Below are 57,671 nucleotides of genomic sequence, written 5' to 3' on the forward strand. Positions count from 1 at the left end.
AGAAGGTTTCAATTAATTTGTCCATGCTCTTTCCTTGGAGGTATCTGTTCCTTTTGGTCGAATGATCAGATCGGGGAACGAGCAATTAGTTCCTCTGCCAGCTCAGTTTCTTATCCAGAGTTCAGGTAATACTTAGAAATACAGTCGGTCCAAACGGTATTGAGCGCCGGAGAAAAAGTGGAAAACTATCCAATCACCGATACTTATCCATTGGTTTATTTCAATCTACCCGATCAGAGCTTTGAAACCATTGGTACGATTTATGTTGAGTCTAATGCAGAAGAAATTTATACCGCCCTCTTTCAACAATTTTTAACGACTTTAGCGATTAACGCATTTAAAACTCTTTTTGTGTGTGGGATATTATTAATAGTTTTCCATTCAAGCATTAACCAGAGAATATTTCAAATCGTTGAGTATTTACGCCGCTACAATCCAAGGCACCCCGATTTACCTTTACAGTTAAATAATCATAAATGGGTGATGGAAAAAAATGATGAACTTGATCTTCTTGGTTACGAAGCGAATCGTATTACGGCTAATATCACTAAGCTCTATCAAAATATCCAACAAGAAAAAGAACGACTGGCTGATTTCACACAAGTCTCATCAGATTGGCTATGGGAGACTAATCAACAAGGAGAATTAATTTATTGCTCAGAAAGCATGATAAATACCTTAAGAATCGATCTCGAACAAAAACCTACTTTTAATGACATTGACTGTTTTTCTAAAACTAATGACTTATTGATTGCTCTCGAACAACAACGAAATTTTAATCACTGTGAAGTCACTATAGAACAAGCTTCTGGAAAGCAATATCTGATGTTACAAGCCATCGCACGTTATAAAGATGAGATTTTTATTGGTTTTCGTGGTACTGCATTAAATATTTCCTCACTCAAAAACACTCAACTTCAATTGCATGAGTTAAATGAAAGTCTTGAACAACAAGTCGCCATTAGAACTCACGATCTCGAACTGAGTATGGCGCAATTGAAAGCTACACAAAAACAACTGATTGAAGCTGAAAAATTATCAGCATTAGGAGGCTTGGTTGCCGGTGTTGCCCATGAAGTGAATACCCCTCTTGGTATCTCTGTGACTGCCGCATCCATCATCAACGAAACCGCAATAGCACTCAATCAAGCGTTTTCTAATCAAACGTTGACCAGCACTGAATTTTCAGAATTAATGCAAAGAATGACCTCAAGCGGTAAAATGCTCGAAAACAATTTAAATCGAGCGGCAAAATTGATCCGAGATTTCAAACAAACTGCGGTAGATCAAGTATCTGAAAGTCGCTGTGAGTTTGAACTTGTGCAAACCTTAGATGCTTTAATGGCCAGTTTGCATTCCGAGACTAAGAAAATCCCAGTTGAACCGGAAATTATCAGCCCTAGCGGTCCAATAAAAATGAACAGTTTACCGGGTGTGATTACGCAAATTGTCACTAATTTAGTACTCAATAGTGTCAATCATGCTTTCGAGCAGCAACCTAATGCAAAAATCTCGATTCAGTTATCAGAAATCGAGGATAGTGTATTAATTGAATATCAAGATAATGGTTGTGGCGTAGCTCCCCATTTACATCACAAGATATTTGAACCTTTCTATACCAGTAAAAGAGGTTATGGTGGTTCAGGCCTAGGGTTAAATTTAGTCTTCAACTTGGTCAAGCAAAAGTTAAACGGTGATCTTAAATTTGAATCTGAGATTAATCATGGTGTTAAATTTATTATTCGCATACCTAAAAATCTACCATTAATTATTGATAATGGTAAAAATTAATAGTTTAAAAAAATAACATATGGAAGCAAATAAATATTATTGTGAAAAATAAAATCTGGTTAAATCATCAGGCCAATTTTAACCAGATTAATTCACCATTATTCAATATATTTCCCTATTATTCTATCAAGCTCACCAGATACTCGTAATTGTTTAATATGTTGATCAAATATAGATTTAAGCTCTAGACCATCAGGTATCGAGCGTGAAATAAGCATGTGGAATTTATCACCGCTAATTCCCGGAATGCTCACGGATTTTAGTCCATTGGCGAGATGATCAATACCTTCTGAAGCTTTAAAGCCAGCCAATATTTCATGACGAGCAAGAAAAACGTCACATCGATTCGCTTCTAACATTTTCACGACCTGATCAAAGGTTCTACCATTTTTACGAACCTTACTATCGTCAACACCGAAGCCGGTATAGTTATACCCCTGTAGCCCGCAGGTTCTTAAGTAATCGAGATCTTGCGCAGTTCGGATAGGCAAGCCTTCAGGATAACTGATTGATGAATATACATAACTAGGTTGAAGAGTATAATAATAATCGGTTAAAATATAATCTTTATCCCGCTCTTCACTATAAGCAGCACTTAAAGCAATATCATATCGACCTAATTTTGTTTCACGTAAACAACGTTGCCATGGTGGTAGATCTACCGTTATCGTTAGGCCTAGTGGCGAGAAAATCGCCTCTAACACATCGATATCATAACCAATTACTTTTCTCTCTTTTTCAAAATGATAAGGTGGCCAACTTCCACCATCACCACAGACTGAAAGTGACGTTCTTACTTGCGCCATTGTGGATATGGATAAAGTTATACCAGAAAATAATATTAATACTTTTATTATTTCTCTCTTCATATCCTATATTCTCTCTAATCGTATATTTTAAGACATTTAAGTATTAAAACTGCCAATCATCATAAGGTAGATGGATCTTTTTATAAATAGCCTCTAACTCACCACTTTCTTTAAGTTTATCAATCATTCTTGTTAAATAATCATCAATCCAATCACCTTTATTACCTTTAGGAATAATAAAAACATCTTCAAAGTCATAGAAAAATTGCCTATGGATATTTTCCAAATCTAATTGCCTTAAAGCAATATCAGCTTCTTCTTGCGCCCATACAAAACCATCAATGCGTCCCATTGATAGTTTCAATAAAGAACTATTAATACTACTTGAGCGAGATACATTAAAAGGCATATATTCAGGAACAGCTTCAATAGTATAATTATTTGGTTGACTCCACAATTGTTCTGAGGTGAATGGTTTATTCTTATTAGTGTAGAGGACATGAGTGACAAGTCCAAATGTTTTACTACTAAAGCGGAACGGTAATTTTTTTTCTGGATCATCTGTTCTAATTGCTGGTAATGCAAAGTTTGCACTACCATTAATGATCCCATATAATGCTCTATGTATAGGATAAACATAAATATTAATCTTAATATCAGGATCTAATTCATCTATTCTTCGAACAAAGTCAACAAAAGGCCCACTACCATCAGCATTAATTAATCCCGGAAGCTCACCCAAATGAGCAATAATTTCACTCCTAGAGTGTTCTTTCTCTTCTGCATGAATAGAAAATAAAAGAGGAAAGAAAATAAATGATGAACATATAAAAAATCGATTGAAATCCATTAAAACACTCATAACAACACCTACGCTTAATAAGTAAAGAAACTTAATCTGGGTGCTGTTCACGAATAGCGATAAAATATCCCCAATTTTCAATTAATAAATTAACTAAAGTCGGGTCGAAATGTTTACCATTTTGGCTGATTAATTCATTTTTTATATCATCTTCTGACCAAGGCTCTTTATAACTACGTTTAGATCCTAAAGCATCAAACACATCCGCTAACGCGGTGATACGGCCACTGACGGGTATCTGCTCTCCAGCCAATCCATTTGGATAACCGCTGCCATCCCATTTTTCATGATGACTACCTGCAATTTCTTTTGCCTTCACAATCAGTGGACGATTGGATTTACTCAGTATTTCAACACCATAGTCAACGTGCTTTTTCATGATTTCCCATTCATCAGCCGTTAATTTACCTGGTTTATGCAAAATACTATCCGGTATTGCGACTTTGCCTACATCATGCAGTGGTGAACCATTTTTTATCATGTACACCTCCTGCTCGGGCAAGCCACACAGATCGGCCAATTTTTCAGCAATCAGTGAAACACGCTGTACGTGTGCGCCCGTTTCTTTACTTCTTGCTTCTACCGCATTAGCTAGGTTGTAAACCAACTCTTTGGACGTTTCTCGTAAATCAAGCTGTAAATTCAGGTTATTAAAAGTCAGCGCAATATTTTGCATATAGATTTCGAGCAACTGAGCATCCGCTTCTCTCAACTCTTCTAATAAGTTGATATATAATAAGTTTTCAGCCCCTCGACTATCGAGCATATAAAGAATAGCCGCGTCATGAAAATTTTCAGAACGTTGGTTATTTAATACTTGCTGACATCGCCGTGCGACTTCATCGGGTAAATGTGAAAAATCACATTCACTAGAGAGATCAACAAACCCACCTATCGCCGCTAGAGTTAACGCATAAGTTGCGGTACCGTCGGCTTTCGGACGCACCACGCAATAAAAACCAGAAGCAGGTAACTTTAATAGTGACGTAAGCTGATGAAGAACCGATTCGGCATACGCTTTTAATGTTGTGGTATTTTGTACTTGTGCCGATGCTTGAATCACTCGCTTTAATCCCTGTTTTTGTTCTTCGATTAAGCATAAATCGCGATAAGAACGCAGCATCGAATACATTAAAGTACGCAATTTTTGAGTCGTTAATTCGGTTTTTTCTTTATAGTCATCAATCTCATATTGCTGAATGACTTTATCTTCTGGCGCTTGTCCTGCTTGCCCAGTACGTAACACTAAGCGGATATTTTTATTACTGCATTCTCGGCGAATGTACTCCACCAAATCCAACCCCGCGTGCTCTGTCTCCATAACAACATCAATCAGCGCTAGAGCGATGTCTGGGTTATCTTGAAGAACCTGCTTCGCTTCTTTAGCCGATAATGCAGAAAGTAGCTCTAACTTTCTGCATTGAAACGTAAAACCGGACAAAGCGATTTGCGTGATCTGATGGATTTGCTCATCATCATCGACCAGCAATACTTGCCAAGGCTTTATGCTTGCCGTAATCGGGCTTTTTTTCTCGGCACCGGAATTGTCTTGGGAACGATAATCAGCAAATAGATCCATAATAACCATCTTATTGTTTAACGACCTACTTATAGGTTTAGCACATCAACGATGATTTTATATACTCAGAATCCTTCTTAGATAAAGAAGTCTCGATGAGAGCAAACTTTGCACTTAATTTTCTGTTTTAAGCAACTTTACTGGCTAAGATTAACGGTGTGAGAGTAACAGTAAGGAAAGCGATATGAAGAATTTTACGGAGAGAGCGGTACTGTGCCCACACTGTGGGCACACCATTCGCATCACTTTAGATTCCAGTAATGGCAGCCAAGATTTTTATGATGATTGTCCTGCGTGCTGCCATGCTATTCACCTTAATATGCAAGTTAACGAACAGCAAGATTGCATTGATCTTTATATTGATGCTGATGACGAGCAGATTTTTTAATCGAGTGGCTTTACCTTGCTTAAGGGCGTGACCTTCAACACGTCCTTAACATTAATGACTAAGATTTTGTAGCCAATACGCGCTCAACAGTATCCACAATCGCTTGCGTCTGTGGATCAATTTCAAGATTAATTTTATCGCCAACCTCACGGGTTCCGAACAGCGTTCGCTGTAACGTTTCAGGGATAAGATGGACATTGAAACGGTTAGCTTCCACTTGACCAATCGTTAATGAGCAACCATCAAGACCGATATATCCTTTAGGAAGTACATATTTCATTAGTGATTCCGGGACTTCAAACCACAATGTTTTGTTATGATCAGAGTCGATGATATCAATTAATGTTGCCATATGGATAATATGCCCCGACATTGAATGGCCACCAATTTCATCGCCAAATTTAGCGGCTCGTTCAATATTCACCCTATCGCCTAATTTCAGTTGCCCTAAATTAGTTAAGCGTAGAGTTTCTTGCATTAAATCAAAAGAGACTCGGTGACCATCAATATTCGTCACCGTCAAACAGCAACCATTATGTGCAACCGAAGCGCCTATGGTTAAGCCCGTAGACAGCGGCTCTGGAAGCTCAATAATATGAGTTTGAAATTGCGCTTTTTTATCCATAGCGACAAGTTTTGCTGTCCCTTGTACAATACCTGTAAACATAATGTGATTCCGGTAGATTTTCGTGGTGCTTAGTGTGACATTTCTTTATCATTCTCTCTAGACCCTACGTACTCGAAAGTACCCCCCTTTTTATTCTCTTGAGTCACTATTTGACCTAGATTTTCCTTTTTCTGGAGAAGTGTGTGCAACGTTATAAACAAGAAGCCTCAACGTTAGTTAAACTCGCCACCCCTGTACTCATTGCCTCGATTGCCCAAACAGGGATGGGATTTGTTGATACGGTGATGGCTGGTGGCGTGAGTGCGACAGATATGGCTGCGGTGTCCATTGCAGCGAGTATTTGGCTGCCTTCTATCTTATTTGGTATCGGCTTACTAATGGCATTAGTGCCGATTGTCGCTCAACTTAATGGTTCTGGGCGTAAAGAACAGATCGCTTTTGAAATTCAGCAAGGCGCGATATTAGCGTTATGGGTGTCGCTACCGATCATTTTGGTCTTATTTCAAACCAAAATCATTTTAGGTTTTATGGACGTTGAAGAGTTGATGGCACAAAAAACCATTGGTTATATGTTTGCCGTTATGTTTGCCGTTCCCGCCTTTTTGTTATTTCAAACCTTACGCAGTTTCACTGATGGAATGTCATTAACTAAACCTGCTATGGTCATCGGTTTCCTCGGGTTATTATTGAATATTCCACTAAACTGGATCTTTGTGTATGGAAAATTTGGTGCACCGGCTCTTGGCGGTGTGGGATGTGGTGTTGCGACCACCATCGTCTACTGGATTATGTTTTTGATGTTACTGGCTTATGTCGTCACATCGAACCGTTTAGCCCACATTAACTTATTTGCGCAATTTCATCCGCCGAAACTAAAAGCACAACTGCGCTTGTTTAAGTTAGGCTTTCCTGTTGCTGCGGCATTATTTTTTGAAGTAACGCTTTTTGCCGCGGTGGCTTTGTTAGTTGCCCCGCTTGGCTCTTTGGTGGTCGCAGCACATCAGGTCGCGTTAAGTTTTTCTTCATTGGTATTTGTGATCCCGATGAGTATTGGTGCTGCCGTATCGATCCGTGTCGGGCATACCATTGGTCAACATAACCTACCTGGTGCTGCCGTTGCCTCTAATGTAGGGCTAATGGTCGGTGTCGCCGCTTCTTTGTTGACAGCGACTTTTACCCTGATCTTTCGACAAGAGATTGCTTTGCTATACACCAACAATTCCGAAGTCATTACCCTTGCGATGCAGCTACTGATTCTGGCTGGTATTTATCAATGTGTCGATGCTATTCAGGTGGTTGCTGCAGGCGCTTTACGTGGTTACAAAGATATGGCGGCGATTTTTAATCGTACCTTCATTGCGTATTGGATTTTAGGCTTACCGACCGGCTATGTGTTAGCCATGACCGACTGGATTGTTGAGCCAATGGGCGCAAGTGGTTTCTGGATTGGCTTTATTGTTGGCTTAAGCTCTGCGGCTTTCATGCTTGGTTTACGTTTATATTGGATGCAAACCCAAGATGAAGAAGTACAAATGCAATTTGCTGCTAAGTAGCCAAAGACACGGTAGTTTAAAGTAGCAACAATCAAGGCCAAGTGATGACTCTGACTGAACTTGGCTTTTTTATTTTGCGTATATGGATAGAGATGGTTTCGGTAGGGGAAGTCCGTGGATCAGTACCATGTTTGGTCGATAAAAAGCAATAAAACATTCACACCGTTACTGTGTGTGATTACCTTAATGATCTTACTCACTGGTTGCGATACCTCTAATCAATCACTTGAGAGTGATTTCTCTACCTACTTAACACGAATTGCCAACGTTCAACAAGCCGAGCGGTTGGCAAATCCCAAAAGGTTATCGCAAACTTTACCGGACAAACGAAACATTGAGTTGACGATCACGCCACTGACTTTAGGCTTGCTTGATAGTTATGAACTAAGAAAATGTCAGCTTTTTCAACTCATTGCCCAAAGAAACTCCTCCCTTGGCCGAGTCCAAGATGAATTTCGTGGTTTTGACTACGAGATACAGTTATTAAACGGCATCGAACACTGTTTGCAAATAAACTCGCTTTCTGAAAGCGTCAGTACACAACTAAAAACGATGGCAGAACTTAAAGGGCAAGATCTTCATAAACATTGGTATAACTTACTCTATACCAGCGTGGCGATGCGCGCACAGCTCACCAGCCATTCGTGGTTAGCCGATAACATCGAACTCAGTGCACTCACTCAAGCGTTAAAAACCTTTACTACCGTTTATCAACGTCTAGTACTTGAGCAAAGCTTACCCGATACAACGATTACCCCTTATCAAGAGGTGCTTGAAAAACAGCGAATTTTAGGTTCACTCAAGTTTTCATTAGACAATGCAACGCGTTGGCTTAAGACGACGACTCGGCAATTACAAGATAACGATAGCGCGATCTTATGCGGTCCAAACCAAGATCGTACTCGTCTTCATTACTTACAAAATGTCTTCAACCGTTATTATATTCAACAAATTCAGCCAGCATTAACTCGGATTGATAGTGTCTATCTTCAATTAGAAGAGTTCTTAATCATTTTTGAATCCAACGATAATATGAAGAGCCACTTTACCGTGCAAGATAGCCACCAACAATTTCGTGATGCCCTTGCATTACACGTACACTATTGGCAGCAATTATTTCAACGCTGTTCAGTCAGCGTCGGCCGCTAACATATAACGTCTCGATTACGCATAAAACGAGCAAAACGAGGGATGCCTGAATCGGTATAACCATTATATTGATAAGTAATTAAACAGCCTATTTCAGGTGGAGTTTGGCGTAATCGATCCGTTAAACCACTGCCAATCGCAAATTCAATACCGTCATCCGTTCGCACAATCAGAGCACCGACCATATCGGTATATTTGCCTTTTCCTGGTCGATAACCAATCACTTGGGCTTCGGCATCTTGGTGTTTTTTTAACTTGAGGAGATCATCGCTGCGCCCAGCTTGATAATCGGCAGCAACTCTTCGTAGCATTAACCCTTCGCCCCCCAAAGTAAACAGAGTTTCAAGATCAACAAACAACGTCTGCTCGGATTCAATCGGCTGATGGACGATGTACTGAATGTGTTTCGCGCCGATATTCGTCGTTATCTCAATTAAATGTTGGTATCGTATCCGAAAATCACCTTCCATTTCGGGCACATCAAACAACATGAAATTGATTTTTTGCCAAGCAACATCCGAAGGCTGTCTATCCAATACGGTTTGCTGAACCAGGGAAAACTGCTCGCGTCCCGCCCACAATTCACCTTCTAACGGGTAGCTGGGCAGCGGTTCGGTAAACCATGAAGGCGCATGGATCGGGTAGCCATTACGAGTGGTGAGTTGTTGCCCATCCCAAATCGCACGAATACCATCCAATTTTTCACTTTGCCAATAATCACCTAACTCAATCCCTTGACGATATTCTTTTGCATAGACAATCGGTAACGGTTGATAATCGGCTGACCAAACTGGCGTTATAGTTGGCGCAATAAGTAGTAGCGAGGCGGTAATTAACGAGATTTTATATGACATCACTTATCCTCAAATGTTCACTCTAATGATGCACTAAGCATCTGATTTAAAGATGAGTAAGTATGCCGATATCAGCGTCTATTTGAGCAATAACAAAGGAGAACTAGCGAGGTATTTCACACTAATTGATACCCTACATACACAAGATTCACTCCCCATCTAACCTAAAGCTCATCATAAAATCCAATGACACTCACGGTAGAATAGATGGAGAGCAAAGTAGTGATAAGATCAGTAGAAGCTTAAGAGGCTTGGGGCCTTGAGTTAATTTCACGCAACTGGGTTAAATAGTTAATCCAGCCTTGAGCTTCATTATTGGAAGGTTGTAAATGTTGAGCTCTTTTGGCTTGAGCTAACGCATCATCGAGTCGATTTAACTTATACAGGGCACGGGCACGGGCTAAAGCGACCTCAGGTTGACGCGCTTTATCAGTGACTTTATCCAGTGCGCTTAAAGCTTGCCGATATTCGCCTTGCTGATTATAAAGTAATGAGACGTTCCAATAGTACTTAGCGTCAAATTGCGCGGCTAAAGACCAAGTTTCAATCGCCCTATCCCACTCTTTGGCTCGTTGCCAATAAGAAGCTCGCTCGGTGATCAAATCAAGATCACTGTCAGCATTCTCTATTGAACCAAGAATTTGAGCCGCTCGCTCAGGAATTCCGTTTTGGGCGTACAGTTGAGCAAGCAATCTTAACTCTTGCTGATTGAGCTCAATGCCGTGTAACTTGGCTAAGCCCAAGCTACTCAAGGCTTCTTTCGGTTGTCCGGTACGTAACTCCAAACTCACCAATTGTAGCCACCAACTGCTCTTGTCACTTTCTAAAGCAATCAAGCGCTTTAAGGTTAAAATCGCTGGCTGCCATCGTTCGAGCTGCAGTTGAGCACCAAGTTTCAGCGATAGTGGTGTCACCTCATCGATTGACGTTAGTTGCTCATAGCGATCAATCGACGATAATGTCTTGGCCCATTGCTGCAATTGATAATGAACTTGGCTAATCCTCAACCATAATTCGCTAGTGGTTTGCTTTTCATTACCGTCTTTGATCACTTCTTTTACGAGTTGATAGTAATGCGGTAAGGCGGATTGATATTGTTGATCCATAAGTAATAAATCAGCCAACATTCGACGAGTTGCCCAGCCTTGCTCATCAACCAACTCACCACTATTCACCGCCTCCGTCAACGAACGTATCGCCAAAGAAAGCTGCTCATTTTGCCAATAAAAAACCCCCAGCATACGGTCAAAATACGCTTTATCGTATCCTCGGCTTACTTTGGTTTCTCTTAATAGTTCGATCGCTTCGGCAAAACGCTCTTCTTGAGCGAGTTGATTCGCTTGCAGCGCTTTATTCGCCGCATAAGGGCTGAGTTCTACCGCAAAAGAAGAAGTAGAACCAATCAGCAATAAGTAAACTATCCATCGTCTGATCATTTGGTTAACTTAAACTCCAATTTAATCGTTTGACCGGGTTGAGAAACCGCATGCCCATCCAGCAATTTAGGCTGATATTTCCAACTCCGTAAGGCTTGTATCGCTTCACGCTCAAACATTCGCCGCGGATTGGCGTCCACCACCTCAATATCCGTTGGGCGGCCGGTTTCATCAATCGTAAAACGCAGTAGAACATAGCCTTCAACATTACGTTTTAAAGCACGTGCTGGATAATTGGGTTCAACACGATATAGTGGCAAAGCCTGCTGATTAGCCCCAAAATCACCAAGAGTAGGCACATTGATCGCAATGCCGTTAATCGCCGTATCAAGCCCAAGTGTGGGAACCGATGTTGAGGTTAACGTATTGGTCACTGAACTCTGTTGCTTAGACACTGGAGATTGTGGCGGAGGCTGTGGCGCTTTAGGCTGTTCAGGCACAGCGCGTTGTCGGCGCTGCACCTCTTGCTCTTGCTCAACCATTACCATGGTAAAGCTGAGAGCGTTATTTTGCGTCGGTGAGCGCAAGCCATCGTTATTGATCATCCAAGCCATGAATGAAAATAAGCTCACTGAAATCAAAGCCGCAAAAGGCGTAGCTAGCAATAAACGTAGCATCAGCGCTTCTCCGCCGCCAATGCAATGCTTTTTACACCCGCCCCTTTCGCCGCGTCCATCACTTTGACAACGGTTCCATTGTAAGCATGCTCATCAGCTTGAATAACCAAAGCCGCATCGGGCTGCTCTAATAACAGGTGCTCTAATGTCGCCTGTACTCTTTCAACATCAATTTGCCTTTTATCGATATAAATATCGTTTGCTGAGGTAATCGCAACAAAAATACCCGCATCTTTCTGTGCCGTTACATTCGAGGCGGATGGACGATTCACCTCAACACCAGATTCACGGACAAATGAGCTGGTTACGATAAAGAAAATCAACATAATAAACACAATATCCAACATCGAGGTTAAATCGATTTGTGCTTCATCTTGATTGGACGAACGTCGGCCCAGTCTCATCGCTGACTCCTTAAGGATTTTTCTAACTTCAATTCATATAAACGGCACGTTTTCGCCAACCGAGCATAAACAAACATCCCCGCTAAAGCAGCGACCATGCCTGCCATGGTCGGAATCGTCGCTAAAGAGATTCCCGACGCCATCAATTTGGGATTACTGCTGCCTTGAGTCGCCATCACATCAAACACCGAAATCATCCCCGTGACCGTACCGAGTAAACCTAACATCGGAAAAATGGCCACCAATACTTTAATTAAATTAAGGTATTGAGTAAGTTGAATGTGTGCTTGACCCAACCATCCTGAACGAATCGCTTGCGCATGCCATGAATGATGATCGTCACGCGCATGCCATTGTTCAATCCACTGCTTACGCTGCTTAGGAAAGGTAAATAATAAGTACATTATCCGTTCTATCACTAGCAACCAGCAGACCGCGACCACCGCGGCCAGCCACCAGAGTACTGTTCCACCCTGAGCCATAAACTCGGAAAGGGGCAGAAAGAGCTTTTGCAATGAAAATAACCCATCTGCTTGATTCATGTTCATCCCTTACGCCGCTGCGTGGTTGACGGCTTTTTTAGTATTCGCCGCTAGAGACTCACGTTCTGCTTGTTCAGCAACAAGCCCAATCCCTTGCTTCTCTAAGATGGTACGAATCGTTTCTGCTTGAGAGCTTAAGATATTATGAGCCAGCAATAGAGGCATTGCCGCGACTAGACCCAATACTGTCGTCACCAACGCCATCGAGATCCCTCCCGCCATGACTTTAGGATCGCCATTACCAAATTGCGTGATCACTTGGAAAGTCTCAATCATTCCGGTAACGGTACCAAGGAGTCCAAGCATCGGTGCTAAGGCCGCAAAAAGCTTCAGCATCGACAGTCCTTTTTCTAAACCAGCTTGTTCATCAACCACCGCTTCCAGCAAACGCAGTTCTAGCGCTTCAACACTGCGGTTTTGCTCTTTGTCATAAACTGATAATACTCGGCCCAACGGGTTATTACTGCTTGGCTCAGATTGCTTAAGTTGCTGTTGAATGCGTTGTCGAGCCATCGCTAAAACGATGCCTCGATAAACAGCGATCCCTAGGCCAATCGCTAGTAATACCAAGATGATATTGCCGATCACGCCACCGGCATCAAGGCGTTGCTTTAATGTTGGAGTTAACGCAAGCTGTTCAAATAGAAGACCTTGTGAAGGATCCAATACCAGCGATTGCATTTCTCCTTGTTTAAGATCGGTTAATGAAGAGAAACGCGCACCTTGAGCGGGCTGCTGTTGATAAGCGACCGCGTCTTGACGGCGATTATTCCAACTGACGTAACCTTGCTCAGTGACTAAAGCCATCGCACCAAGTCTAACCGCATCCACTTGTTGGGTTCTGCCTTCACCATCAATGAAAGCAATCGTATTCGTGCTGATTTCGCCACTGGCAATCACTTGCTCTTGCATTGCCTGCCATAAACCAATCAGTTGCTTCATCGAAGGTAAGGATTGTGCTGCGACAATCTGATCAACCACTGGAGCGTACTGCTGACGATCAACCCCCGTTACAGAATCACTTAGTGTCGCTTGTAACTCTTTTCCGTTTTGTCGAACGACACCAAAAATTTCACCTAAACTGCCGGTTTCCAAACGCAGCTTTTCTTCTAGACGAGCAAGACTATTTTCATTTTGGCTAAAACGGGTAGACAGCTTATCGGCTTCTGCTTGTAAGCGATCTCTTTGCGCCATCAGAGCCTTTTTTTCATCGCGTAATTGCTGTTCCGTTTTTTGAAATGTTGCTTCACGCTGAACATTATGATTGCGTTGTACTCGACTCTCATTGTGTGCTTGTTCGGTCAAACCACCACTTGCATAAGCTGGAGTGAGTAATAACAGACTTAAACTCCATGCGACAAAGCCATATTTAGTGATCATTATTTTGCCTCCGCTGGAGTAAGAGAAACCGGTAGATAAAGCAGTGTCGGGGCAATTTGTTGATAGGCAAGTTGATAAGCGGTGTCAATATCCCCTTTCGATTTCATCGATAATGCTTGCCACTGTCCTTGTTTTTGATCCCAAGACCAATAGCGCGATCCATTACGATTGCGTGCTAATAATGAAACTCGGCCGACATAAAGAATATCCGCTTCAATCGTTTCTTTATCAGCTAAGGTGATTCGATCTTGGTAAACCCCTAATTTCGTGCCGTAATCCATCTCGATTTGATACGCTTCAAGAATTCGGCGATATTTCTCAGCATCACTCACATCGGAGCGTGGCATTAACTCTTTGAGTCGCTCAAGGCGCTCTTGGCGAGCGGAAAGACGTAAGGGTTTATCTTCACTGATTAAAACATCTAAACCATCGATCATTTGATACATCAAAGGCACAATCCCCTGACGAGTCTGATGAACCTCAATGATCTGCTCATCTAAACTCGTCATTTCACTTTCCTGACTGGCTACTAGCGAGAGTAAATGATCACGATAAATGGTTAAATTTTTCACTTCTTCATTTAATCGCTCAATGTCCGCTTGAAGAGATAAGGTTGCTTCTGCACTTTTATCGACGTTCTGCTGACTCATCGCTGAAGCGCGATTGGTGGTTTTTTGGATTGTTTTTGCATCATCCAGCACACTGGCATGCGCCGCTAACACGCTTAGCGCTGAAAATAAGATTAGGCTAGGTTTGGTTAAATTCATCGTTGTCATCAATTACCACATGAGAATGCTGACATGTTATTGATAAAGGCTCTCATTATCAACTGTATTTTCAATGAAAATCTGCTCTGGCTGCGATTATAAGCGTAAACAATGTAAAGGTAGCCAACGCGGACAGAGATAATAAGCCTCAAAAGACTGACGTTATAAGTCGGCGGCGAGTCAATTATGCCTCATGAGGTTCGATAACGATGAGATTATGTCAACAGCCCCGAGGAAGCACGATCACTTGATGTGCTGAGTAAAACGCAGAATTTGTTTAGGAATGGCGGATAAAGGACAAATGGTCTGCACCGCACCAAGGGCAATCGCCTCTTTCGGCATACCAAAGACGACACAACTGGCTTCATCTTGCGCGACGGTTGACGCACCATGGTCAAACATCGCTTTTAACCCTCTGGCTCCATCATCGCCCATGCCAGTCATGATGATCCCGAGTACATTGCTTCCGGCCTGCTGAGCTGCGGAACGAAATAACACATCGACAGCCGGTTTATGTCGATTGACTAAAGGTCCATCAAACACCTCGACTTTGTATTGAGCACCACTGCGCAACAACTTAGTGTGTTTTCCTCCAGGAGCAATCAATGCGATACCAGGCAGCACTCGATCGCCACTTTTGGCTTCACTGACCGTCATCTGACTCAATGAATTGAGGCGCTCAGCAAACATTGCGGTAAACTTTTCAGGCATATGTTGGACAATCACAATCCCCGGCGCGTGTTTCGGTAAATGGGTTAAAACGTATTCCAAGGCTTGTGTTCCGCCTGTCGAAGTGCCGATGACGACGATTTTTTCACTGCTCAATAATGAATTGATCGGTAATGAAGCTGCTGGCTGAGTCTGAAATTTATGTTCCGTGGATAATGATTTTTCAGAGTGAGATGCTGAAGCATTGAACAAATTTTTAACTTTCGCCTTCGCGGCTCCCCTTACCGCTTGCAGCACTTGATTGGCGCTATCTTCTAAAAAATCTTTTAAGCCCATTTTGGGTTTAGTAATGATCGTAACGGCACCAGCTTGTAATGCCTCTAAGGTCACTTGAGCGCCTTTTTCGGTTAATGTTGAACAGATAATTACCGGTGTTGGTCGCTCAGCCATGATTTTTTTCAAGAAGGTAATGCCATCCATACGCGGCATTTCGACATCCAAAATAATCACATCTGGCCAGTTTTTTTCCATCCGTTTCATGGCAAATAGCGGGTCTGCCGCCGCAGGAAGCAAATCGATATCTGGTTGTTCAACTAATATTTGGCTAAGCACTTGCCTGACGACCGCTGAATCATCAACAATCAGGACTTGTATTTTCTTATTTGTCATTAACCTTCCCTATTGAGGCAAAGGAGGAGAGCAATCATCAACGTTAAAGTATAGTTAACCACTAGCATCTTGATTTCTTATAGTTTTTGATAAATCGACGGACTGATTAACTTTAATGGCGCTTTCATCGACTGCAACGTTTCTGCATGACCAATCAACAGGTAACCGCCTGGATTAAGCTGACGCTGAATATTATCAATCACTTTTTGTTTCGACGCTGCGTCAAAGTAGATCATCACGTTACGCAGAAAAATCAGATCAAAATGTCCAAATCGAGCCAAGCTCTCTTGCAAATTAGCCTGCTGAAAAGTGACCCGATCACGTAAAGAACGAATCACTTTGAATGTATTGGCTTTCGCTCCGACGCCTTTACGGCAATATTTTTGTAAATAGTGCAACGGAATATTACTACTGCGAGATAAGGGATAAATTCCGCTACTCGCTTGTGCGAGAACTCGGCTGTTGATGTCGGTCGCCACTATCTGCCAAGGTCGTGGATTGTTATCCATTAATAGCATCGCCAGAGAGTAAGCTTCTTCCCCTGATGAGCTTGCCGCACTCCAGCAACGCAGTGTTTGGGGATAATAGTTGGGGATCACCTCTTGTTGTACGAAAGTGAAATGTGCCTCTTCGCGAAAAAAGTACGTTTCATTGGTGGTGAGTAAATCAATCACCACCTGTTGCTCTGCTTTTTTATCAGCACTATCCGGTGCTAAAGCAAAAAAATCAAAATAAGCATCAAAGCTTTTTAAGCCAAGTTGATGTAAGCGAACATTAAGACGCCCAATGACCAAGGATTTTTTCGTTACGTTAAGGGAAATCCCCGCTTTTTCATATAACCAGCGTTGGTAACGAATGAATGTCTCGTCCGATAGCTGTGGCTGACATTCTGTATACACAGATTCAAGAAAAGACATCTTACACCTCTTAGCTCTTACCGAGTTCCTTGGCTACTTTATCAACCATAGCGAGCTCATCAACCGATAGCACTTTATCTTCCGCGAGAATGATGACAAAGTTATCCTGTAACTGAGCCATCGCGCGGATAAAATCTGTCCGTATCTGACAACTAAAAGCCGGCGCAGCACGAATATCGCTCATCGGAATATCAATCACCTCTGACACGCTATCCACCAGCACCCCTAAATCTTGGCGCTGATCATCGGTATCGACTTCAATAATCACAATACAGGTTCGTTTCGTGATCGCGCGAGCCTCAATTTGAAAGCGATGTGCCAAATTAATCACTGGAACCACTTCACCACGTAAGTTGATCACCCCTTGAATGAATTTAGGCATACGAGGGATCGGGGTTACTTTTCCGTATTCGAGGATCTCTTTGACATTAAGTATCGCAAACGCATACATCTCTCCGTTCAACAGAAAGGTTAAATATTGCTGATCGTTGATACTGGTTGCCAAGTTGGGTGTCGCTAACTGTCCCATCATACGATTCTCCTAAAAACGTACATAGTCCGAATCATCATCGTCTTGAGTGACTCTTGAGGCTTCAGGCGATGATTTGGCAGAGGGTTGCTGTTTTTTACTCGCCAATTTCACTTGTCGCTCATCGGTCTTAAAGAAGGTCATCAATTGTTGTAACTGCTGAGCTTGGCTACTCATTTCTTCGGACGTGGAGGCTAACTCTTCGGATGCTGATGCACTTTGTTGCGTGACACTATTGAGTTGTTCCATCGCTTGATTAATTTGTGATGCACCAGTGGCTTGCTCCATAGATGCCGCGTTGATTTCTTGTACCAGATCAGCGGTCTTTTGGATCGAAGGGACAATCTCTTCTAACAAACTTCCGGCTTGCTCTGCCAAGGCAACGCTATTTTTCGCCACTTCACCAATCTCTTGCGAAGCCACTTGGCTGCGCTCGGCAAGTTTTCTTACTTCTGCCGCCACAACAGCAAATCCTTTACCGTGGTCACCAGCCCGAGCCGCTTCAATCGCTGCATTCAAAGCCAGCAAGTTGGTTTGATAAGCGATGTCGTCGATAATGCTGATTTTTTCTGCTATTGACTTCATTGCGGCCACTGTTTTGCCCACCGCGTTGCCGCCTTCTTGGGCTTCTAAAGCCGCTTTACTGGCAATCCCGTTGGTTACTTTGGCATTTTCAGTATTTTGGGCAATAGAGGCTGACATTTCTTCAATTGAAGAGGTGGTTTCTTCAACACTCGCCGCTTGTTCACTCGCACCCTGACTTAAGTTTTGCGCCGTCGCTGAGACTTGCTCTGACGCAGAAGCCAATGCATTACTTGCCCCATTCACTTCACCGACAATACTAGATAGCTTACGAACCATTTGCTGCATGGAATCAAGCAAACGCCCCATTTCATCTTTACTGGTTGCTTCTAGCTTGGTGGTTAAGTTGCCCTTCGCCAACTCTTGAGATAGATGGACCGCTTTTTCTAATGGGCCACAAATTCCCCGAATTAAAGCAATTCCGAAACTGAAAGCCAAAATCAGTCCAACCGCTATCGAAGAGATGGAGACCAAACGTAGCGTTTCATACAATGTACTTTCTCTATTATATTCCGCTGCTGCTTCTTGAATTTGCAAATCAACCAATAGGTCCAAAGACTGAGCAACGGGGGGGTATAAAGGTCGAACCCTTTCCAATGCCAATGAGGTGGCAGTTGCAATATCCCCCATTCTTAATGCAATCAATGTCGGTTCAATGGCTTGCTCAATGAAGATTTTATTGTCGCGCTGAAACTGATTGACCAACCGAGCTTCTTCCTCGGTTAACGTCGTCGTGATGTATCGAGACCAGATTTGATCAATCACTTTTAAGTTATCTTCTACGTTCTTGACTTGAGCGTTGATATTCTCATCATCGGGATACAACTGAGCAAATGCCATCGCAATCCGATTTTGTAAGAAACGAACTTTAATATCGTTTAACTGACCAATCGGAATGGTTCGATCAAGATAAACACTTCTCAATCCATCAACCATTTTACTCATGCCATATAAGCCCGCCGAACCAACACCGATTAATAAAACACCTAACAAACCAATGAGTAGGCTGAGCTTAATTTTTACTGATAGATCCTTAAACATTGCCAGATTCCTTATAGCGGTGACGCGCGTTATGCGCTTAATCTGATACCTTGTGCGCTGTCGATATTAATGCAGCGCAAATTGTTGTGATTCTTGTTGAATCATTTGCTGCGTTAAACCAGGAATATCTAAAATCAAGGCAATATCCCCATTCCCTAAAATAGTAGAGCCACTGATCCCTTGGATATTCTCAAAAATAGGTCCGAGCGGTTTAATAACGGTTTGTAACTCGCCCAATAATCGGTCAACCACCAATCCAGCCGTTTGCCCACCGGTTTGTACAACAACCACATTTTGCCGACGAGGTGCTTGCTTACTTAAGTTGAACTGTTTGCGTAAATCAATCAGTGGTAAAACGCTGCCGCGCAAATTAAGGTGACTGCTGACCTTTACCCCTTGCTTGGTCACTGGATGATGCAGCTCAACGCACTCTTTAACTGCATCAAGAGGTACAACAAACTCTTCATCACCGACTTCAATTAAGAACCCATCGATGATCGCCAGAGTTAATGGCAAAATTAGACGGACTGTGGTGCCAATCGATAGCTCACTTTCTATCTCGACTCGACCACGTAATTCATTGATGTTTCGACGCACCACATCCATGCCAACCCCTCGTCCCGAGAGATTAGAAACCTCTTGCGCCATAGAAAAACCCGGTTCAAAAATCAATTGATACATTTCATCTCGGGTCAATACCGAGTGCTCATCAATCAACCCTTTTTCAATGGCTTTTAAACGCAGTTTTTCAGCATCAAGTCCTTTACCATCATCGATAATTTCCAATACGATGTTGCCTGAATCGTGGTAGGCATTTAAGGTGATTTGTCCTGAGTGATTTTTGCCTTGCTCTCGCCTTTTCTCAGGCATTTCAATGCCATGATCCATGGCATTACGAATCAGGTGCATCAGCGGGTCACCGATTTTCTCGACCACTGATTTATCAAGCTCAGTATCTCCGCCATGAATATCAAGTTGGATCTCTTTACCTAACTCTTTAGCAACATCGCGTACGACCCGTTGAAAACGGATAAACGTATTGCCAATCGGTACCATTCTTAACTTTAATGCCGCATCTCTGACTTCTTCTAATAGGCCATTGAGCCGAGAGACCGATTCTTGCATTGCGCTATCGGCATGACTGCTGGCTTGTAAAGCGCAGCCCGCTCCAGCGGTGACCAACTCTCCAATCAAGTTAATTAACGTGTCGAGCTTTTCTGCATCAACACGCAAGCTTTTTTGTTCGCGATTTACCGTTTCATTCGCCGCTGATTTTGCCACGGCAGCGTCCGATTTAACTGGCTTAGCTTGAGTGATGGATTGATCGGAGTCTTCTTGCACTTCAATCGGTGACTCAGCGTCAATCAACGGCTCAGACAAAAGATCCAGTTGTAAGCCACAGGCTTGAAAATGCTCAAGATTGTGCATACCTTTCTGTTGTAACTCATCAAGTAAGGCCGGAGTACACTGATTGGCGGAAAATAAATACACCTCGCCTTCGTCCCGAATAAATTCGAAAACCGCTAAAATTTCCTCATCTTGAGCATCACTATTGAGCGCTATTTGCCAACTCAAGTAACAATTTTCTGAGTCAAAGTCTGTCCACTCTTGGGGTAAGCTACTGTCATCGAAAATAATCTGTTCGATTTGGCCTAATTTGGCTAAATAAGCAAAAAAGGACAGCGGATCCATCCCATCCTGTAAAGCACTTTTCGGAAACTTTACCCATAGAAAACGCTGAGCCTCTACCATAGGTGGAGCGCTGTCTTTGATTGGTGCCTCACTGGTTTTCACGTCTGGTTGCTCACCAAGAAACGCGTTTAATTGTTCAATCAGTGTTTCACTGATTTGCTGGTTATCCGCGTGATGCTGCTGCTCAAATTGCGCTTCATCGAGCAGAGTTAGCATATGATCACGACAGCGAAACAACAGACTGATCACTTCACCAGTCAAGACCAATTGCTCTGAGCGTAACTGGTCAAGTAGGTTTTCTACTTTATGTGTAAAGTGGACAATCGCATCAAGATTAAAAATACCTGCCGAGCCTTTAACCGTATGCGCAGCACGGAAGATAGCATTGAGTCTTTCGTTTAAATCTTGATGATTACCCGCTTCAAGCTCGAGTAAATCCAGCTCCATACCTTCTAATAATTCACGGCTTTCGGTGTAATAGGTTTCAAGTGCAGCCAACAGCATCGGATCCATGTTTATACTCCTATTCGCGCATTACGTATTGGGCTGCAATGCCAAATTATGGTTAAGGGCATTAACGCCTAATTTAGCCATCACTTGGATAAACAAAGGATTCTCTACCAGTAACAAACATTGCTGCTGTTGCTCTCGTTTCGCTTTATTGACCATTACTAATAATTGAATCGCGCTGGTGTCAAGATCAGTAATGCGCGTAACATCAATCAATAAATCAATCGGCTTCATAACCCATGGCGTCAAAAACTCATACATTTCCTGCGCTTGATAAATCGTTAACTCGCCGGATAACTCAATGTTGACGTGTTGATCATTTTCTTCGAGGATCTGCATACCTTAACTCCTAAGCTGGCATCAGTTTATTCACCGCCGCCAACATTTGATCTGGCACAAACGGTTTCACTACCCAAGCCTTCGCACCCGCTAAACGGCCTTGATCTTTTTTCGAGGCTTCCGATTCCGTGGTCAACATGATCACGGGCGTGAATTTGGTCGCAGGTTGTTTTTTCAGTTCTTTTAGTAAGGTCAATCCATCCATATTGGGCATATTGACGTCACTGATCACCAAGTGGACTTTAACGCCTTGAATTTTTCTTAGCGCATCAGCACCATCAATGGCTTCAATCGTTTGGTAACCCGCGCCTTTCAGCGCAAGACTGACAACTTGGCGAATGGCTGCAGAATCATCGACAACCAAAATTGTTTTACTCATCCTCAAACCTCCCTGCTTATGGTTTGCTGTTCGTTAAAAAAAGGTAATGTCAGATTGCACTTCTGGTTTACTACTATGAGTAGATTTTTTACCCGTATGAACTTGATGCTGCTCAATCATGGTGTAACTACTCTTCATTTTATCGAGCCATTTTTGCGGCGATAATTGTCCGACAATCGGATGATTTCTATCTTGTTGAACTAACGTAATGGCATCCCCTAACTCGGTTAAATTACGGGTAATTTGCTCTAAAATTTGACTCACCCTATCTTGGAACTGAAGGCGAATGATCACGTGTGTCACCGTCTCTTTAACTTGTTGGGCATCTTCAGTCAGCCCTTGAGCTTGTTCATCTAACGTTTGTACTATGTGTTGAAAATGGTTGATAACTTCATCAATACATTGCTCGGTATTGTTCATTTGCTCGGTTTCATCTTTATTAACCTGTTCAACCATTTCGCAGGCTTTCTCGATGGCAGCATTAACGCTATTCACTTGCTCTGTCATCTTGCTGGCGGTTTCTCTTGATTGTTGAGATAAACCACGCACTTCATCGGCAACCACGGCAAAACCTCTTCCCGCTTCTCCAGCTCGCGCGGACTCAATCGCGGCATTGAGGGCTAATAAATTGGTTTTATCTGCGATACCAACCACTTCTCCAGCCATTTTTTTCAGTGATGTGGTGTATTTCATTAATTCACGCATCTCACTCAATACTTGCTGTCTTAGTGTTTGCCCAGCCCGTAACGCATCTACCGCATTGTTGAGCATGCTACGGCATTGATGAATTTCTTCGGTTACCGATTGCTCTTTACCGTGACTGTTCACTCCGGTGAGAGACAAGGTATGACTGAGTCGCTCGACCAGTTGAGAAAATTGCTGACTCAACTCTGAAAACAGAGTCTGTTAAATGTTGATTGGCAGAATCGATATGACGCGCCCAGACGGGCAATGATTCGATAAACAGGGGTTCTAAAGAGTGATAGGACTCTAATTGTGACTCCTGTAACGCGGAGAGGTGCTCAATTTGTTTTTTTTGCTGTTTGACGGTTTGAATGTACGATTCATAATTCCAAGCGACGTAGCTAAGGCTGGCAATGGAAGCCAATACCAGCAACGCACTGATGTATAAAGGTAAACTCGAATAGATCACAACCATGCCCGATAACACTAGGACAGGCATGAATAGAGGAACAAGCCTGAGCGCTAACATATGTGCAGTTATCCTATGCCGAACTAACGTAAAATTATGATTATTATTAGAGAGCTTATCTGTTACAACCAACCCATCAACACCAAAAAGCACTTAGGCGCATAACAAAATAAGGCTCAATTAAAAAGTAGCAGTCAGATATCAACTACGCAAATAATGGAATTGATTTAACATTACCAACTCGGATAAGTAGATAAAGTTATCTATTACCACTGAGAAAAGTGTGCCAGATGGATGAATTCAGGATTGTTGTCGATGGTGTGGGTGATATGAAGATCAAACTAAAGCTCAACCCACTATACCCAAACGGCTGAAAGTTGCAGGTAGGCGGCAAGTGAGTGAATCCCCATGAGCATAGGCAAACGACGTGATTGGGGTGAACGAAGGTAGCCAACACCGCTGCTTTAAGTTGGAAGGGGATATCAACGAGGAAACAAATGAGCTAACGGGGTAAACAGAAAACGCTTAAGTTTGATTTTTACTACTCGCCAGTGGGTGGCGGGCGTGATTGGTGTGGTATCCATCAAATGTTGATAGGCATGATCATCAAGGATCGCTTCGCCACCATGAGCCAGCAATAAACGCTGCGGATTGAGCTGATATACCCGCGCAACCGAACGACGATACTGTTTGGGAAAAAAAATAGGAAAAGGAGAGATCAGCTGTTTTTTTACTTCGACGATCAAATCGGCGACATACAAAATACTTTGCTGTGGATGAAAGAGAGAGATATCTCTATCGGTGTGTCCTGTCGTTTCTAAAACTTGCCACTCAGAAAACCCAGGAATCGCTTCACCGTCCATTAATTGATGATCCGCACGTAATTTACGAGGAAACCATAAACGACGCCTTGGTTTACCCAAGCGCTTTGCCATCCAATGCGCCAAAGCTAAATCAGCCCAAAACATCACAATCCCTAACCCACCTTGATACCAATGACCCACTTGCGCACCAGAGACTATCTTACAGCCGGTTTTAAGCCGCAATAAGTGCGCACCACCAGCATGATCAGGATGCATATGAGTGACCACCACCACCTTAAGTTCGCTCACTGAGCGACCTAATTGAGCAGTAATGTAATCCAGTATCAGAGACACATCAGCACGACATCCTCCATCCAATAGCATTAATCTATCTGGATATTCAACCAAATATAAATTTTGGATATGGCCGCGAAGGGTATGAATTTTCACAAATACTCTAACTGGTCGGTCCTGAAGGCAAGAAGACTAACCATACCACTCAAAGAAACAATAAATAAACAAAAAATCAACAAAAATGTTATCTGTGGCGCATTACAAAAAACAAACCAGAACAAAATCAAAGTGAAACAAACATTACATTAAATTGAAATATTTGACCGCCACCCTATTCAGCGAACCACTATGTTAACTCCAACTTTATATAATTAAGGGAAATATAATGCACAAGCTATGGCTAGCGGGTCTGATGGCAACCACTTTTTCTGGACATACTCTTGCTGCGACCGAAATCACTTGGTGGCACGCAATGGGAGGGCAACTGGGAGAATCAGTCAACCAACTTGCAGCAGATTTTAATGCCGCTCAGAAGGACTATACCATCACTCCTATCTACAAAGGAGACTATACCGAAACCTTAACCGCAGGCATTGCTGCATTTCGTGCGGGTCAATCACCGCATATTCTCCAAGTGTTTGATGCGGGAGCCGCAACGATTATGAATGTCCCTGGCGTTGCAAAACCAGTACAAGATATTCTGGTTAATGCCGGTTACTCATTTAATGCTCAAGATTATCTATCTGGTGTGCGTAATTTCTATGCGGACAATAAAGGCAAAATGGTTGGTATGCCCTTCAATAGTTCCACTCCCGTTCTGTATTACAACAAAGATATTTTAAATAAAGTTGGAGCTACGGCACCACAAACTTATGAACAACTTGAAGTCTTAGCCGAAAAACTAAAAGCAAAAGGTTACGTTACTTTTTCACAATCGCATACGCCATGGATTATGTTTGAAAACTTCAAATCTCGTCATAACTTGCCGCTCTCTGATCAGCATAATGGCTATGCCTCTCTTTCATCACAGCTGATGTTTAATTCACAAGATATGCTGATGCATTTTAATAAACTTAAAGAATGGTCAGATAAGGGCTACTTCAAATATTACGGAAGTAACTGGGATGCCAACCAAACGCCTTTTGAACGCCAAGAAGTGGCGATGTGGATGGGCTCATCAGGTTCCTTCGGTGGGCTGCGCGATAGAGTCCCGTTTGAGTTAGGTACTACCTACTTACCACATTGGGAAAAATTAAACGCTGAAGGCACTCATACCTTTATTGGCGGCGCCGCTCTGTTTGCTTTAAGTGGTCATACTAAAGAAGAAGAAAATGCCGTCGCGGCTTTTTTTACTTATCTTACTCAGCCTGAAGTACAGATGAATTGGCACACATCGACTGGTTATGTACCCGTCACCAATGCCGCTTATAGCCTAACCAAAGCCTCAGGCTATTATCAAACCTATCCCGATGCAGAAGTGGGCGTAAAACAGCTAAGCCTACCTTCCGGTGAATGGACACAAGGTTATCGCTTAGGTTTCTATCCGCAAATACGTGAAGTCATGCACCGTGAATTCGACAATATTTTTGCTGGACGCTCTTCGGTAGAAAATAGCCTTAAACGAGTCGAAGACGAAAGTAAAAATCTCCTGCAACGTTTTGCTCGCACTGTGCAATAACGCTCGTTGATTACAACAGACTTCAAACCGACGTTTCGTCGCTTGAGTCTCGCTTATTGAAGAGTACGGCGAAGATAGCCGTACTCTTCAGCACGATTTTTTATGACTGGAAATAACCGTGGAACGTCGACAACAATTTTCTCACACTCCTTTACCCTATTTGCTGTTAGCTCCGCAAATGGTGATTATCGCGATTTTCTTTCTCTATCCGGCCGCAAAAGCGATTTATCTTTCCTTTATGCTGGAAGACCCGTGGGGAATGTCCTCTACTTTTATTGGCTTTGAAAACTATCAGATGCTGTTTCAATCCCATGAATATTTGAAATCGCTGAGCTTCACTTTACTGTTTTCTATCGTGGTCTCCTTTTTATCACTCGCCATCGCTCTGCTACTGGCGGTCAAAGCAGATAACATCATTCATGGTCAAGGAGCGTACAAGGTTAGCTTAACTTGGGTTTATGCCGTCGCTCCTGCGATAGCCGGAATTATCGGTGGTTTTTTGTTTAACCCCCACATTGGCCTATTAACGGATCTTTTTGCGATGTTTGGATGGCAATTTAGCCTGCAAACCAATCCGTTTGATGCAACCTTCGCATTGATTTTGGTTTCCGTATGGAAACAGGTCTCCGTCAATTTCATCTACTTTCTCGCCGGATTACAGTCCATTTCTTATGCCGTTAAAGAAGCCTCGACGCTCGATTGCGTCAGTGATACCAAACGCTTTTGGACCATTACTTTTCCTTTGCTTGCCCCAACTGGATTTTTTCTCTTAGTGATTAACCTCACCTATGCCTTTTTCGATACGTTCGGCGTGATCGATACCATGACCAACGGCGGGCCAGGAGGTTCAACAACGTCTTTGGTTTATAAGGTATACCGTGATGGATTTGTTGGGGCGGATTTAGGCGGCAGTTCAGCACAATCTGTGATCTTATTACTGCTCGTTCTCGGGCTGACGTTTATCCAGTTCCGTGTGGTTGAAAAACGTGTTCATTATTAAGGTTTTATATCCAAGGAAGCAAAATGAAAAGTAATAACCTATTCGATCACTTAATTTTGATCACCGGAGCCTTATTTATGCTAGTGCCAATCTGGCTCATTTTTGCCAGCTCGACTCATCATCCCAACACCATCATCAGTGAAGGTTTGCAGTGGGGAATGGGCGATCAATTTTTGGCTATTTATAAAGAAGCATGGCACAAAAGCCACGGATTTTCGGGCAATATTACCGCGCAATCGATGATCACCAATTCGATGATCATGGGGCTGGGTTTTGCGATCGGGAAAATTTTGGTTTCGATGATCGCGGCTTACGCTTTGGTCTATTTCCGGCTGCCTTATGCCAGCTTCTGGTTTTGGCTTATTTTTGTCACGCTTTTATTGCCGTTAGAAGTGCGAATCATCCCCTCTTATGAAGTCGTTTCAAGCCTAGGAATGCTCAATAGTTATACAGGGCTTATCTTGCCTTTGATTGCCTCGGCTACTGCAACCTTTTTCTTTCGTCAGTTTTTTAAAACGATTCCAGATGAATTGATGGAAGCAGCACAGCTCGATAATGCTGGACCGATTCGTTTCTTCATCGACGTATTACTGCCGCTATCGAAAACCATGATCGCCGCCATTTTCATCATTATGTTCGTCGTAGGATGGAACCAGTATTTATGGCCCATCATGATGACCACCGATGAGCAATACAACACCATCGTGATGGGCATTAAACAAATTCTCAATAATATTAATGAAACTCGTTTACCACGTTATGACTACGCGTTCGCTATGGTGATTTTAGCCATGCTGCCGCCGGTATTCGTCGTGGTCATTTTCCAACGCTGGTTTGTTAAAGGATTAGTCGAAAGTGAAAAATAACTCTATGCATTTAGTCACCCCAACCTCACCACAAAAACTGGACAATGTTATGTTGGATATCAGACAGTTAGTCAAAACCTATGAAAATGGTCATCAAGCAGTTAAAGGCGTTGATTTGTCAATTAATGAGGGCGAATTCATCGTTTTAGTTGGACCATCAGGTTGTGGTAAATCGTCAATTCTACGTTCGATTGCAGGACTTGAGTCGATCAACGGGGGAGAAATCCATCTAGCCGGTCGCCGAGTGGATAACGAAAAACCTGCGCTACGTGATATTGCGATGGTATTTCAAAACTACGCTCTTTATCCTCATATGAGCGTTTACGATAACTTGGCGTATGGCTTAAAAAATCGTGGGGTGGATAAAAAATCCATCGCTGAAAAAATTAATCACGTCGCTAAAACCCTCAAAATTGAAGAGTATTTAGATCGCAAACCCGCCAAACTGTCTGGTGGTCAACGTCAACGTGTAGCAATGGGACGCGCGATTGTCCGCGATCCGCAGCTGTTTTTATTTGATGAGCCATTATCCAACCTCGATGCGGCGTTACGCGCGCATATGCGCTTAGAGATAAAAAAACTGCAACGCAAACTCGGCGTGACCAGTGTCTATGTCACCCACGATCAAGTAGAAGCGATGACATTAGCCGATCGCATTGTGGTCTTAAACCAAGGAAAAATTGAACAAGTCGGTCGCCCAAAAGAAGTTTACCACCAACCGGCGAGTACCTTTGTGGCGAGTTTTATTGGTAGCCCAGCGATGAACTTTATCCCCGCAACGCTCGATAACGGCTATTTACAGGTTGGTCATCAAAAAATTTATCTACCGCACTATCAACAACTCAGCGCTCCATCGCTAACCCTAGGTATTCGTCCTGAGCATGCTGGTCTTTCGAGCAGTGAAAACGCTCTGAACTTACGCTTACAAATCAGTGTCGTTGAACCACTTGGTCCCAATCAATTGGTGCATGGAAAAATCGCTGGGTTAACTCAACTCAGCGATTTTATTGCGGTAACACCTGAAATGAATGTAGATATTGATCAAACGCTTAACCTATCGATCAACGTAGATAACCTGCATCTGTTTGATGAACAAGGGCAACGCTTATGCCCTACCTCATTAGCCCAGCGAGCTATCGCTTAATCATCCTAAGTTAAACGCTTCACTCAGCGGCAGCTTTCCGGTGCGGCTGAGTGAAAATCAGCTCGCTCACGTAGCATCTGTGTAATACGCATCATATTCGGATAAGGGCTCATATCAACGGCAAAGCGCTCCGCGTTATACACTTGAGGTATTAGGCAGATATCCGCCAGAGAAAGTGCATCGCCGATACAATATTGCCCTGCACTTATAGTTAGCTTTTCTTCAATCGCGCGAAAACCTACCGCTATCCAATGTTGATACCACTGCGTTTTTTGGGGCTCATCCACAGCAAGGTTTTGTGATAAATATTGTAAAACCCTTAGGTTATTTAATGGATGAATATCCATTGCAATATCATGAGCTAGCGACAACACACGGTATTTTGCCTCACCGGAGACAGGAATAAGACGCGGCTGCGGGTAATGATCATCAAGATATTCAATAATCGCCAGCGATTGATTAAGAACGAAATCGCCATCAACTAACACTGGCACTAATTCACTCGCATTAAGCTGATGAAATACTTCGCTGTGTTGCTCACCACCTTGAGCGATGAGATCAACCGGAAACTGCTGATAACTCAGTTGCTTAATTTCTAAAGCCAGACGCACCCGATACGTTGCCGATGAGCGCCAGTAGCCGTATAATTTCAGCTCACTCATCATCTATCTCCCTGATTCAATCACCGTTTGTTCAATACGGCCAAATACGCTATTACCTTGATGATCGAGCATCTCAAGTTTAATCGTATCACCGACCTGCATAAAAGCAGTGCAGGGTTGCCCATCACGAATGGTTTCAATCATTCGTAGCTCGGCAAGACACGAATAACCGACACCCCCTTCACCGATTGAACTTCCGTACTCCGTACCTTGCTTATTTGAGACGGTACCAGAACCAATAATCGTGCCACTGCATAAAGGGCGAGATTTTGCTGCATGGGCAATCAACTGAGGAAAATCAAAGGTCATGTCCACCCCTGCATTCGGACAGCCAAACAACCGACCGTTATAGGTCGACAATAATGGTAAAGATAACTTAGCGCCGTCCCACGCATCGTTTAATTCATCAGGAGTCACTGCCACCGGAGAAAAAGCAGAGCTCGGTTTCGACTGGAAAAAGCCAAAACCTTTGGCTAATTCATTGGGAATTAACCCTCGTAGAGAGACATCATTCACCAGCATTACTAAGCGAATATGTTGCCCTGCCTGCTCCGCTGTGATCCCCATAGGGACATCATCAGTGACGACCGCCACCTCAGCTTCAAAATCTAATCCCCATTGGGGATCAACAAGCGGGATAGGTTCGTGTGGCCCCAGAAAACTGTCCGATCCCCCTTGATACATTAGCGGATCAGTCCAAAAACTCTCTGGTAATTCGGCTCCACGAGCACGTCGAACTAACTGAACATGGTTGACATAAGCTGAGCCATCTGCCCATTGAAATGCCCTTGGTAACGGCGAGGCACAGTTATCCTCAACAAACGGTAAAGTATGAGTAAGCTGGCCGGCATTTAAAGCTTGGGAGATCTCTTGTAACGGACCTTCCACTTTTTGCCAATCATCGAGTGCTCGTTGGAGTGTTGAAGCGAGGTGGTCAACAACCACACAGCGCTGTAAATCTCGACTGACAACCACTAATTGCCCATCTCGTGTGTCATTTTTTAACGTCGCTAACTTCATGGCGTATCCTTGTGCTCTTTCCAGCTATAAACGTACTGAGGATTTTCTACTTCTTTAACCGCCTCACTAAATTGCAGGGCGTGGCGGGTATCAATCATTACCGCCACTTCATCGGTAAACGTTTTGCTGTTTTTTAATCCGGCTTGGAACGCTTTCGGATGAGGGCCATGAGTAAAGCCCGCAGGGTGAAACGTCACCATCCCAGCTTCAATATTATCGCGACTGAAAAAGTCACCCGCGTGATAAAACAGCACTTCATCATAATCATCATTATTGTGATAAAACGGTACTTTTAATGCGCCAGGGTCACTTTCAATCGGTCTTGGCACAAACGTACAGACCACAAACCCTTGCCCAACAAAGGTGGTATGTGCAGACGGCGGTAGATGATAGCGATGGGACATTAGCGGTCGAATATCTCGCCAATTGAGCCTCAGCACCGCCAGATCGCCATGCCAGCCTACCGCATCTAGGGGATTAAAAGGATAGGTAATCACACTCACTTGATCGTGCCGTTTAACTTCAACGTGCGTGGTGCGTTCTGAGTACTGCGCCTGAAAACGTGTATTAATACTCGGCACTTCAAGCACCGCCGGATCAAACACAGCGTGCTGACCGACAATACCTTTTTCTGGTAAGGCATAAGCGGCATCCGTATTCTCGATCATCAACAAAAACAGCGGTTCATTAGGGTCTAAACGCCAAGTCGTTGAGCGCGGAATTAACACATAATCCCCTTCATGAATCGTCATATGGCCATAATCACAAAACAGCTCGGCACTGCCTTTATGAACAAATAATAATTCATCACCATCCGCATTACGCACCAATTGGGTCATTGGTTGGCTAAGCTGCCAGACCCGGATTTTCACCTCTTGGTTATGCAGCAAATGAGGGACAGACCAAGGGGATAATTGTTCAGAGTGGCTCAAGTGATTTAAGTTAAATGCTCTGGGCCGTAAATCGCCCTGCCATTCGGTCCATGCGGTGGGTGGATGCTGATGATGAAAGTGACTCGCAGCGCCAAAAAAGCCACTGCGCCCAGCTTCTCGCTCATAGATCGCTTGCTCAGGAAAATCCGCATGAGCCTGTTTCGAAAACACCCCTTCGCGATGAGGAAACGTAAACGGTTTATGCATCATCTAGCACTCCACGACGAATTTGATCTTCTTCTATCGATTCAAACAAGGCTTTGAAGTTACCTTCGCCAAAACCTTGATTGCCTTTGCGCTGAATAATTTCAAAAAAGACTGGACCAATAACGGTTTGGGTAAATATTTGCAGCAAAATACCATCTTTTAATGGTGCACCATCAATCAATACCCGCAATTCGCGTAACTCATCAACGGATTCATGATGACCGGGAACGCGCGAATTGATTTTCTCATAGTAGGTATCTGGGGTTGGCATAAACTCCATGCCTTGCGCTCGCAACGTACGCACAGTGTGATAAATATCGGTGGTACTCAAGGCAATATGCTGAATCCCTTCGCCATTGTATTCACGTAAAAATTCTTCAATTTGTGACTTATCATCACGCGATTCATTGATTGGAATACGAATTTTACCGCACGGCGATGTCATCGCACGGCTAACCAAGCCGGTCAATTTCCCTTCAATATCAAAATATCGAATCTCTTTAAAGTTGGCGAGCCGTTCATAAAATCCAGCCCATTTATTCATATTGCCTTGCATCACATTATGAGTGAGATGATCGATTTCACATAAACCGACCTGCTTTTGTTGCAAACGCTGCTCAGCATCAGCATAAAACAAAAAGTCAACATCATAGATACTTTTATCACCGTAGCGATCAACAAAATACAATAAGCTATCACCGATGCCATAAATAGCCGGAATGCTTAGCTCCATAGGTCCAACTTCACCTTGATAGGCAACCGCGTCACACTGTAAAGCATGCGTTAAAGCCTCAGCTGCATCTTTAACCCGAAATGCCATTCCACACACTGATGGACCATGAAGCTTAGCAAAATCAGCCGCTTGACTATGAGGTTGAGCATTGATGATGAAATTGATATCCCCTTGGCGATAAAGCCAAGCTTGTTTAGAGCGGTGTTTCGCGATTTCAGCAAAACCTAAAGAAGTGAACAGCTGTTTTAGTGCGTCAATCCCCTGCGCATCCGCTGCCGTATATTCAACAAACTCAAAACCATCGGTACCAAGGGGGTTGCTTATTGATGTCATGTCTAGGTTTCCTTTATAGGGTCGAAATCTTTATTAACCATGGCACGATTCAATAAAGTCGCAACGATCAGCAGATACCTATCGCCCACTCTAAAAAACACCAAAAATGTAACACTTTTATTACATTAAACAACCATAATCCGTTTACATCACCAGTATCTCATCAATGTAGTGGTCATTTTGCGGGTAAACATGCTTCGAAAGAACAGAGTTTAGTGAGTATAAATATTTATACAGGTGTAAAAAAATGAAGTATTTAATGGTCTATTAAACCTAATGAAGGGTTGTTTTTTTAATGTCGCCTTAATGCCGCCAACGAATAACCGATTGGCGAAATCAATGACTGAATACTATTTTTAATTAGTGAGGTTATATGTCCGCATAAAAAACGATATCTTCGATGAGTTATGCCTTGTACCTCAGCACGCTTGCTCTATAATGCGCAATCTATGCACAATCCGTTTCAAATTTAAGACGAAGTTAGAAATACAGGTAAAAAGCATTGCAAAATAAAAAAAGAGTCTTACTCAAAAAAATATTATCTGCTTGTCTTATCCCTATTCCGATCGTTTTTTTTTACGCTTACTATACCAGCGTCACGAGCATTAATAGCCAGTTGAACACCATTGCCGATTCGTACGCCAAACGTATCGATAGCCTGATTGCTGATCTCCATGATGAAAATGCCAAAGCGTTATACAGCAATAAAAGCTGCGCACAGATTCAAGAAGACCTGTTATTTGAAAGTTTACTGCGTGAAATGTTGATCGTAGAAAATCAACAAATTGTTTGTTCGTCCAAACGGGGAGAGATGCAGTCAGATATCAGCGACTATTATCCTGATGGCATTGTCACCAGTAAAGAACGCTTCTTTGACTTGCAAAACGATCCAGCCATGCGCACATTATTAGTGATTGATGCCGATAAAAACAATCCCTATCGCGGAGCCATTTCTGTTGTCGATCAAGGTTATATTCAAGCTCGTCTCGGTTATCACACCGACACTCGTATTGCCGAGTTAATCGTCAAAGTCGGTAATCAATACTACCCAGCTAATAGTAAATTCATCACTAAACAACATAACGTAAAGGTCACATCGGCCAACCAGCTTTTTACGTTACAAATTGTCGCTAGTGACTCTTTTGTTACTGAACAGATAACCTTTTATCTACTGAGTGCCCTTCCGGCCTCGATTGCACTTTCACTATTCATTTATGTGCTGTTTTTATTTTTCACCGGCCGGACGAGCTTATTAGATGATTTAAAGAAAGGATTAGAACGACACGAGCTGTTTTTAGTCTATCAACCTGTCATCGACAGCCAGAAACAAAATGTTGTCGGCTATGAAGCGTTACTGCGTTGGATTAACCCTAAATTAGGTTTTGTTAAACCCGATACGTTTATTCAAATTGCAGAAGAGTACGGCTTAATCAATAAAGTGACTGATTATGTGATTAATCAAGCTCAAAAAGATGCTCAGCATTTACCTAACCATCAGCAATTACACCTTGGTATCAACGTTCCACCTTGTTACCTTACGCATCAAAAACATATTCATCGTTTAATTCTTTGTGCCAGTCATCTTGCTACTCAAGGAATTCAATTGGTGGTTGAAATTACTGAACGCCAACTGCTGGATAAAAAAGGACAAACTATTTTACAAGAATTACGGCAAGCTGGCGTGATGATCTCTATTGATGATTTTGGCACAGGACAAACCTCGTTATCGGTACTACAACATATCGCTTTCGATTATTTAAAAATTGATAAATGTTTTATTGATTCAATTGGCGTGCAATCGGTTAGCGCGCCAATTTTAAACACCATTATTGAGCTGGCTCATCAGCTTAAGGTCAATATCGTCGCGGAAGGAGTGGAACATGCCGCTCAAGCCAAATACCTTGCCAACAAAGGGGTTCAATATCAACAAGGGTATTTCTACTCTAAACCTCTCGATCTTTCGGCAATAACAAAGAGGAAATCATCGACATCCTAATGAAGACCAGCCAGAACAACACCAAGGTTACACCTTCTGTTGTGATAGGGGTTTGCGCAACCAATGTATATGCGGAACAAATCCTCCTTGCTGATAAAAATGTTGCGCCGTTTGATTAAACTCCCACACCTCAACAAACATTTCTTTGACGCCATACTCAACGAATGTCTGCTCTAAATGAGCAAGAAGTGAGGCTGCGACTCTTTGTTGACGATAACAGGGAACAACATATAGCTCATCAATACTGCCCATCGGTATGGGCTGACTGACACTCGAAATTAACTCACAAAAATGCCCAGTAATAAAACCAACGATCTGAGAACCCTGTTTAGCAACGTAAACCAAACATTCCGGATCATCTAAATAACGGGCAATACTCTTCTCTTGCTCAATGTCATGAGCGGTTTTGAAATAAGCTGGACAAGCACGGTGATGCTCGTCATGTAACTCAAACATCAACTGATTGAGCACTTCTAAATCATCGACTTGAGCCGCTGATAGGATAATCGCTGACATAATGTTGCCATCACAGAAATAAAAACTCTCTGAATTCTATCCAATAAAGGTAAAAAAAAATACGCTCAACACCGATTAGTGTTAAGCGCATTAGTTAGCATCACAAAAGTGAATAGCCCTACTCTGTGGCTGGTGCCTTAACGGTTAATGCATCACGACGCAGCTTGAGAATGGTCAGCAACATGGCACAAAGCGCTAAAACACTCATCCCGATATAAACCAAGCTAAAGCCTTGAGCGAGTACATGAGTCGCGACTTGCGCTTGTTCAGCACCATGTTCACTGACTGTCACGTCTTGGGGAACTCGTAGATAGAATAACGCCGAGCAAAATGCAACCCCTAACGCTCCGCCTAACTCACGGCCAAAATTAAATAACGACATGCCAATCCCACGATCGCGAGCAGGCAAAACACTTTGCACGACAACACTGAGTGCAGGCAAAGTTAACCCAAGGCCAATTCCTGCAAAACCGAGCGCGAAATTAACCCAAATATCATAGTGAATTTGCCATAGCGCGATCATCGCCAAAGCAAAACCTAATGCCACTAACAATTTATAGCGAGCAAACTTAGCGACCAGCTTACCGCCGACATACGCGCCCGCCGTGATACAAAACATAAAAATTACCATCACGACGCCACTTTGTGATGGAGAAAGTCCTTTCTGCCATTGCAGTTGCAAAGGTAGATAAACTAACAGCGCAAACATCAACATTTGCGATCCCATCACTAACATAATGGCGGTTAAGTAGTTGGGCAAACGCGCTAAACGAGCGGGTAAAATAGGATCGCTAACGCGTTTTTCTACCAATACAAGCATGACAAGGCTAGCTAATAAAATAAACGCCCCCCAGCCATTAGGCATAAACGAGTGCGATGAAAGCAACATTAGCAACATGGTAGTGGCGATCATCAATAATCCAGCACCAAGCCAGTCAAAACGGCTATTACGACGTTTATTCAAGTGGCTGAGGTAACGATTGACCATCCACAGTGCCACCAAGCCAAGGGGCAAGTTGATTCCAAAGACCCAGCGCCACGTTAAATGATCGGCAAAATAACCGCCTAACAGTGGCCCCGCAATACTCGATACCGCATATACCGCGGAAATATAGCCTTGATATTTACCCACTTCACGCGCTGGAATCGAATCGGCAATCACGGTAAAGGCCAGCGCAATTAAGCCACCACCGCCAATGCCTTGAATCACGCGCGCACCAATTAAACTCGGCAAATCAATCGCAAACGTACAGAGTGCTGAGCCAATCATGAAAATGACAATGCTGATATTGAGCATGCGCACCCGACCAAACAGATCGCTTAACTTACCATAAACCGGCAGTACTGCTGTCGCAGCCAATAAATAAGCGGTAATCACCCAAGTAAGGGATTTTCCAGCGGATAACTCCTGACCAATCAAAGCCAAAGGTGTGGTGACAATACTTTTTTCTAAAGAGCCTAAGGCAATCACCAGTGCGACGCTGGCAAAAATAATTTTCGGGTTGGATGAATAAGTCGAATCGGTTGACATAAATCCTCTGGTATTAAACGATACCAATACAACATAACGTTATGGGTAAGTGATCAGCGAATGAGCGCAGAGGGTGCGCCGCTTCGGTAACTCAAGATTGAAGAAAGCGCAGCCTATCGCGCATCACTATAAGATAACTGAATATCATTCTATCTAAAATAGGATAGAATGGGATCGTCAATTGCAAATATGGGATCATGATGAAATTAGACGATCTGGCGCTTTTTATTACGGTGGTACGCTGCGGTAGCTTCGCCTTAGCCGCTAAGCAAAAAGCCCTCTCCAGCAGCACTCTGAGTCGCCGAATCCAACAATTAGAGCATGATATGGGTAGCATCTTGCTGATCCGTAGTAGTAAAGAAATTGTTTTAACCAAAGAAGGGGAACAATTATTTGAAACCTATGCCGAGCTCTTCGCTGAAATCGAATCGAAACAAGAAATCGCCTTACGTGCCAAACAAGAATATCGTGGCACGATTGTCATTAATGCACCGATTATCCCCTTACGTCATCAACTGAGCCCACTTGCATTAGAATTTTGTCAACAACATCCCAACGTTAATATCCATTTTCAAGTCGGTGCGGGCATGGATTACTTTACGCGTCACGATATTGATATCGCTTTGCGTTTTGGTCCTCAGCCACATTCCGATTGGGTCGCTCGTAAGCTAGCCAATAATCCATCGCAGCTCTGCTCGACTCCCAGTTACGCCGCTACCTTAACCTTAAATCACCCTGAACAGTTGCAAACATTACCGCTACTGACACTGAATACCAAACAGGCTTGGGTGTTTAAACATCGGCTCACAGGAGAACAATTTCAATTTACCCCGCGAGCTCGCTTAAGTTCAGAAGAGTTAGATACGATTTTACAAGCGACACTCCTAGATATGGGAGTCGCTCGCTTACCGAAAGGATTGATTAGCCAAGAACTGACGCAGCAGCAATTAGTTCCTTTATTGTCAGAATGGGATATAGAAGGGGCTGATGTTTATTTACTGCACCCTCAACGGCGATTCTTACCAGAAAGGACCCAAGCTTTTATTGACTACATCAATGCACATTGGCCAAGAGTGGCGTTCAGTCATTGGTTAAATACATAATTGACGAGAATAAAACGCCCTTGGAGAAAAACAAAACCTCCAAGGGCGTTATCGATGATTTATCAACTGAGCGATAAACCGATTTGACGACTAACCGCTAAAGCGATTATAGAAAATGGAAAGTCGCGTTAAAGGAAAGTACACTGACATCTTTCTTGTCGAGCGTATAACGATGGTAACCCGCGCCTACCGAAAAAGGACCCATAATAAAATATTCAGCGCCTACGCCATACATGATATCGAAACCATCATCATCTTTATTGTTGTTGATTTCTGTTTTCCATGAATGGATACCACCACGCGCATAAATATGTAAAGGACCAAAATCAATGCTTGGCTTTAGTGCGGCATACATGGTTGAAGCAGAGGTTTCAATACCGTTAATTTTAAAATCGCCTAATTTTGTGTAACCACCTTCAACCGCAAAAAATGGCAGAATTCCGGTTCCAACATGCAAATTATAAGCCGTACTGCTATCACCACGGTAATCAGATTGGCCAACCGATGCACCAGCGTAAACCAAAGCATCTGCCATTGCTGCAGAAGAGGCTCCCAATAGCGCGAGGGCAAGTAACGTTTTTTTCATAATTAACCTTTTGATAGTTGTCTGGCCGCTGCTGCTAAGCCAATGTTATGCATTACCGGAAATTATAGAATCATCTTCACCGCACCTCAAGGAACGAAAGGACAGATAGTGAATAAAGATCAATAATATATCCGCTTATCATTTGAAGTCACCGCCTGATAGCGGTGACTTGCAGCTTGCCTAACAGGCATCAATCGCTTGTTTGACTCGTTTATCCGAAATCGGATAAGGCGTACCAAGTTGCTGAGCAAAATAACTTACTCTTAGCTCTTCAATCATCCACCGGATCTCTTTGACCGATTCAGGCACAGCAACCCCTTTCGGAATTTTATTCAATAAGGTCTTGTATTCGTTAACCACCGATTCAATTTTCAACATATGCAAGCGATCTTTATTGGGATCAACCGGCAGCTTTTCCATCCGCCTTTCAATCGCTTTCATGTAGCGCAAAATATCCGCTAGTTTTTTCCAACCACATTCGGTGGCAAAACCTTTAAAAATCAGCCCTTCCATTTGTGCTTTGATATCCGATAAAGCAAAAGCCATCGTGAAATCGACTTTACCTTTCAAACGCTTATTAATGTTGTACGCGGTGGTTAAAATGGTTTCTACTTGCTGGGCAATCTCGACCACCGTATCGCCCAGTTCAGCGCGAACATATTCTTTCAGCGCTTCAAAGGCTTCTGGCTGCCAAACCATGCCCCCATGCTGTTCGATAAGCTTATCAACGCCACAGGCAATACAGTCATCAATTAAATCCAGCACTTTACCGTAAGGGTTAAAATACAAGCCAAGCTTGGATTTATTAGGCAAGTTACTGTGTAAGTATTTGATCGGTGATGGCACATTAAGCAAAATTAATCGTCTTTGTCCGGCTTGCATCGCAGTTTGCTGCTCACTTTCCGTTTCAAATAGCTTAATTTCAATGCTGTCTTTATTATCCACCAACGCCGGATACGCTTTAACCTCAAAACCGCCGCGTTTCTGCTGGTAAACTTTCGGCAGCTCACCAAACGACCAAGTGTGGAGATCTTTCTGCTCAATATCATCATCCGCCACTTGCGATAAGGTTTCTTGAACCTTGGCTTTCAAGCTTTCTTTCAATGCGTATAAGTCTTTATCTTCATTGAGTTTCCGATGACGGTGATCCACTACCCGATAAGTCACTTTTAAGTGATCGGGCACTTGCTGCCAATTCCAATCTTCACGCTGGATAGCCACGCCTGTCATCCGCTTAAGCTCTTTTTCCAGCGCATCCAGTAACGGCATTTCCAATGGCGTGACGCGCGCTAAAAAGGCATCAGCATAGTTTGGCGCTGGTACAAAATTCTTACGCAGCGTTTTCGGTAGCGATTTAATCAAACTGACCACTAATTGATGACGTAAACCCGGAATTTGCCAATCAAAGCCTTGAGGCTCAATTTGGTTAAGGATCGGCAGTGGGATATGCACCGTAACACCGTCACTATCAATACCCGGTTCAAACTGGTAACTGAGCTTTAATTTAATTCCGTTTTGGTGCCAGAAATTAGGGTAATCGAGTTCAGTGATATGGCTGGCATCACCTTTAACCAGCATCTCTTTTTCAAAATTGAGTAAGTCTGGGTTATCATGGCTTGCTTTTTTCCACCAAGCATCAAAATGACGTCCTGAGACCACCTCCGCGCCAACTCGTTGATCATAAAATTGGAACAGCTCTTCATCATCCACCAAGATATCTCGGCGACGAGATTTATGCTCTAACTCCTCGACCTCAAGTAACAAAGCGCGATTTTGCTTAAAGAAAGCGTGTTTGGTTTGCCAATCACCTTCCACTAAAGCACTGCGAATGAAAATCTCGCGGCTCAATGGCACATCAATCGCCCCATAATTGACCGCTCGTTTGGCAACGATAGGTACGCCATAAAGAGTCACTTTTTCATACGCCATCACCGCAGCACTTTTCTTCGACCAATGTGGTTCGCTGTAACTGCGTTTGATCAAGTGCTTAGCAAGAGGCTCAATCCATTCCGGTTGAATTTTGGCGACAATCCGCGCCCACAGTTTCGAGGTTTCAACCAATTCTGCCGACATCACCCACTTTGGCTGTTTTTTAAATAAACCAGAAGCTGGGAAGATATTGAATCTTGCATTACGAGCCCCTTGATACTCATTTTTTTCAGCGTCTTTACTGCCGATGTGTGACAGCAAACCCACCAAAATGGCGCTGTGCAGACTGTCATAATTGGCCGGCTGATCGTTGAGCTTATAATCCATTTCACGCATCGATTGATGAATTTGGAAATAAACATCTTGCCACTCACGAACGCGCAAATAATTTAAATAATCCTGTTTACATTGACGACGAAAAGCATTGCTATTCAAGGCCTTTTGCTGCTCTTGTAAGTAATGCCACAGATTGATTAAGGTAACAAAATCCGAGTCTTCATCGACAAAACGGCGATGTTTTTCATCTGAGGCTTGCTGCTTATCACTCGGCCTTTCTCTGGGATCTTGAATCGATAACGCTGAGGCAATGATCATCACCTCTTTTAAGCAACCGAGCCGCGGCGCTTCCAACACCATTCGCGCTAAACGTGGGTCAATCGGTAAACGAGCCAACTGACGTCCAATCGTGGTCAGGCGTTTTTTCGGGTCGCTGATCTCAGGGTTCATTGCCCCCAACTCTTCCAGCAAGCGAACCCCATCTTGGATATGGCGTTTGTCTGGCGCTTCCACAAATGGGAACGCCTCGATATCGCCTAAGCCTAGCGCGGTCATTTGTAGAATGACTGACGCTAAGTTGGTGCGCAGAATTTCCGGATCGGTAAACTCAGGGCGAGATAAAAAGTCCTCTTCTGAGTACAGACGGATACAGATCCCCTCTTCGACACGCCCACAGCGCCCTTTACGCTGGTTAGCACTGGCTTGAGAAATCGGTTCAATCGGTAAACGTTGCACCTTGGTACGATAGCTGTAACGGCTGATCCGCGCGGTACCCGGATCAATAACATACTTGATCCCTGGCACCGTTAACGAGGTTTCCGCCACGTTGGTGGCAAGTACGATCCGCCGGCCGCTATGAGGTTGGAAAATCTTATTTTGTTCGCCAGAGGATAAACGGGCATACAAAGGAACAATCTCTGTATCCCGTAACTTACGTTTTGCCAACGCATCGGCAGTGTCACGAATTTCCCGTTCACCATTCATGAAAATCAGGATATCCCCTAAACCTTCTAGGCATAGCTCATCCACCGCATCAAAAATGCCTTCGAGTTGATCGCGATCGCTGTCCGTTTCTGTCACTAGTGGACGATAACGCGTTTCCACAGGGAAAGTTCTCCCTGACACTTCAATGATCGGCGCATTAGCAAAGTGTTTCGAAAATCGCTCAGGGTCAATGGTTGCCGAGGTGATGATCACTTTAAGATCGGGACGACGGGGTAATAACTGACGTAAATAACCGAGAATAAAATCAATGTTTAAACTGCGCTCGTGAGCTTCGTCAATAATGATCGTGTCGTACTGATTGAGATAACGATCATGTTGAATTTCTGCCAGTAAAATACCGTCAGTCATTAATTTGATTTGCGTTTGTTCAGAGATTTGATCGTTAAAACGCACTTTATAACCAACGACTCCGCCGAGCTCACACTGCATCTCTTCGGCAATACGATTAGCCACCGAACGAGCGGCGAGTCGACGGGGTTGCGTGTGGCCAATCAGCCCATATTTACCACGTCCAAGTTCAGCGCAAATTTTCGGTAACTGAGTGGTTTTACCTGAACCGGTTTCCCCAGCGACAATCACCACTTGATGCTGCTCAATTGCTCGCGCAATATCATCCCGCTTTTGACTTACCGGTAACTGTTCTGGGTAATCAATCGTGATTTTTTGCGCTTCTCGCTGTGAAACCACCATCATTGAACGAGCAATATCCAGCGCTATTTCATCAAAGACGGCTGTTCTTGCTTGTTCTTTCACAATTTTACTGGCACCGATGATCCGCTTATTGAGACGAAAACGGTCTTTTATCAAACACTGTTGCAACGCTTGTTGCAGTGACTTGACAGTATTGGCTTTTGCCATCGTGTTTTTTTCTGAGTGAGGCTGTGACTGAGTCAAAGCGTTACCTATTCTTTTCTTTGCATAAAATTAGCCGAATTGTATCACAAACTTGTTGGTCGATCGGTACTTCGTATTGAGCCAATCCTGCTGATTCGGCTCGGTAACCAGTAAAGAAATGTATTTCGATGATTAATTGTTCGTTTATGGCCCATTGCATACAAGAAGGTTTAGTTTTATTGTCATTTGGCCGCTAAAATAGAAAGATACCTAACTAAGTAGAAAATACTGTGAAAGCTTCTGAACTGAAACTAAGACTTGATGACCTGCCTGCTGATTGTGACCCTGAAGTCGTCATGGGAGAACTTTGGCTGCCCGAACGTTTAGTCGGTACTCAGCACGATAACGATATGCTGTTTTTACAATTTGATAATGCTCCAGAAGAAGGTGAAGGCGAGGAAGAGGGTCGCGGTTTTGTTCAGCATGAAATCAATCTGATCCGTGAACGTATTACTCAATTACTCAATGAACCCAATCCACAGAGCGTTCAAGTTGAAGCTTTAGTCGCCCTACTGCTGCTTGCCCATGAACAAAGCAGTTCGGAGTTTGTAGAAATGATCAGTGACTGGGAACTGTAAGCGTTTAACTCTCTCAACGCTTGAATAAGCACCTTCTCTGCGCCATTTTCTACAACAATAAGGGAACTGTGGCAGCGTTTTATCCTCCAATCATTAACGTTCACTGGTACCGTATATAGAGAAAGGTATTTTTTATGTTCAATACTATTACCGCCTTATTTAAACAGCTCCTCGACGGGCACGATCTAAGTCAACCTTCTCCTAGCCCTAATTTTGCAATCGCTTGTTTATTGAGTGAGGTCGCCGGTTCAGATCAAAAAATAACCCCCACAGAACGACAAGCGAAGCTAGCCTTACTGCAACGTTTACTTGCAATAGACGACAGTGAAGCACAAGCTTTGATTAGCCGTGCTGAGCAACAAATACGTCAATCGGCATCATTGTATGAATTTACCTCTCAGCTACGAGAATTAACCCAAGGCAAACGATTTGAGTTAATAAAAGCGATGTGGGAAGTTGCCCATGCGGATGGTGAGATTGATCCACTAGAAGATGCGGTGATCCGTAAAACGGCTGAGTTATTGTACGTTGACCACAGTCAGTTTATTCGCGCAAAACTGATGGTTGTTAATCCAAAAAAATAAAGCGAAGTTCTCGAATTAACGCGACCTTCGCTTGATGATTTATTTGTTTGCTGTTTTTACTTTCTTTAATGTTGAATTCCACGATGACCTTGATGGGAGCGAAGCAATACACCCATCAAGGTCTCCAAGACCGTTCGTTAGTATTTAAACTGATTTAAACGCGAGCTCACCGCACTCACTCGATTCGCTGCATCACGGCTCTCTTGATCGGCGGCGCTGGCACCATGATCAATTTCATTCGCCGCATCATTAATCGCCACAATATTACGATTCACCTCTTCAGTCACCGCCGCCTGCTCTTCTGCTGCGGTGGCGATTTGGTGGGCCATGTCTTGAATACGCTCACTTTGTGCGCGCACTTCTTTTAAAGCATCGACAGCACGTTGTGATAACGCTTGGCAGTTATTACTCTGCTCACGACTTTCATTCACCGTGGCCACCGCTTTTTTACTGCGCTGACGTAAGGTATCGATCATGGTTTGTATTTCATCGGTGGACTGCGCAGTGCGCGTGGCAAGGTTACGCACCTCGTCAGCCACTACGGCGAAGCCGCGTCCTTGATCACCAGCACGCGCCGCTTCAATCGCTGCGTTTAATGCCAATAAGTTGGTCTGCTCAGAGATGGCTCGAATGACATCCAAGATTGACCCCACTTGCTCACTTTGCGCTTCCAGCTCTTCTATCTCTTGCGCAGATTTAAGAAGATCATTAGCTAAACGTTTCAAGCCTTCGGCACTTTGTTCTACTTCGCGCTGGCTTTGGTTAATTTCTTGCTGAGCTTGAGTCACGGCGCTGGCCGTCTCTTGAGCATTGTCGGAAACACTGTGCGCGGTAGAAGACATTTCATTGGTTGCGGTTACCACTTGCTCTATTTCTGCTCGTTGATGCCTAATTTGATCGACGCCCTGTTTCGCATAAGAAGCCGAACGCTGCGTGCTTTCCGTTAAGCCATCCATTTGCTGAGCGACATCAGAGACTATCGATCGAACGTTACCGACAAAGGTATTTAAATGATGAGCCAATTGCCCGGTTTCATCACGGCGATCAATTTTAATGGTTTGGGTTAAATCACCTCCAGATTGGGTGAGTTTTTCAACCAAACCAACCAGCTTTTGAATCGGACGGCTGATTGATAATGCCATGACCCACATGGCGATAATACCTAATAAGATGAGTAAACCACCGACCCAAAGCTGACCTTGTAGATTAGCGGAGAAACCTTGATCTAATTGCTGGGAGATCACAGCGGCCTGAGCTAATGCCACAGAAACCGGTAATATCACAATCACTTCCCAGTTATCATTCACGCCATGAGCACGAAACTGCGCTGATGCGATCACTGAATTATCTTCAATGCGGCTTTGTCCAACCACCCGCTTACTGATCAACTGAGCGACACCTGTCTGTTGAAGAGCTTTACCAACATTCGCGGCTTCAGAGCTGTCTGCACTCACGATATTTTTCGGGCTAAGGATGAGGACTCGCGCTTGACGATCAATATGTTTTTGGGTGTCGGCAGCAATGCGTTGCAGGAAATTTAACGAATAATCGACACCAACCATCCCCGCCGCTTTACCATTAACCATCACAGGAGAAACAAAAGAACTCAACAAGGTTTGTACACCTTGGATATCGTAACTTGCAGGATCAATCACGCAATTTCTGCCCGTTTCGATGGGGCATAAATACCACTCAGAATTACGCACGCCTGTCGAAGAAACGGTTTTATCGTACATATTACCTAATGGACGCATCCCTAGTTGCCCCGAAGCCGAGCGATTCCAGTAGGGGGCGAATTGACCATTATCTTTGCTATGCGGTAAGCCGAGCGAAAAAATATCATCACCATCGAATTGATGCGCTTCCCAACCGGTATAAATACCTAGCAAATCGGGATGTTGAAGAAAAACACTGCGTAACATCTCAGTGACCACTTCACGAGAAGGACGCTCACCTTCTAAGCTACTCGATAATGACTGTGAAATGAGCATCGCTTGGTCAAAACGACTTTTCACTCCTAACGCTTCTTGCGTTGCAATAAGCTGCATGTTTTGTAACGCTTGACGGCGCAGCTCTTGATCGACCTGTTGATTAACGGAAGCCGATAAAATTTGACTGCTATGATAACTAAAACCAATCACCGCAAGGGTGATTGATAAAAGAGCTAACACACTAAAGGTTAAAACCTGTTGGCGAATACTGGTAAATTTCATCCTGATAACCTTACTTATCCATTGATTACTACCAGTTTAAGTCAGATTTTTCCTTTGAGCATTGTCATCGCGTTTTTATTGAGATATTTGCCATATAAATAGATCGATGAATGTTTAAAACATCGTTAATGCCAGTTTTGCCAGATTGTAAGCATCGACATAACCGGAATGCTGACGTCCTTCCCAATCAATACCCTGTGCTTCTTGCGCCGCTCGATGCCCGATCCGTTTATCTTTTAAACGATGTTGAAGACGATATAAGGTCGCTAAGTTGATGCATTCGTGGATCGGCATAGGCAGACCTTTTTGCGCGCACTCTTTGGCTAAGATCAAATCGTCTCTTCCCCAACACGCATAAATTTTCTTACTGCCACCAAAGTTTTTCACCATCGACCGCAACACATCGGCAAGGGGGCGGCCTTGTTTAGCCACTTTACGCGGAGTAATCCCCGTTAGTTCAACGCAAAACTCAGAAATTTTATCCTGCTCGGGTTGAACATAATATTGAGCACGCTTGACGATTTTACCCGCCGTAAGATCGATTTCAGCCAACCCCACTTCGATGATCTCTCCGGTAGTGCCTACGCCGTTCTCATTCCAGCAACACATTTCGAGGTCAAAACACACCACTCGGTTGTAATTCATTCGTTTATTCCGTGACTGATTGTCAATAAACCACAAATACTACCCAACTCTCTGCCAAAACTCGACGATTAAACCGTAGCACCACGATTGGTTGCCGCAATTTTAAAACGATTGTCGACAAACTCGGCAAATCACCACGTTGAGCGCTTAAAAAGCGAACGAATAGTCGCACTCTCACCCTGAAAACACCGATTTAACCATGCCTCATCGGTTGAATATGCTAATATCTGCCCTTATTTATCAAGCTATTCTGATCATCAAAATACTGCACCACGCTGTATTTGTTAGACCTAATATTGAGAATTCATCATGAACTTCGATTTAAGCGCTATACCAACCACCGTCGACATGCTCCACGCTGTCCTTGCTATTTTCAGCTTATTTGCTCTGTTATTACTGATTCTTCGTAAACCGCGTGTGATAGAAACCATCGTTGAAAAGCCGATTGAGAAGATCGTCGAAGTGGAAAAACCGGTGGAGAAAATTATTGAAGTCGAAAAGATTGTTGAAGTAGAAAAAATCGTCGAAAAAGTGGTCGAAGTAGAATCCAAGCTTGCCACCACATCGACTGACTCGGCACTGCAATTGCTGGCCATTTTGCAAAAAGAAGCCCGCTTCATTGACTTTTTACAAGAAGAACTCAGCGCATTCTCTGACGAAGAAGTCGGTGCAGCGGCTCGCGTTATCCATTCGGGCGGTCAAAAAGTTCTCAAAGAATACTTAACGTTAGAGCCAATTCGTACTGAAGAAGAAGAGACCCGCATCACCGTTGAACAAGGGTTCAACTCGCAAGCGATTCGTTTGATCGGCAACGTGACCGGACAAGCACCGTTTACTGGTACGTTGATCCACAAAGGGTGGAAAGCCAGCGCACTACACTTGCCGAAACTGGCCGAGCATTATGATCCCTCAATCATTGCCCCAGCAGAGGTAGAGCTATAATGGAACATCAACACGATCTCTCCACGCAACCATCAGCAACTTTTAGTGTCGGTATTGATTTAGGTACGACTCACTGTGTGCTTGCCTATAGTGATACACGCAACGAACACGCGAGTGTGCAAGTGATGCCGATTCCTCAGCTCAGCGCACCGGGTAGCGTCGAATCGCTCAATCAGCTTGGTTCTTTCGTCTATCAACCCCATGAACACGAAATGAATCCAGCGTCTCGTGTATTGCCATGGACAGATAAACCCAATGCCTTAGTAGGCGCGATTGCCCGCAACCTTGGCGCTAAAACGCCGATTCGCTTGGTGGCCAGTGCGAAATCTTGGTTATGCCATGGCGGTGTGAATCGTCGTGAAGCATTTTTACCTGCTGGCAGTCCCGAAGAAGTGGAGAAACTCTCTCCCCTACGCGCCACCGAGCTGTACCTTGAGCACTTAAAACAAGCGTGGGATCACACTCATCCCGAACATCCGCTCTGTGATCAAGAAGTAACCATCACCGTACCCGCCTCGTTCGATCCGGCAGCGCGAGAGCTCACGGCTGAAGCGGCGCGGAATATTGGCTTAACCCATTTGACCTTACTTGAAGAGCCTCAAGCCGCACTGTATAGCTGGATCGATAATAGTCATGATCAATGGCGTGATCAGGTCAATGTCGGCGATATCGTACTGGTGGTGGATATTGGGGGTGGTACTACCGACCTATCACTGGTTGAAGTGACCGAAGATGAAGGAACACTAAGTTTACAACGCATCGCCGTCGGTGAGCATATTTTGCTCGGTGGCGATAATATGGATCTCGCTCTTGCCTACCACTTAAAAATGAAGCTGGCCAAAGAAGGTAAAGATCTACAACCTTGGCAAGTGCAAGCGATGACTCACGCTTGCCGCGATGCCAAAGAAGCGTTATTGAATGATAGTCAACGACAAGCGATGCCGATTGTTGTGCCAAGTCGCGGATCCAAACTGCTCGGTAGCACCTTGAAAACCGAGTTAACACAAGATGACGTTCAGCAAATGCTGATTGACGGCTTCTTCCCGAAAGTGACGATTAATGATCATCCGCAGCAACGCAGCCGTGGCGCATTAACCCAAATGGGCCTACCTTATACGCAAGATGCGGGTATTACTCGCCATATTGCCGCGTTTCTTGCCAAACAAGCCAACGCAACCACAGAGGCAACAGACCAAGAATTCAATCCGTTTCTTGGTGGCATGCCCGGCCAATCATCACCGTCAAACGCTTTTATTAAGCCAACCGCGATATTGTTTAATGGCGGAGTGTTAAAATCCTCTCTCTTAGCTGAACGTTTGCAAGACACCATTAATCAATGGCTAGTCGAAGCCAACGCTCCAATCGCTAAACGCCTGACGGGCGTTGACTTAGACTTAGCCGTTGCCAGAGGTGCCGCTTATTATGGTGTGGTTCGCCGCGGTCAAGGGGTACGTATTCGTGGTGGTATAGCTTCGAGTTACTACGTGGGTATTGAAAGTGCGATGCCAGCAATTCCCGGTATGGCTCCGCCAATGGAAGCACTCTGTGTTGCACCATTTGGTATGGAAGAAGGTTCTAGCGTCGACGTCCCCAGCCAAACTTTTGGTTTGGTGATTGGTCAACCGGTTAACTTCCAGTTTTTTGGCTCAACAACTCGCCGTGACGATGCCGCAGGCACCCATCTGGATCATTGGCAAGATGACGAATTAGAAGAACTACCGGAGATCCAAGTCACTTTACCGGTATCAGAAGGCCGTCGCGAAGGTGAAATTGTCCCTGTCACCTTAGCTGCACGAGTCACTGAGTTAGGAACGTTACGCCTTGAGGCCATCGCCGCTGATAATGGCCAAACGTGGCATGTTGAATTCAATGTCCGTGAAGAAGCGCAACCGACCGCTTAGCCATCCATTACAAAAACGGCACTTTCAGAGTGTCGTTTTTATTCATGAAAAGGGTTGTCATGACATCTCCTCGTTTTCTGGTGGGCATTGACTTAGGCACCACCAATACTGTCGTTGCTTATTGCGAGCTAACCACGGATTTATTGCATTCACCCGTGACTCTGTTCGAGATCGATCAATTAATTGGTCCCGGTGAAGTGGTGCGTAGACCGCTATTGCCTTCTTTTCGCTATCACCCAGCAGCAGAGCAAGTCAACGCCGCCGATCTTACCCTACCTTGGCAACATCAACCGGTCAGTGGCGATCTTCCTCAGGTAATCATTGGTGAATGGGCCCGAGCGCTCGGTGCCAAAGTCGAAGGTCGCCAAGTGGTGAGTGCCAAAAGCTGGCTGTCTCATCCGAGTGTCGACCGACACTCCGCCATTTTACCTTGGGCTGGAGCGAGTGATGTCGATAAAGTCTCACCGGTGATTGCCAGTGCGAGTTATCTCAACCACATCCGTCAAGCGTGGAATCACCGCCATCCGGGAGATCGGTTAGAAAATCAAGAAGTGGTAGTCACCGTGCCAGCCTCATTTGATGAAACAGCCCGTCAACTCACCCTCGATGCTGCGCAATTGGCAGGTTTATCTACCATCATTTTATTAGAAGAGCCACAAGCCGTTTGCTACGATTGGTATGCTCGTCATTCCGCTACCGCCAGTGAGCAACTGAGCGAAGTCCCTTTGATTTTAGTTTGTGATGTCGGCGGCGGCACCACCGATTTGAGCTTAATTGAAGCCAAACACCAGCAAAGTTTAATCCTCAATCGTGTTGGTGTCGGTGAGCACCTTATGCTCGGTGGTGATAACGTAGACCTCGCCCTCGCCCATCTTGCGGAACAACATTTCAATACGAAGCAAAAGCTAAGCGCTGCAAGCCTGAGTAAATTGATTCAACAAACACGGCAAGCAAAAGAGCAACTGCTGTCTACCAATCCCCCAGACAACGTAAAAATCACCCTATTAGGCAGTGGCTCTAAATTGCTCGGTGGCAGTAAAAGCGTCTCGCTCACTCGCCAAGAAGTGCATCAGATTGCTTTAGAAGGATTCTTTCCACAGTCTGAATTTTCACAGCTGCCTGATAAGCGGCGTCGTGCGGTGGTCGAATTTGGCTTGCCCTACGTCGCTGACCCTGCAGTGAGTAAACATGTCGCCGAATTTCTTCACCAGCATCAATCTGTTGCGCTATCAGCACTCAATCAGCTCGATACCACACAGCCAGCAATACCCGTTGGGTTGCTGCTCAACGGTGGAGTTTTTAATAGTCCATTAATTACCGAACGTCTTACCCAACTGCTGACCGATTGGCGAGGGGCGCCAATAACCGTATTAGATAACCCTCACCCTGATTTAGCCGTAGCGCTTGGTGCTGTCGCGTTTGCCAAGGCTCGACGTGGTGCACAGCTGAAAATTGGCGGCGGATCTGCCCGCTCGTATTTTTTACATCTTCCCGAAAAGAATCATTTAGGCAAGGCATTGTGTTTACTCGCTAAAGGCAGTGAAGAAGGGCAAGAGATCCGCTTAACTGGTCGGCGCTTCTCGTTAACGTTAGGCGAGCCTGTCCGTTTTAACCTTCTTACCTCCAGTTACGATACGATTGATGAAAAAGCGCCAATACAAAATGGGATGCTGATCAACATTGAACCGGAACGATTTACGCCTTTACCGCCCTACATTACCAGCCTCGAAGGTGAAGGGGCTGTTTTACATGCCAACCAAAAAGAGCGCATTGAAGTACAACTGGCCTGTCAGCTAACCGAAGTTGGTACATTGAAAATAGAGTGTGTTCACGTCGACGATGAAAGTAAACGCTGGGCATTAGAATTCGAAGTTCGTCAGCAAACCGAAGCGATGCAGCAACCAGCCTCTCTTCATCCTCGCTTATCGGAATGCAAAGCTTTAATCGCCCGTTTGTACAGCGGTAATACCAAAAGTGCGCCTAATGATGAGATAAAAACCTTAACCAAAACCCTTGAGAAACAACTGGGCAAACGCGATGAATGGGATTTCACCACCCTGCGCCATTTATTTGATGTATTAGCCCAAGGACGTAAACGTCGCCGTCGCTCAGAAGCACACGAAAAACATTGGCTACGCTTGGCTGGGTTTACATTACGTCCAGGTTTTGGTGATAGCACAGACCCATGGCGCATCGATCAGGTATGGGGTCTCTATCAGCAAGGTATTCAGTTTCAAAATCAACAAGGCTGGAGCGATTGGTGGGTATTTTGGAGGCGAATTGCAGGGGGATTAAACCAAAGCCAACAAGAGCAAATTCTAGCCGACATTGCCAAATACTTGCATCCCGGCGCGATGAAAAACCCACAAACGGCGAAAGCAGCGCAAGAGATGGGCTACGAAGCGATGGTGCGCCTTGCTGCATCGTTAGAACACCTGGATGTTGAAGATAAAGTTCTGCTCGCGTCTTGGTTTTTGAATAAAGCCCTCAACCAAACCAACTTCGCTCAGGCTCACTGGTGGGCATTTGGCCGACTTGCCTCACGCAGTCTATTCTATGGCAGCCAGCACACCGTTATTGCGCGTGAACAAGCAGAACAATGGTTACCCACTCTGCTTGAGCAAAACTGGCAACAAGAACCGATGATTGCTTTTGCCACCGTGATGATGTGCCGTAAAACGGGTGATCGCTTGTTTGATATTAGTGATACCATGCGTCGCGATGTGTTAAGCAAACTGAAACACAGTAAGGTTCCGGATGCATGGGTAGCTCTGGTCGATAGCGTCAGTGAGCTTTCTGCGAGTGAGTCAAAACGTGTCTTTGGTGATGCTTTACCGTATGGCCTACAGCTGATTGAACATTAATCGTCAGTTGTAATGAAGGTGTTGATAGACTTTAAGATCGATAAAGGACAGTCACGGTAGCTGTCCTTTATTATATTGGTATTTTCACCGCTAGTTATGGATGAGCGGGGAGCCGTATCGTGAATGTCGTTTGCTGGGGATCAGACTCCAGTATAATCTCACCTTGATGAGCCTCAACGATTGAACGGGTAATAGAAAGACCGAGACCAGAGCCATCGCCTTGACGTAGACGAGAAGGATCGCCTCGATGAAAGCGCTCAAACACCAAGGGGATATGATCGCGAGGGATTGGCTCTCCCGGATTACTCACTAGAAGGTGAACCTGATGATTAACCCTTTTTATCGTCACCGTAATCACGTGTTCAGCGGGAGTATGTCGAATCGCGTTAGATAAAAGATTAGACAGTGCTCTTCGTAACATTAAGCGATCACCGATCACGGAGCCCTTACCGACCAACTTCATCGTTAAGCCCTTTTCTTCTGCCAAAGCTTCGTAAAATTCAAACAGAGCGCGCACTTCTGATTCAAGTGCAACATTTTGCTCAGGTTTCGGCAGCATGCCATTATCAGCCTTAGCCAAAAACAGCATATCAGCAATCATCCGGGCTAAGCGTTCAAATTCTTCTAGGTTAGAATGTAAGGCTTCTTGGTACTCCTCTGCCGAGCGAGAGCGTGATAACGCCACTTGTGTCTCGGTCATCAAGTTGGAGACTGGTGAGCGTAACTCATGAGCGATATCGGCAGAAAATTCATTCAAACGACGAAACGACTGTTCGAGACGCTCTAACATGCCATTAAAAGCTTGCACCAGTTCTTGTATCTCGCTGGGTGCCTCTTCTGTTGATAACCGTTCCCCAAGGCTATGTGCCGATAATCGCCTTGCTGTACCAGCAATCGTTCGCATTGGCGCTAAGCCTTTATGGGCGGCCATCCAGCCGAGCATCGCCGCAAATAACGTTGCAATACCAATCCCGATGCCTAATTGTAAGCGTAGGGTATTAAGAAAATGCACGTGATGAGAGATATCTAACCCGACCAAGACATTAACGTCGCTAAGCTCTGGTAATGACACAGAAAACTGAGTGGCGATACCAATAAAATCCGCCCCAGAGGCATCGCTCCATTTGAGAAAAGGTTGCTTAGAGGTGACTAAATGAGTCTTAATCGGCTCAAGGTGTTCAGCACGCAGAGCATATTGCCATTGCTGATCGGCAATAGCGATCAAAATGGCAACATTATCATGCCCTACAAGGATCTCATTGATTCGGGGCGATAAGGTGTCAAGTGAGTGATGAGAATTCGCCGTCGATAGGAGTCTTTCTACAGTAGCCAGCTTGGTTGCTAGCTCATGGCTATCTAATTCATCGAAATGGAGGGACACTGAGCGCTCAATTAACACGCCCATGATGATCAATAGTCCACCCGCCATCAGAGCAAACAACACCGCCAGTCTAACGGTTAGAGATTGCGCCAATTTCACGTCTCGTCAACCTCAAGCACGTACCCCATTCCTCGAATAGTACGAATTAACTTTGGCTCAAAGGGGTCATCAACTTTCGCTCGTAAACGACGCACAGCCACTTCAATCACATTCGTATCGCTATCAAAATTCATATCCCATACCTGAGAAGCAATAAACGAGCGCGATAAAACTTCACCTCGTCGGCGCAATAATAACTCTAATAAAATAAATTCTTTCGCTGTTAAATCAATTCGTTGTCCATTTCGTATCACTCGACGTTTCACCAGATCAAGCGCTAAGTCTGCTGCCTGTAAGTGATCGATCTTTTGCGTTTTCCCTCTTCTCGATAAGGTCCGAACTCGAGCAAGCAATTCGGAAAAAGCAAAAGGCTTGATGAGGTAATCATCAGCACCCAATTCAAGCCCATGCACACGATCTTCAACGGCATCCCGCGCGGTCAAAAACAGCACCGGCATATGATATTCAGCACGACGAATCGTCTTTAACACACCCCACCCATCCAGTCCCGGCAACATAACATCCAATATTAAGAGGTCATACTCTCCTGTTAATGCCAGATGTAATCCATCAATGCCATCACGTACCAGATCAACCACAAAACCGGCTTCACTTAACCCTTGCTGTAAATAATCGCCGGTTTTCTTTTCATCTTCTACGATCAAAATTTTCATCATTCGCTACTACAGTTCAGGACAGGTGGCGTTATGTTCTCGTAAACACCAAACGATAACAATACTTAACGAGAACATTGTCGAAAAGGATCGTATCACTAGGGTCTGTTGACCACACAAACAGACCCTAAGCATAAGCTTTAACGAATTAGTTAAGGCCTCGTTCCGCTAACCATTGTTGCATCATGCTAATTTCCTCTTCTTGTGCTGCAATGACCGCTTGCGCCAAAGCACGAATTTTAGGATCGCTACCGTGCTCTAATACCACTTTCGCCATCTCAACCGCACCTTCATGGTGAGGGATCATTCCGCGCACAAAATCCACATCGGCATCACCGGTAAAATTGATATTCATGGCTTGGTGCATTTGATCATTAATGGCCTGATAAGCCGCAATCGACGCTGATTGTGCCGATGGGGCAGCCATCTTTGTATGGTGTTTGGCATGTCCATCGGTGGCCGCAAAAGTCACGGCACTAAACATCACCAAGACACTGGTCAATAACCCTACTTTACGTAACATAAATACCTCGATATAAACGTAATGAAAATGTTGCCATTGCCTGACAACTCAACATTGATCACAACCCAAAGTACAATCTGCTTTGGTCGCTGGAACAAACTAATCATAGTCTACGCTGCCTGTCAGTAACATGACCTGAAGATTACATTCTTGTCATCTATACCCAAACGACTTGGAGTTGCAGGTAGGCGGCAAGTGACTGACAAATTTGTCTGGAACAAATTTGAACAGCCGTAGGCTGGCCTTTGGTGAGAGCCACGGATGGCTCTCATCATCCCCATGAGCGTAGACAAACGATGTGATTGGGGTGAACGAACGTAGCCAACACCGCTACAGATTCAAGTAGGAAAGGGATAACGAGTACCTAAACTCATCATTAAGCGTCACTGCCGTGATTCACAGTATTAGAAAGAACACTCTACAACCGACTAACACTCTATAAAACTGGATGCATTCAGCATAGACGAGGATATTTCGGCATAAAACCACTTTTTATTCACTGTTTTATGCCGTTTTTTAACATTAGTAACAATTGAACTTGTATTAATTGAGCATCGGTTAATAATAGTCAGTTCAATCACCCCGAGCGGCTTTAGGTGGCAAACGGATCATCCGTTCATCGACCACGATAAGCGTAGATAGACATAAGTAATGTGACTACCGTGGTGAAAGCATTTAATGACGCAGAACATTGAAAGAGAAAAAGAATAAATAAGACGTGTAACAATCATTCTATCGTAACTTACTGATTCCCAATACTCTACCCACTCGCGATTGATCGCCATTCCCTCTCCTTGAGCCATAGCGTTTTACAGGAAAGGAAAGTTTTTGAATCTCGGCGTTATCAAGTCATCAGGGAAGAGAATATCTACGATACCTCAAACGCCATCGAGAATTTAGGAGAAAGTTGTGAAAATATTTTGGCATTTGCGCTGGTTTTTTAGACTACGCTGGCAACATTATTGTGGTTCTATCTTACTGTTCGTGCTCATTTCAACCATGCAACTTATTACCCCCAAAGCCGTTGGCCATATTGTGGATGGTGTCGTCGACAACACTATGACGCGTAATGAAGTATTGCAATGGCTGGGTGGACTCTTGGTGGTTATTCTTATCATCTATGGTTGTCGAATTCTCTGGCGTATTTGGTTATTTGGTGCCAGTTTTGAACTGGGCAGTATTCTGCGTAACCGTCTTTATCAACACCTATCACACCAGCCGCCACGTTTTTTTGAACGCTATAAAACCGGCGATCTCATGGCGCGTGGCACCAATGATGTGAAAAATATTGTTATGACGGCAGGCGAAGGTGTGCTTACCGCAACGGACTCACTGATTACCGGCATTGCCGTGCTGATCATTATGAGCACACAGATCAGTTGGAAACTGACCCTGATGGCGCTTTTACCTATGCCCTTTCTTGGATTAACGATTTTTTTCATCGTTCGCATTCTTCATCAGCGCTTTAAAGTCGCTCAAGAAGCTTTCTCTGATATGTCCGACATGACTCAAGAGTCATTAAATGGCGTGCGTATGTTGCGGGCATTTGGCCTAGAAAACCAAGAACAACAGCGCTTTGAAAGAATGGTTAACGAAACTGGCGATAAAAACATTGCCGTCGCTCGTGTCGATGCCCGTTTTGATCCCGCGATCCAGTTGGCGATTGGTTTATCGTTTTTTATCAGTATCAGCGTCGGTGCCTATCTGGTTGCTCAGCAAGAAATTAGTCTGGGTGATCTCACTGCGTTCACTATGTATCTCGGCCTGATGATCTGGCCGATGTTAGCATTTGCGTTTTTATTTAACATTTTAGAACGCGGCTCTGCCGCTTGGGATCGCTTGCAAGAGGTACTCGACCTTGCGCCGAGCATCATCAGTGGTGATCATGCATTACCAAACGAAGCTCAGCCACTAACAATCCATATCGAACAATTTCACTGGGATGCACAACTTCCCGCGGCTTTGGAACAGTGCAATATTCATCTTAAACCCGGTGCGATGTTGGGTATTGCTGGCCCCGTGGGTAGTGGTAAATCGACCTTAGTCGCCTTACTACTGCGGCAACAAGAGTTACAACATGGAGAGATTCGTTATGGTGATGTGTTGATAAAAGAGGCCAAATTGGATCAATGGCGCAGTAAATTTGCGGTGGTGAGCCAATCGCCTTTTCTTTTCTCACGTTCGATATTTGACAATATTGCCCTAGGTTGCCCTACCGCCACTCAAGAAGAGGTTTACCAAGCAGCGAAACTGGCTTGTATTCATGACGATATTTTGAAATTTCCAGCAGGTTACGATACCGAGGTCGGAGAAAAAGGCATCACGTTATCCGGTGGACAAAAACAGCGCATAGCGATCGCGCGTGCGATGTTATTGAATGCCGAAATATTGATTCTCGACGATGCGTTATCAGCGGTGGATGGACGCACTGAACATACCATCTTGCGTAACCTTGCAACAAGTAACCAGCAGCAATCTTTGATTATCATTGCTCATCGCTTAACCGCTTTAGAGAAAGCC

50 protein-coding genes (1 of these 50 running past the window's edge) are annotated in these 57,671 nt (G+C 44.1%); 16 read left to right on the forward strand and 34 right to left on the reverse strand.

Annotated elements, in window-relative coordinates:
- Nucleotides 1-138: 138 nt before the first annotated feature.
- Nucleotides 139-1,791, forward strand: coding sequence for an ATP-binding protein (locus tag FKN93_RS18100; RefSeq protein WP_346009389.1), 1,653 nt, complete (start codon nt 139-141; stop codon nt 1,789-1,791).
- A gap of 98 nt (nt 1,792-1,889) precedes the next feature.
- Here FKN93_RS18100 and FKN93_RS10145 read toward each other — a convergent pair whose 3' ends face one another.
- From FKN93_RS10145 to FKN93_RS10155, 3 genes are read right to left on the reverse strand one after another with little or no spacing between them, the layout of a single operon-like run.
- Nucleotides 1,890-2,660, reverse strand: a complete 771-nt coding sequence (locus tag FKN93_RS10145) for a transporter substrate-binding domain-containing protein (RefSeq protein WP_170905040.1) — start codon at nt 2,658-2,660, stop codon at nt 1,890-1,892.
- Between the two features lie 43 nt (nt 2,661-2,703).
- On the reverse strand, nt 2,704-3,462 hold the full coding sequence (locus tag FKN93_RS10150) for a transporter substrate-binding domain-containing protein (protein ID WP_170905041.1): 759 nt from the start codon (nt 3,460-3,462) through the stop codon (nt 2,704-2,706).
- A gap of 31 nt (nt 3,463-3,493) precedes the next feature.
- On the reverse strand, nt 3,494-5,041 hold the full coding sequence (locus tag FKN93_RS10155; RefSeq protein ID WP_170905042.1) for a DUF3369 domain-containing protein: 1,548 nt from the start codon (nt 5,039-5,041) through the stop codon (nt 3,494-3,496).
- A gap of 184 nt (nt 5,042-5,225) precedes the next feature.
- Here FKN93_RS10155 and FKN93_RS10160 point away from each other — a divergent pair, with 184 nt between their 5' ends.
- The gene (locus FKN93_RS10160; RefSeq protein WP_040904293.1) at nt 5,226-5,429 is read left to right on the forward strand and encodes a CPXCG motif-containing cysteine-rich protein; all 204 of its coding nucleotides are present in this window, start codon (nt 5,226-5,228) and stop codon (nt 5,427-5,429) included.
- Nucleotides 5,430-5,487: 58 nt separating this feature from the next.
- On the opposite strand, the gene FKN93_RS10165 is transcribed toward FKN93_RS10160, so the two are convergent.
- The gene (locus FKN93_RS10165; RefSeq protein WP_170905043.1) at nt 5,488-6,096 is read right to left on the reverse strand and encodes a riboflavin synthase subunit alpha; all 609 of its coding nucleotides are present in this window, start codon (nt 6,094-6,096) and stop codon (nt 5,488-5,490) included.
- A gap of 143 nt (nt 6,097-6,239) precedes the next feature.
- On the opposite strand from FKN93_RS10165, the gene FKN93_RS10170 reads away from it, so the two are divergent.
- Together FKN93_RS10170 and FKN93_RS10175 are read left to right on the forward strand one after the other, a co-directional pair.
- Entirely contained in the window at nt 6,240-7,610 is a 1,371-nt protein-coding gene (locus tag FKN93_RS10170) for an MATE family efflux transporter (protein ID WP_154168146.1), read from the forward strand.
- Nucleotides 7,611-7,724: 114 nt separating this feature from the next.
- A complete protein-coding gene (locus FKN93_RS10175; RefSeq protein ID WP_170905044.1) occupies nt 7,725-8,759 on the forward strand; it encodes a DUF3080 family protein in 1,035 nt (344 codons plus the stop codon).
- Here the strand turns inward: FKN93_RS10175 and FKN93_RS10180 are convergent.
- The 17 genes from FKN93_RS10180 to FKN93_RS10255 all read right to left on the reverse strand — a co-directional run bounded on the left by FKN93_RS10180 (nt 8,756) and on the right by FKN93_RS10255 (nt 24,492).
- Nucleotides 8,756-9,613: a DNA ligase gene (locus FKN93_RS10180; RefSeq protein ID WP_170905045.1), complete on the reverse strand. Its 858-nt coding sequence runs from the start codon at nt 9,611-9,613 to the stop codon at nt 8,756-8,758. The genes FKN93_RS10175 and FKN93_RS10180 overlap by 4 nt on opposite strands.
- Before the next feature lie 242 nt (nt 9,614-9,855).
- Entirely contained in the window at nt 9,856-11,049 is a 1,194-nt protein-coding gene (locus tag FKN93_RS10185) for a tetratricopeptide repeat protein (RefSeq protein ID WP_170905046.1), read from the reverse strand.
- Nucleotides 11,046-11,666: an energy transducer TonB gene (locus FKN93_RS10190; protein WP_170905047.1), complete on the reverse strand. Its 621-nt coding sequence runs from the start codon at nt 11,664-11,666 to the stop codon at nt 11,046-11,048. The genes FKN93_RS10185 and FKN93_RS10190 overlap by 4 nt, the downstream gene beginning before the upstream one ends.
- Nucleotides 11,666-12,070, reverse strand: coding sequence for a biopolymer transporter ExbD (locus FKN93_RS10195; RefSeq protein WP_158138473.1), 405 nt, complete (start codon nt 12,068-12,070; stop codon nt 11,666-11,668). The genes FKN93_RS10190 and FKN93_RS10195 overlap by 1 nt, the downstream gene beginning before the upstream one ends.
- Entirely contained in the window at nt 12,067-12,612 is a 546-nt protein-coding gene (locus FKN93_RS10200; protein WP_040904289.1) for a MotA/TolQ/ExbB proton channel family protein, read from the reverse strand. The genes FKN93_RS10195 and FKN93_RS10200 overlap by 4 nt, the downstream gene beginning before the upstream one ends.
- A gap of 9 nt (nt 12,613-12,621) precedes the next feature.
- Entirely contained in the window at nt 12,622-13,992 is a 1,371-nt protein-coding gene (locus FKN93_RS10205; protein ID WP_170905048.1) for a MotA/TolQ/ExbB proton channel family protein, read from the reverse strand.
- Complete coding sequence (locus FKN93_RS10210; RefSeq protein WP_170905049.1) at nt 13,992-14,759, reverse strand: DUF3450 domain-containing protein; 768 nt, start codon at nt 14,757-14,759, stop codon at nt 13,992-13,994. The genes FKN93_RS10205 and FKN93_RS10210 overlap by 1 nt, the downstream gene beginning before the upstream one ends.
- Nucleotides 14,760-15,002: 243 nt before the next feature.
- Nucleotides 15,003-16,097, reverse strand: a complete 1,095-nt coding sequence (locus FKN93_RS10215) for a chemotaxis response regulator protein-glutamate methylesterase (RefSeq protein WP_158143861.1) — start codon at nt 16,095-16,097, stop codon at nt 15,003-15,005.
- A 77-nt stretch (nt 16,098-16,174) separates the two neighbouring features.
- Nucleotides 16,175-17,014, reverse strand: coding sequence for a protein-glutamate O-methyltransferase CheR (locus tag FKN93_RS10220; protein WP_158138476.1), 840 nt, complete (start codon nt 17,012-17,014; stop codon nt 16,175-16,177).
- A 10-nt stretch (nt 17,015-17,024) separates the two neighbouring features.
- A complete protein-coding gene (locus tag FKN93_RS10225) occupies nt 17,025-17,546 on the reverse strand; it encodes a chemotaxis protein CheW (protein ID WP_110166926.1) in 522 nt (173 codons plus the stop codon).
- 9 nt (nt 17,547-17,555) lie between these two features.
- A complete protein-coding gene (locus FKN93_RS10230) occupies nt 17,556-19,166 on the reverse strand; it encodes a methyl-accepting chemotaxis protein (RefSeq protein ID WP_158143860.1) in 1,611 nt (536 codons plus the stop codon).
- A gap of 66 nt (nt 19,167-19,232) precedes the next feature.
- Entirely contained in the window at nt 19,233-21,371 is a 2,139-nt protein-coding gene (locus FKN93_RS10235) for a chemotaxis protein CheA (protein ID WP_170905050.1), read from the reverse strand.
- A 21-nt stretch (nt 21,372-21,392) separates the two neighbouring features.
- Nucleotides 21,393-21,707 carry an STAS domain-containing protein gene (locus FKN93_RS10240; protein ID WP_004395228.1) on the reverse strand — a complete coding sequence of 105 codons (315 nt, stop codon included), beginning with the start codon at nt 21,705-21,707 and terminating at the stop codon, nt 21,393-21,395.
- Between the two features lie 10 nt (nt 21,708-21,717).
- Complete coding sequence (locus FKN93_RS10245) at nt 21,718-22,086, reverse strand: response regulator (protein WP_004395227.1); 369 nt, start codon at nt 22,084-22,086, stop codon at nt 21,718-21,720.
- Nucleotides 22,087-22,119: 33 nt separating this feature from the next.
- Complete coding sequence (locus tag FKN93_RS10250; protein ID WP_249374171.1) at nt 22,120-22,974, reverse strand: methyl-accepting chemotaxis protein; 855 nt, start codon at nt 22,972-22,974, stop codon at nt 22,120-22,122.
- The gene (locus FKN93_RS17665; protein ID WP_249374172.1) at nt 22,898-23,299 is read right to left on the reverse strand and encodes a hypothetical protein; all 402 of its coding nucleotides are present in this window, start codon (nt 23,297-23,299) and stop codon (nt 22,898-22,900) included. Before FKN93_RS17665 ends, FKN93_RS10250 begins: the two co-directional genes overlap by 77 nt.
- A 422-nt stretch (nt 23,300-23,721) precedes the next feature.
- Nucleotides 23,722-24,492 (reverse strand): MBL fold metallo-hydrolase, encoded by a 771-nt coding sequence (locus FKN93_RS10255; RefSeq protein ID WP_170905051.1) that lies wholly within the window; start codon nt 24,490-24,492, stop codon nt 23,722-23,724.
- Nucleotides 24,493-24,721: 229 nt separating this feature from the next.
- Here FKN93_RS10255 and FKN93_RS10260 point away from each other — a divergent pair, with 229 nt between their 5' ends.
- The 4 genes from FKN93_RS10260 to ugpC all read left to right on the forward strand — a co-directional run bounded on the left by FKN93_RS10260 (nt 24,722) and on the right by ugpC (nt 29,024).
- Nucleotides 24,722-26,014: an extracellular solute-binding protein gene (locus FKN93_RS10260; protein ID WP_158143857.1), complete on the forward strand. Its 1,293-nt coding sequence runs from the start codon at nt 24,722-24,724 to the stop codon at nt 26,012-26,014.
- 118 nt (nt 26,015-26,132) lie between these two features.
- Entirely contained in the window at nt 26,133-27,014 is an 882-nt protein-coding gene (locus FKN93_RS10265) for an ABC transporter permease subunit (RefSeq protein ID WP_170905052.1), read from the forward strand.
- A 23-nt stretch (nt 27,015-27,037) separates the two neighbouring features.
- Nucleotides 27,038-27,880, forward strand: a complete 843-nt coding sequence (ugpE, locus tag FKN93_RS10270; RefSeq protein ID WP_158138483.1) for a sn-glycerol-3-phosphate ABC transporter permease UgpE — start codon at nt 27,038-27,040, stop codon at nt 27,878-27,880.
- A gap of 49 nt (nt 27,881-27,929) precedes the next feature.
- Nucleotides 27,930-29,024: a sn-glycerol-3-phosphate ABC transporter ATP-binding protein UgpC gene (gene ugpC / locus FKN93_RS10275; protein ID WP_170905070.1), complete on the forward strand. Its 1,095-nt coding sequence runs from the start codon at nt 27,930-27,932 to the stop codon at nt 29,022-29,024.
- Between the two features lie 23 nt (nt 29,025-29,047).
- Here ugpC and maiA read toward each other — a convergent pair whose 3' ends face one another.
- From maiA to hppD, 4 genes are read right to left on the reverse strand one after another with little or no spacing between them, the layout of a single operon-like run.
- The gene (maiA, locus tag FKN93_RS10280; protein WP_170905053.1) at nt 29,048-29,686 is read right to left on the reverse strand and encodes a maleylacetoacetate isomerase; all 639 of its coding nucleotides are present in this window, start codon (nt 29,684-29,686) and stop codon (nt 29,048-29,050) included.
- A 3-nt stretch (nt 29,687-29,689) separates the two neighbouring features.
- Nucleotides 29,690-30,706, reverse strand: a complete 1,017-nt coding sequence (locus FKN93_RS10285; RefSeq protein ID WP_170905054.1) for a fumarylacetoacetate hydrolase family protein — start codon at nt 30,704-30,706, stop codon at nt 29,690-29,692.
- Entirely contained in the window at nt 30,703-31,845 is a 1,143-nt protein-coding gene (locus tag FKN93_RS10290; RefSeq protein WP_004395217.1) for a homogentisate 1,2-dioxygenase, read from the reverse strand. Before FKN93_RS10290 ends, FKN93_RS10285 begins: the two co-directional genes overlap by 4 nt.
- A complete protein-coding gene (hppD, locus tag FKN93_RS10295) occupies nt 31,838-32,911 on the reverse strand; it encodes a 4-hydroxyphenylpyruvate dioxygenase (protein ID WP_170905055.1) in 1,074 nt (357 codons plus the stop codon). Before hppD ends, FKN93_RS10290 begins: the two co-directional genes overlap by 8 nt.
- A 502-nt stretch (nt 32,912-33,413) precedes the next feature.
- Between hppD and FKN93_RS10300 the strand changes: the two genes are divergently transcribed.
- Nucleotides 33,414-34,907 carry an EAL domain-containing protein gene (locus FKN93_RS10300; protein WP_170905056.1) on the forward strand — a complete coding sequence of 498 codons (1,494 nt, stop codon included), beginning with the start codon at nt 33,414-33,416 and terminating at the stop codon, nt 34,905-34,907.
- 27 nt (nt 34,908-34,934) lie between these two features.
- On the opposite strand, the gene FKN93_RS10305 is transcribed toward FKN93_RS10300, so the two are convergent.
- Together FKN93_RS10305 and FKN93_RS10310 are read right to left on the reverse strand one after the other, a co-directional pair.
- Nucleotides 34,935-35,423, reverse strand: a complete 489-nt coding sequence (locus FKN93_RS10305; RefSeq protein ID WP_170905057.1) for a GNAT family N-acetyltransferase — start codon at nt 35,421-35,423, stop codon at nt 34,935-34,937.
- A 118-nt stretch (nt 35,424-35,541) separates the two neighbouring features.
- Nucleotides 35,542-36,954 carry an MDR family MFS transporter gene (locus FKN93_RS10310; protein ID WP_154168110.1) on the reverse strand — a complete coding sequence of 471 codons (1,413 nt, stop codon included), beginning with the start codon at nt 36,952-36,954 and terminating at the stop codon, nt 35,542-35,544.
- A gap of 200 nt (nt 36,955-37,154) precedes the next feature.
- Here FKN93_RS10310 and FKN93_RS10315 point away from each other — a divergent pair, with 200 nt between their 5' ends.
- The gene (locus FKN93_RS10315) at nt 37,155-38,057 is read left to right on the forward strand and encodes a LysR family transcriptional regulator (RefSeq protein ID WP_158144939.1); all 903 of its coding nucleotides are present in this window, start codon (nt 37,155-37,157) and stop codon (nt 38,055-38,057) included.
- A 106-nt stretch (nt 38,058-38,163) separates the two neighbouring features.
- On the opposite strand, the gene FKN93_RS10320 is transcribed toward FKN93_RS10315, so the two are convergent.
- Together FKN93_RS10320 and hrpA are read right to left on the reverse strand one after the other, a co-directional pair.
- Entirely contained in the window at nt 38,164-38,643 is a 480-nt protein-coding gene (locus FKN93_RS10320; protein WP_004395212.1) for an outer membrane beta-barrel protein, read from the reverse strand.
- Between the two features lie 180 nt (nt 38,644-38,823).
- Nucleotides 38,824-42,747, reverse strand: a complete 3,924-nt coding sequence (gene hrpA / locus FKN93_RS10325) for an ATP-dependent RNA helicase HrpA (RefSeq protein ID WP_004395211.1) — start codon at nt 42,745-42,747, stop codon at nt 38,824-38,826.
- A 230-nt stretch (nt 42,748-42,977) separates the two neighbouring features.
- On the opposite strand from hrpA, the gene FKN93_RS10330 reads away from it, so the two are divergent.
- Nucleotides 42,978-43,325 carry a hypothetical protein gene (locus tag FKN93_RS10330; RefSeq protein ID WP_004395210.1) on the forward strand — a complete coding sequence of 116 codons (348 nt, stop codon included), beginning with the start codon at nt 42,978-42,980 and terminating at the stop codon, nt 43,323-43,325.
- A 134-nt stretch (nt 43,326-43,459) separates the two neighbouring features.
- Entirely contained in the window at nt 43,460-43,909 is a 450-nt protein-coding gene (locus tag FKN93_RS10335; RefSeq protein ID WP_040904279.1) for a TerB family tellurite resistance protein, read from the forward strand.
- 137 nt (nt 43,910-44,046) lie between these two features.
- Here FKN93_RS10335 and FKN93_RS10340 read toward each other — a convergent pair whose 3' ends face one another.
- Entirely contained in the window at nt 44,047-46,122 is a 2,076-nt protein-coding gene (locus FKN93_RS10340; RefSeq protein ID WP_004395208.1) for a methyl-accepting chemotaxis protein, read from the reverse strand.
- Between the two features lie 114 nt (nt 46,123-46,236).
- Nucleotides 46,237-46,767 carry a 3'-5' exonuclease gene (locus tag FKN93_RS10345; RefSeq protein WP_004395207.1) on the reverse strand — a complete coding sequence of 177 codons (531 nt, stop codon included), beginning with the start codon at nt 46,765-46,767 and terminating at the stop codon, nt 46,237-46,239.
- A gap of 309 nt (nt 46,768-47,076) precedes the next feature.
- Between FKN93_RS10345 and FKN93_RS10350 the strand changes: the two genes are divergently transcribed.
- Genes FKN93_RS10350 through FKN93_RS10360 form a run of 3 tightly spaced genes read left to right on the forward strand, consistent with a single transcriptional unit; the run spans nt 47,077 to nt 52,474 of the window.
- On the forward strand, nt 47,077-47,709 hold the full coding sequence (locus tag FKN93_RS10350) for a DUF2760 domain-containing protein (RefSeq protein WP_154168102.1): 633 nt from the start codon (nt 47,077-47,079) through the stop codon (nt 47,707-47,709).
- Nucleotides 47,709-49,610: an Hsp70 family protein gene (locus tag FKN93_RS10355; protein WP_170905058.1), complete on the forward strand. Its 1,902-nt coding sequence runs from the start codon at nt 47,709-47,711 to the stop codon at nt 49,608-49,610. Before FKN93_RS10350 ends, FKN93_RS10355 begins: the two co-directional genes overlap by 1 nt.
- Before the next feature lie 59 nt (nt 49,611-49,669).
- Nucleotides 49,670-52,474 (forward strand): Hsp70 family protein, encoded by a 2,805-nt coding sequence (locus tag FKN93_RS10360; RefSeq protein ID WP_170905059.1) that lies wholly within the window; start codon nt 49,670-49,672, stop codon nt 52,472-52,474.
- 94 nt (nt 52,475-52,568) lie between these two features.
- Here the strand turns inward: FKN93_RS10360 and FKN93_RS10365 are convergent, their stop codons facing one another.
- The 3 genes from FKN93_RS10365 to FKN93_RS10375 form a co-directional block, all read right to left on the reverse strand.
- Complete coding sequence (locus FKN93_RS10365; protein WP_004395203.1) at nt 52,569-53,954, reverse strand: heavy metal sensor histidine kinase; 1,386 nt, start codon at nt 53,952-53,954, stop codon at nt 52,569-52,571.
- On the reverse strand, nt 53,951-54,628 hold the full coding sequence (locus FKN93_RS10370; RefSeq protein ID WP_170905060.1) for a heavy metal response regulator transcription factor: 678 nt from the start codon (nt 54,626-54,628) through the stop codon (nt 53,951-53,953). The genes FKN93_RS10365 and FKN93_RS10370 overlap by 4 nt, the downstream gene beginning before the upstream one ends.
- 148 nt (nt 54,629-54,776) lie before the next feature.
- Nucleotides 54,777-55,151: a DUF305 domain-containing protein gene (locus tag FKN93_RS10375; RefSeq protein WP_004395201.1), complete on the reverse strand. Its 375-nt coding sequence runs from the start codon at nt 55,149-55,151 to the stop codon at nt 54,777-54,779.
- Nucleotides 55,152-56,060: 909 nt separating this feature from the next.
- Here FKN93_RS10375 and FKN93_RS10380 point away from each other — a divergent pair.
- Nucleotides 56,061-57,671: the 5' portion of an ABC transporter transmembrane domain-containing protein gene (locus tag FKN93_RS10380; RefSeq protein ID WP_154168092.1), read on the forward strand. It continues 132 nt past the right edge of the window; only the first 1,611 of its 1,743 coding nucleotides appear in the window; its start codon is at nt 56,061-56,063; its stop codon lies off the right edge, out of view.

It is taken from the genome of Vibrio sp. A8-1 (assembly GCF_013048685.1).
Lineage (GTDB): Bacteria > Pseudomonadota > Gammaproteobacteria > Enterobacterales > Vibrionaceae > Vibrio > Vibrio metschnikovii.

Excerpts from the sequence above, each read along its gene's own strand:
- FKN93_RS10145 (WP_170905040.1), bottom strand. The coding sequence starts at position 2,660 with ATGAAGAGAGAAATAATAAAAGTATTAATATTATTTTCTGGTATAACT.
- FKN93_RS10150 (WP_170905041.1), bottom strand. The coding sequence starts at position 3,462 with ATGAGTGTTTTAATGGATTTCAATCGATTTTTTATATGTTCATCATTT.
- FKN93_RS10155 (WP_170905042.1), bottom strand. The coding sequence starts at position 5,041 with ATGGATCTATTTGCTGATTATCGTTCCCAAGACAATTCCGGTGCCGAG.
- FKN93_RS10160 (WP_040904293.1), top strand. The coding sequence starts at position 5,226 with ATGAAGAATTTTACGGAGAGAGCGGTACTGTGCCCACACTGTGGGCAC.
- FKN93_RS10165 (WP_170905043.1), bottom strand. The coding sequence starts at position 6,096 with ATGTTTACAGGTATTGTACAAGGGACAGCAAAACTTGTCGCTATGGAT.
- FKN93_RS10180 (WP_170905045.1), bottom strand. The coding sequence starts at position 9,613 with ATGTCATATAAAATCTCGTTAATTACCGCCTCGCTACTACTTATTGCG.
- FKN93_RS10185 (WP_170905046.1), bottom strand. The coding sequence starts at position 11,049 with ATGATCAGACGATGGATAGTTTACTTATTGCTGATTGGTTCTACTTCT.
- FKN93_RS10190 (WP_170905047.1), bottom strand. The coding sequence starts at position 11,666 with ATGCTACGTTTATTGCTAGCTACGCCTTTTGCGGCTTTGATTTCAGTG.
- FKN93_RS10195 (WP_158138473.1), bottom strand. The coding sequence starts at position 12,070 with ATGAGACTGGGCCGACGTTCGTCCAATCAAGATGAAGCACAAATCGAT.
- FKN93_RS10200 (WP_040904289.1), bottom strand. The coding sequence starts at position 12,612 with ATGAATCAAGCAGATGGGTTATTTTCATTGCAAAAGCTCTTTCTGCCC.
- FKN93_RS10205 (WP_170905048.1), bottom strand. The coding sequence starts at position 13,992 with ATGATCACTAAATATGGCTTTGTCGCATGGAGTTTAAGTCTGTTATTA.
- FKN93_RS10210 (WP_170905049.1), bottom strand. The coding sequence starts at position 14,759 with ATGAATTTAACCAAACCTAGCCTAATCTTATTTTCAGCGCTAAGCGTG.
- FKN93_RS10215 (WP_158143861.1), bottom strand. The coding sequence starts at position 16,097 with ATGACAAATAAGAAAATACAAGTCCTGATTGTTGATGATTCAGCGGTC.
- FKN93_RS10220 (WP_158138476.1), bottom strand. The coding sequence starts at position 17,014 with ATGTCTTTTCTTGAATCTGTGTATACAGAATGTCAGCCACAGCTATCG.
- FKN93_RS10225 (WP_110166926.1), bottom strand. The coding sequence starts at position 17,546 with ATGATGGGACAGTTAGCGACACCCAACTTGGCAACCAGTATCAACGAT.
- FKN93_RS10230 (WP_158143860.1), bottom strand. The coding sequence starts at position 19,166 with ATGTTTAAGGATCTATCAGTAAAAATTAAGCTCAGCCTACTCATTGGT.
- FKN93_RS10235 (WP_170905050.1), bottom strand. The coding sequence starts at position 21,371 with ATGGATCCGATGCTGTTGGCTGCACTTGAAACCTATTACACCGAAAGC.
- FKN93_RS10240 (WP_004395228.1), bottom strand. The coding sequence starts at position 21,707 with ATGCAGATCCTCGAAGAAAATGATCAACACGTCAACATTGAGTTATCC.
- FKN93_RS10245 (WP_004395227.1), bottom strand. The coding sequence starts at position 22,086 with ATGAGTAAAACAATTTTGGTTGTCGATGATTCTGCAGCCATTCGCCAA.
- FKN93_RS17665 (WP_249374172.1), bottom strand. The coding sequence starts at position 23,299 with ATGTTAGCGCTCAGGCTTGTTCCTCTATTCATGCCTGTCCTAGTGTTA.
- FKN93_RS10260 (WP_158143857.1), top strand. The coding sequence starts at position 24,722 with ATGCACAAGCTATGGCTAGCGGGTCTGATGGCAACCACTTTTTCTGGA.
- ugpE (WP_158138483.1), top strand. The coding sequence starts at position 27,038 with ATGAAAAGTAATAACCTATTCGATCACTTAATTTTGATCACCGGAGCC.
- ugpC (WP_170905070.1), top strand. The coding sequence starts at position 27,930 with ATGTTGGATATCAGACAGTTAGTCAAAACCTATGAAAATGGTCATCAA.
- maiA (WP_170905053.1), bottom strand. The coding sequence starts at position 29,686 with ATGAGTGAGCTGAAATTATACGGCTACTGGCGCTCATCGGCAACGTAT.
- FKN93_RS10285 (WP_170905054.1), bottom strand. The coding sequence starts at position 30,706 with ATGAAGTTAGCGACGTTAAAAAATGACACACGAGATGGGCAATTAGTG.
- FKN93_RS10290 (WP_004395217.1), bottom strand. The coding sequence starts at position 31,845 with ATGCATAAACCGTTTACGTTTCCTCATCGCGAAGGGGTGTTTTCGAAA.
- hppD (WP_170905055.1), bottom strand. The coding sequence starts at position 32,911 with ATGACATCAATAAGCAACCCCCTTGGTACCGATGGTTTTGAGTTTGTT.
- FKN93_RS10305 (WP_170905057.1), bottom strand. The coding sequence starts at position 35,423 with ATGTCAGCGATTATCCTATCAGCGGCTCAAGTCGATGATTTAGAAGTG.
- FKN93_RS10310 (WP_154168110.1), bottom strand. The coding sequence starts at position 36,954 with ATGTCAACCGATTCGACTTATTCATCCAACCCGAAAATTATTTTTGCC.
- FKN93_RS10315 (WP_158144939.1), top strand. The coding sequence starts at position 37,155 with ATGAAATTAGACGATCTGGCGCTTTTTATTACGGTGGTACGCTGCGGT.
- FKN93_RS10320 (WP_004395212.1), bottom strand. The coding sequence starts at position 38,643 with ATGAAAAAAACGTTACTTGCCCTCGCGCTATTGGGAGCCTCTTCTGCA.
- FKN93_RS10335 (WP_040904279.1), top strand. The coding sequence starts at position 43,460 with ATGTTCAATACTATTACCGCCTTATTTAAACAGCTCCTCGACGGGCAC.
- FKN93_RS10340 (WP_004395208.1), bottom strand. The coding sequence starts at position 46,122 with ATGAAATTTACCAGTATTCGCCAACAGGTTTTAACCTTTAGTGTGTTA.
- FKN93_RS10345 (WP_004395207.1), bottom strand. The coding sequence starts at position 46,767 with ATGAATTACAACCGAGTGGTGTGTTTTGACCTCGAAATGTGTTGCTGG.
- FKN93_RS10350 (WP_154168102.1), top strand. The coding sequence starts at position 47,077 with ATGAACTTCGATTTAAGCGCTATACCAACCACCGTCGACATGCTCCAC.
- FKN93_RS10355 (WP_170905058.1), top strand. The coding sequence starts at position 47,709 with ATGGAACATCAACACGATCTCTCCACGCAACCATCAGCAACTTTTAGT.
- FKN93_RS10360 (WP_170905059.1), top strand. The coding sequence starts at position 49,670 with ATGACATCTCCTCGTTTTCTGGTGGGCATTGACTTAGGCACCACCAAT.
- FKN93_RS10370 (WP_170905060.1), bottom strand. The coding sequence starts at position 54,628 with ATGAAAATTTTGATCGTAGAAGATGAAAAGAAAACCGGCGATTATTTA.
- FKN93_RS10375 (WP_004395201.1), bottom strand. The coding sequence starts at position 55,151 with ATGTTACGTAAAGTAGGGTTATTGACCAGTGTCTTGGTGATGTTTAGT.